The organism is Zoogloea sp., assembly GCF_041914405.1.
Classification (GTDB): domain Bacteria; phylum Pseudomonadota; class Gammaproteobacteria; order Burkholderiales; family Rhodocyclaceae; genus Zoogloea.
Map to the genome: position 1 here is coordinate 1 of NZ_JAYSDK010000026.1, position 55,617 is coordinate 55,617.

Annotated in this window: 52 protein-coding genes and 3 tRNA genes (1 of these 55 only partly in view); 40 read left to right on the top strand and 15 right to left on the bottom strand. The window is 65.3% G+C overall.

The features are described 5' to 3' along the window. Nucleotides 1-728, bottom strand: a 728-nt coding sequence (locus ACE3RX_RS15500; protein WP_374485629.1) for a PilT/PilU family type 4a pilus ATPase, incomplete at its 3' end; no start/stop codon positions are given. 55 nt (nt 729-783) lie between these two features. Then, nucleotides 784-1,827: a type IV pilus twitching motility protein PilT gene (locus tag ACE3RX_RS15505; RefSeq protein WP_374485633.1), complete on the bottom strand. Its 1,044-nt coding sequence runs from the start codon at nt 1,825-1,827 to the stop codon at nt 784-786. Between the two features lie 76 nt (nt 1,828-1,903). Between ACE3RX_RS15505 and ACE3RX_RS15510 the strand changes: the two genes are divergently transcribed. Genes ACE3RX_RS15510 through ACE3RX_RS15525 form a run of 4 tightly spaced genes read left to right on the top strand, consistent with a single transcriptional unit; the run spans nt 1,904 to nt 4,374 of the window. Further along, nucleotides 1,904-2,638: a YggS family pyridoxal phosphate-dependent enzyme gene (locus ACE3RX_RS15510; RefSeq protein WP_374485636.1), complete on the top strand. Its 735-nt coding sequence runs from the start codon at nt 1,904-1,906 to the stop codon at nt 2,636-2,638. A 37-nt stretch (nt 2,639-2,675) separates the two neighbouring features. Continuing rightward, nucleotides 2,676-3,488, top strand: coding sequence for a pyrroline-5-carboxylate reductase (gene proC / locus ACE3RX_RS15515; protein WP_374485638.1), 813 nt, complete (start codon nt 2,676-2,678; stop codon nt 3,486-3,488). 14 nt (nt 3,489-3,502) lie between these two features. Then, a complete protein-coding gene (locus ACE3RX_RS15520; RefSeq protein WP_374485640.1) occupies nt 3,503-4,075 on the top strand; it encodes a YggT family protein in 573 nt (190 codons plus the stop codon). A gap of 2 nt (nt 4,076-4,077) precedes the next feature. Continuing rightward, on the top strand, nt 4,078-4,374 hold the full coding sequence (locus tag ACE3RX_RS15525) for a DUF167 domain-containing protein (protein WP_374485642.1): 297 nt from the start codon (nt 4,078-4,080) through the stop codon (nt 4,372-4,374). A gap of 48 nt (nt 4,375-4,422) precedes the next feature. Here the strand turns inward: ACE3RX_RS15525 and aceB are convergent, their stop codons facing one another. Both aceB and ACE3RX_RS15535 read right to left on the bottom strand, forming a co-directional pair. Then, entirely contained in the window at nt 4,423-6,021 is a 1,599-nt protein-coding gene (aceB, locus tag ACE3RX_RS15530; protein ID WP_374485644.1) for a malate synthase A, read from the bottom strand. Nucleotides 6,022-6,061: 40 nt separating this feature from the next. Beyond that, on the bottom strand, nt 6,062-6,835 hold the full coding sequence (locus ACE3RX_RS15535; RefSeq protein WP_374485646.1) for a haloacid dehalogenase type II: 774 nt from the start codon (nt 6,833-6,835) through the stop codon (nt 6,062-6,064). Between the two features lie 105 nt (nt 6,836-6,940). Here ACE3RX_RS15535 and ACE3RX_RS15540 point away from each other — a divergent pair, with 105 nt between their 5' ends. Continuing rightward, on the top strand, nt 6,941-7,849 hold the full coding sequence (locus tag ACE3RX_RS15540) for a LysR family transcriptional regulator (RefSeq protein ID WP_374485649.1): 909 nt from the start codon (nt 6,941-6,943) through the stop codon (nt 7,847-7,849). Here ACE3RX_RS15540 and ACE3RX_RS15545 read toward each other — a convergent pair. Further along, on the bottom strand, nt 7,828-8,550 hold the full coding sequence (locus ACE3RX_RS15545) for a hypothetical protein (RefSeq protein WP_374485653.1): 723 nt from the start codon (nt 8,548-8,550) through the stop codon (nt 7,828-7,830). The two genes, ACE3RX_RS15540 and ACE3RX_RS15545, sit on opposite strands and share 22 nt — an antisense overlap. Before the next feature lie 136 nt (nt 8,551-8,686). On the opposite strand from ACE3RX_RS15545, the gene ACE3RX_RS15550 reads away from it, so the two are divergent. The 8 genes from ACE3RX_RS15550 (at nt 8,687) to ACE3RX_RS15585 (ending at nt 16,409) form a co-directional block, all read left to right on the top strand. Continuing rightward, entirely contained in the window at nt 8,687-9,124 is a 438-nt protein-coding gene (locus ACE3RX_RS15550; RefSeq protein WP_374485656.1) for a type IV pilin protein, read from the top strand. Continuing rightward, nucleotides 9,118-9,738: a GspH/FimT family pseudopilin gene (locus tag ACE3RX_RS15555; RefSeq protein WP_374485659.1), complete on the top strand. Its 621-nt coding sequence runs from the start codon at nt 9,118-9,120 to the stop codon at nt 9,736-9,738. Before ACE3RX_RS15550 ends, ACE3RX_RS15555 begins: the two co-directional genes overlap by 7 nt. Nucleotides 9,739-9,751: 13 nt before the next feature. Next, nucleotides 9,752-10,186 (top strand): hypothetical protein, encoded by a 435-nt coding sequence (locus tag ACE3RX_RS15560; protein WP_374485661.1) that lies wholly within the window; start codon nt 9,752-9,754, stop codon nt 10,184-10,186. A gap of 9 nt (nt 10,187-10,195) precedes the next feature. Beyond that, nucleotides 10,196-11,446, top strand: a complete 1,251-nt coding sequence (locus tag ACE3RX_RS15565) for a PilW family protein (RefSeq protein WP_374485663.1) — start codon at nt 10,196-10,198, stop codon at nt 11,444-11,446. Between the two features lie 8 nt (nt 11,447-11,454). Next, a complete protein-coding gene (locus ACE3RX_RS15570; protein WP_374485665.1) occupies nt 11,455-12,108 on the top strand; it encodes a hypothetical protein in 654 nt (217 codons plus the stop codon). Between the two features lie 23 nt (nt 12,109-12,131). After that, nucleotides 12,132-16,064, top strand: a complete 3,933-nt coding sequence (locus tag ACE3RX_RS15575) for a pilus assembly protein (protein ID WP_374485668.1) — start codon at nt 12,132-12,134, stop codon at nt 16,062-16,064. Nucleotides 16,065-16,151: 87 nt separating this feature from the next. Beyond that, nucleotides 16,152-16,227: transfer RNA gene (locus ACE3RX_RS15580), tRNA-Thr, on the top strand. A gap of 106 nt (nt 16,228-16,333) precedes the next feature. Continuing rightward, a tRNA-His gene (locus ACE3RX_RS15585) sits at nt 16,334-16,409 on the top strand. A gap of 111 nt (nt 16,410-16,520) precedes the next feature. Here the strand turns inward: ACE3RX_RS15585 and ACE3RX_RS15590 are convergent. Beyond that, nucleotides 16,521-17,975: a DEAD/DEAH box helicase gene (locus tag ACE3RX_RS15590; RefSeq protein WP_374485670.1), complete on the bottom strand. Its 1,455-nt coding sequence runs from the start codon at nt 17,973-17,975 to the stop codon at nt 16,521-16,523. A gap of 80 nt (nt 17,976-18,055) precedes the next feature. Continuing rightward, on the bottom strand, nt 18,056-19,138 hold the full coding sequence (gene rlmM, locus ACE3RX_RS15595; RefSeq protein WP_374485673.1) for a 23S rRNA (cytidine(2498)-2'-O)-methyltransferase RlmM: 1,083 nt from the start codon (nt 19,136-19,138) through the stop codon (nt 18,056-18,058). A 161-nt stretch (nt 19,139-19,299) separates the two neighbouring features. Here rlmM and ACE3RX_RS15600 point away from each other — a divergent pair, with 161 nt between their 5' ends. From ACE3RX_RS15600 to ACE3RX_RS15610, 3 genes are read left to right on the top strand one after another with little or no spacing between them, the layout of a single operon-like run. Continuing rightward, complete coding sequence (locus tag ACE3RX_RS15600; RefSeq protein ID WP_374485675.1) at nt 19,300-20,337, top strand: NADP(H)-dependent aldo-keto reductase; 1,038 nt, start codon at nt 19,300-19,302, stop codon at nt 20,335-20,337. 34 nt (nt 20,338-20,371) lie between these two features. After that, nucleotides 20,372-21,718, top strand: a complete 1,347-nt coding sequence (locus ACE3RX_RS15605) for an HD-GYP domain-containing protein (RefSeq protein ID WP_374485677.1) — start codon at nt 20,372-20,374, stop codon at nt 21,716-21,718. Beyond that, nucleotides 21,715-23,514, top strand: a complete 1,800-nt coding sequence (locus ACE3RX_RS15610; RefSeq protein WP_374485679.1) for a putative bifunctional diguanylate cyclase/phosphodiesterase — start codon at nt 21,715-21,717, stop codon at nt 23,512-23,514. The genes ACE3RX_RS15605 and ACE3RX_RS15610 overlap by 4 nt, the downstream gene beginning before the upstream one ends. Nucleotides 23,515-23,530: 16 nt before the next feature. Here ACE3RX_RS15610 and ACE3RX_RS15615 read toward each other — a convergent pair whose 3' ends face one another. Continuing rightward, on the bottom strand, nt 23,531-23,968 hold the full coding sequence (locus ACE3RX_RS15615) for a hypothetical protein (RefSeq protein ID WP_374485681.1): 438 nt from the start codon (nt 23,966-23,968) through the stop codon (nt 23,531-23,533). Between the two features lie 148 nt (nt 23,969-24,116). On the opposite strand from ACE3RX_RS15615, the gene ACE3RX_RS15620 reads away from it, so the two are divergent. The 23 genes from ACE3RX_RS15620 to ACE3RX_RS15730 all read left to right on the top strand — a co-directional run bounded on the left by ACE3RX_RS15620 (nt 24,117) and on the right by ACE3RX_RS15730 (nt 48,843). Continuing rightward, nucleotides 24,117-25,421 (top strand): extracellular solute-binding protein, encoded by a 1,305-nt coding sequence (locus ACE3RX_RS15620; protein WP_374485683.1) that lies wholly within the window; start codon nt 24,117-24,119, stop codon nt 25,419-25,421. A gap of 16 nt (nt 25,422-25,437) precedes the next feature. Beyond that, nucleotides 25,438-26,196, top strand: a complete 759-nt coding sequence (ugpQ, locus tag ACE3RX_RS15625; protein WP_374485685.1) for a glycerophosphodiester phosphodiesterase — start codon at nt 25,438-25,440, stop codon at nt 26,194-26,196. Nucleotides 26,197-26,262: 66 nt separating this feature from the next. Then, nucleotides 26,263-27,231: an octaprenyl diphosphate synthase gene (gene ispB, locus ACE3RX_RS15630; protein WP_374485690.1), complete on the top strand. Its 969-nt coding sequence runs from the start codon at nt 26,263-26,265 to the stop codon at nt 27,229-27,231. Nucleotides 27,232-27,351: 120 nt separating this feature from the next. Beyond that, nucleotides 27,352-27,428, top strand: a tRNA-Pro gene (locus ACE3RX_RS15635). Between the two features lie 350 nt (nt 27,429-27,778). Beyond that, entirely contained in the window at nt 27,779-31,735 is a 3,957-nt protein-coding gene (locus ACE3RX_RS15640; RefSeq protein ID WP_374485692.1) for a Pls/PosA family non-ribosomal peptide synthetase, read from the top strand. Between the two features lie 266 nt (nt 31,736-32,001). After that, complete coding sequence (locus tag ACE3RX_RS15645; protein WP_374485694.1) at nt 32,002-33,327, top strand: O-acetylhomoserine aminocarboxypropyltransferase/cysteine synthase family protein; 1,326 nt, start codon at nt 32,002-32,004, stop codon at nt 33,325-33,327. Continuing rightward, on the top strand, nt 33,324-34,460 hold the full coding sequence (gene metX, locus ACE3RX_RS15650; RefSeq protein WP_374485699.1) for a homoserine O-acetyltransferase: 1,137 nt from the start codon (nt 33,324-33,326) through the stop codon (nt 34,458-34,460). The genes ACE3RX_RS15645 and metX overlap by 4 nt, the downstream gene beginning before the upstream one ends. 51 nt (nt 34,461-34,511) lie before the next feature. After that, nucleotides 34,512-34,922, top strand: coding sequence for a hypothetical protein (locus ACE3RX_RS15655; RefSeq protein WP_374485702.1), 411 nt, complete (start codon nt 34,512-34,514; stop codon nt 34,920-34,922). A gap of 266 nt (nt 34,923-35,188) precedes the next feature. Beyond that, complete coding sequence (locus ACE3RX_RS15660; RefSeq protein ID WP_374485706.1) at nt 35,189-36,658, top strand: MBL fold metallo-hydrolase; 1,470 nt, start codon at nt 35,189-35,191, stop codon at nt 36,656-36,658. 146 nt (nt 36,659-36,804) lie between these two features. Next, complete coding sequence (locus ACE3RX_RS15665; RefSeq protein WP_374485710.1) at nt 36,805-37,812, top strand: sulfate ABC transporter substrate-binding protein; 1,008 nt, start codon at nt 36,805-36,807, stop codon at nt 37,810-37,812. Nucleotides 37,813-37,929: 117 nt separating this feature from the next. Beyond that, nucleotides 37,930-38,616 (top strand): RBBP9/YdeN family alpha/beta hydrolase, encoded by a 687-nt coding sequence (locus tag ACE3RX_RS15670; RefSeq protein ID WP_374485712.1) that lies wholly within the window; start codon nt 37,930-37,932, stop codon nt 38,614-38,616. A 155-nt stretch (nt 38,617-38,771) separates the two neighbouring features. Beyond that, complete coding sequence (gene cysK / locus ACE3RX_RS15675; RefSeq protein WP_374485714.1) at nt 38,772-39,749, top strand: cysteine synthase A; 978 nt, start codon at nt 38,772-38,774, stop codon at nt 39,747-39,749. Further along, nucleotides 39,746-40,723, top strand: a complete 978-nt coding sequence (gene epsC / locus ACE3RX_RS15680; RefSeq protein WP_374485716.1) for a serine O-acetyltransferase EpsC — start codon at nt 39,746-39,748, stop codon at nt 40,721-40,723. The genes cysK and epsC overlap by 4 nt, the downstream gene beginning before the upstream one ends. Beyond that, nucleotides 40,711-40,947: a helix-turn-helix domain-containing protein gene (locus tag ACE3RX_RS15685; protein WP_374485718.1), complete on the top strand. Its 237-nt coding sequence runs from the start codon at nt 40,711-40,713 to the stop codon at nt 40,945-40,947. Before epsC ends, ACE3RX_RS15685 begins: the two co-directional genes overlap by 13 nt. A gap of 49 nt (nt 40,948-40,996) precedes the next feature. Beyond that, nucleotides 40,997-42,256: an OmpP1/FadL family transporter gene (locus tag ACE3RX_RS15690; RefSeq protein ID WP_374485720.1), complete on the top strand. Its 1,260-nt coding sequence runs from the start codon at nt 40,997-40,999 to the stop codon at nt 42,254-42,256. A gap of 80 nt (nt 42,257-42,336) precedes the next feature. After that, entirely contained in the window at nt 42,337-42,786 is a 450-nt protein-coding gene (locus ACE3RX_RS15695) for a YeeE/YedE family protein (protein ID WP_374485722.1), read from the top strand. Beyond that, nucleotides 42,783-43,271, top strand: coding sequence for a DUF6691 family protein (locus ACE3RX_RS15700; protein WP_374485724.1), 489 nt, complete (start codon nt 42,783-42,785; stop codon nt 43,269-43,271). Before ACE3RX_RS15695 ends, ACE3RX_RS15700 begins: the two co-directional genes overlap by 4 nt. A 78-nt stretch (nt 43,272-43,349) precedes the next feature. Then, nucleotides 43,350-44,273: an AraC family transcriptional regulator gene (locus ACE3RX_RS15705; RefSeq protein ID WP_374485726.1), complete on the top strand. Its 924-nt coding sequence runs from the start codon at nt 43,350-43,352 to the stop codon at nt 44,271-44,273. A gap of 94 nt (nt 44,274-44,367) precedes the next feature. Continuing rightward, a complete protein-coding gene (locus tag ACE3RX_RS15710) occupies nt 44,368-44,928 on the top strand; it encodes a carboxymuconolactone decarboxylase family protein (RefSeq protein ID WP_374485728.1) in 561 nt (186 codons plus the stop codon). Continuing rightward, a complete protein-coding gene (locus ACE3RX_RS15715) occupies nt 44,925-46,010 on the top strand; it encodes an acyl-CoA dehydrogenase family protein (RefSeq protein WP_374485730.1) in 1,086 nt (361 codons plus the stop codon). Before ACE3RX_RS15710 ends, ACE3RX_RS15715 begins: the two co-directional genes overlap by 4 nt. Beyond that, a complete protein-coding gene (locus tag ACE3RX_RS15720) occupies nt 46,007-46,807 on the top strand; it encodes an ABC transporter ATP-binding protein (protein ID WP_374485732.1) in 801 nt (266 codons plus the stop codon). Before ACE3RX_RS15715 ends, ACE3RX_RS15720 begins: the two co-directional genes overlap by 4 nt. A gap of 51 nt (nt 46,808-46,858) precedes the next feature. Further along, a complete protein-coding gene (locus ACE3RX_RS15725) occupies nt 46,859-48,097 on the top strand; it encodes an ABC transporter substrate-binding protein (protein ID WP_374485734.1) in 1,239 nt (412 codons plus the stop codon). After that, nucleotides 48,097-48,843: an ABC transporter permease gene (locus tag ACE3RX_RS15730; RefSeq protein WP_374485736.1), complete on the top strand. Its 747-nt coding sequence runs from the start codon at nt 48,097-48,099 to the stop codon at nt 48,841-48,843. The genes ACE3RX_RS15725 and ACE3RX_RS15730 overlap by 1 nt, the downstream gene beginning before the upstream one ends. 171 nt (nt 48,844-49,014) lie before the next feature. Here the strand turns inward: ACE3RX_RS15730 and ACE3RX_RS15735 are convergent, their stop codons facing one another. The 3 genes from ACE3RX_RS15735 to ACE3RX_RS15745 all read right to left on the bottom strand — a co-directional run bounded on the left by ACE3RX_RS15735 (nt 49,015) and on the right by ACE3RX_RS15745 (nt 50,923). Then, complete coding sequence (locus ACE3RX_RS15735; protein ID WP_374485738.1) at nt 49,015-49,839, bottom strand: EAL domain-containing protein; 825 nt, start codon at nt 49,837-49,839, stop codon at nt 49,015-49,017. A 144-nt stretch (nt 49,840-49,983) separates the two neighbouring features. Next, a complete protein-coding gene (locus ACE3RX_RS15740; protein ID WP_374485740.1) occupies nt 49,984-50,301 on the bottom strand; it encodes an FHIPEP family type III secretion protein in 318 nt (105 codons plus the stop codon). A gap of 127 nt (nt 50,302-50,428) precedes the next feature. Further along, a complete protein-coding gene (locus ACE3RX_RS15745; RefSeq protein WP_374485742.1) occupies nt 50,429-50,923 on the bottom strand; it encodes a hypothetical protein in 495 nt (164 codons plus the stop codon). A gap of 165 nt (nt 50,924-51,088) precedes the next feature. On the opposite strand from ACE3RX_RS15745, the gene ACE3RX_RS15750 reads away from it, so the two are divergent. Beyond that, nucleotides 51,089-51,502: a hypothetical protein gene (locus ACE3RX_RS15750; RefSeq protein WP_374485744.1), complete on the top strand. Its 414-nt coding sequence runs from the start codon at nt 51,089-51,091 to the stop codon at nt 51,500-51,502. Nucleotides 51,503-51,606: 104 nt separating this feature from the next. On the opposite strand, the gene ACE3RX_RS15755 is transcribed toward ACE3RX_RS15750, so the two are convergent. The 4 genes in view from ACE3RX_RS15755 to ACE3RX_RS15770 are tightly spaced (at most 52 nt apart) and all read right to left on the bottom strand, a layout consistent with a single transcriptional unit that may run on beyond the window. After that, nucleotides 51,607-52,248 (bottom strand): redoxin domain-containing protein, encoded by a 642-nt coding sequence (locus ACE3RX_RS15755; RefSeq protein WP_374485746.1) that lies wholly within the window; start codon nt 52,246-52,248, stop codon nt 51,607-51,609. 5 nt (nt 52,249-52,253) lie between these two features. Next, nucleotides 52,254-54,446 (bottom strand): protein-disulfide reductase DsbD family protein, encoded by a 2,193-nt coding sequence (locus tag ACE3RX_RS15760; RefSeq protein WP_374485748.1) that lies wholly within the window; start codon nt 54,444-54,446, stop codon nt 52,254-52,256. A gap of 52 nt (nt 54,447-54,498) precedes the next feature. Next, nucleotides 54,499-55,185 carry a lectin gene (locus tag ACE3RX_RS15765; protein ID WP_374485750.1) on the bottom strand — a complete coding sequence of 229 codons (687 nt, stop codon included), beginning with the start codon at nt 55,183-55,185 and terminating at the stop codon, nt 54,499-54,501. 34 nt (nt 55,186-55,219) lie between these two features. After that, on the bottom strand, nt 55,220-55,617 hold the end of the coding sequence (locus tag ACE3RX_RS15770) for a PepSY domain-containing protein (protein WP_374485752.1). Its footprint extends 1,174 nt past the window's final position; only the last 398 of its 1,572 coding nucleotides appear in the window; its start codon lies beyond the right edge, outside the window; it ends in the stop codon at nt 55,220-55,222.

Below are 55,617 nucleotides of genomic sequence, written 5' to 3' on the forward strand. Positions count from 1 at the left end.
GCCTGGTTGGCGCTGTTGGCGTGCAGGGTGGCCAGGCAAAGGTGGCCGGTTTCGGCAAAGGCGATGGCGTAGTCCATCGTCTCTCGGTCGCGGATTTCGCCCATCAGGATCACGTCGGGGGCCTGGCGCAGGGTGTTCTTCAGCGCCGGCTCCCAGGAGTCGGTGTCGATGCCGACTTCCCGCTGGGTGACGATGCAGTTCTTGTGCGCATGCACAAACTCGATCGGGTCTTCGACGGTGATGATGTGGCCGTAGCTCTTCTCGTTGCGGTAATCCACCATCGCCGCCAGCGAAGTGGTCTTGCCGGTGCCGGTGCCGCCGACGAAGATCACCAGGCCGCGCTTGGACATGGTGATGTCCTTCAGCACCGGCGGCAGGCCGAGCTCGTCGAAGGTCGGTATCTTCTGCGGGATTGTTCGCAGCACCATGCCAACCTGGCCCTGCTGGATGAAGGCGTTGGCGCGGAAGCGGCCGATGCCCGGCGGGGAGATGGCGAAGTTGCACTCCTTGGTGGCTTCGAACTCCTGGGCCTGGCGGTCGCTCATGATCACCCGTGCCAGTTCCATGGTGTGGGTGTGAGTGAGTTGCTGGTTCGACTGGGGCACGATCTTGCCGTCGATCTTGATCGCCGGCGGGAAGCCCGCCGTGATGAAGAGGTCGGAGCCGTTCTTCTGCAGCATCAGCCGCAGCAGGTCGTGCATGAACTTGAGTGCCTGATCGCGTTCCATGGTGCGTTCCTGTCACCGGCGTTGCCGGCTGTTGCGGTTTTGGGACGACAAGGCTTCAGGCCGGGAAGCTGTCCTTGTTCTGGGCCCGCAGGCGGGCTTCAGAGCCCGATACGATATTGCGCCGGACCAGGTCGGCCAGACACTGGTCGAGGGTCTGCATGCCTACATTCTGGCCTGTCTGGATCGCCGAATACATCTGGGCGACCTTGTTCTCGCGGATCAGGTTGCGGATCGCCGGGGTGCCGATCATGATCTCGTGGGCGGCGACCCGGCCGGTGCCGTCCTTGGTCTTCAGCAGGGTCTGCGAGATCACTGCCCGGAGGGATTCGGACATCATCGCGCGGACCATGTCCTTCTCGGCGGCGGGGAAGACGTCCACGATACGGTCGATGGTCTTGGCGGCCGAGGAGGTGTGCAGCGTGCCGAACACCAGGTGGCCGGTTTCGGCTGCGGTCAGCGCCAGGCGGATGGTTTCCAGGTCACGCATTTCGCCGACCAGCACCACGTCTGGGTCTTCCCGCAGGGCCGAGCGCAGTGCCGCGTTGAAGGAGTGGGTGTCACGCATGACTTCCCGCTGGTTGATCAGGCAACGCTTGGACTCATGGACGAATTCGATCGGGTCCTCGATGGTCAGGATGTGGCCGTATTCGTTCTCGTTGATGTAGTCGACCATCGCCGCCAGCGTGGTGGACTTGCCGGAACCCGTCGGACCGGTGACCAGCACGATGCCGCGCGGCTGGGTTGAGATGTCCTTGAAGATCTTCGGGCAGTTGAGCTCGTCGAGGGTCAGCACCTTGGACGGAATGACCCGGAACACCGCCGCCGCGCCCCGGTTTTGGTTGAAGGCATTGACCCGGAAGCGCGCCAGGTTGGGGATCTCGAAGGAGAAGTCGGTTTCGAACTGTTCCTCGTACTGCTTGCGCTGGGAGTCGTTCATGATGTCGTACACCATGCCATGGACGTCCTTGTGCACCAGCGCGGGCAGGTTGATGCGGCGCACGTCGCCGTGCACACGGATCATCGGCGGCAGGCCGGCCGAGATATGCAGGTCGGATGCCTTGTTCTTGACGGTGAAAGCAAGCAGTTCGGTGATGTCCATCGTGGCGACTCGCTGCGGGCGGCAGTGTTACGGGTGATAGGGGGATGAGCGTACAAAACGGGCAGCGTCAGGGCCGATGCTATACTCAATGGCCTCTTTAGCCCAGATTCGCGCTTTGGAAGATTATAAGTCAGGCATTTCCGGCCGCCTTCAAAACCTTGTCATGCGCATCGCGTCGGCAGCGCAGACGGTAGGGCGCCAGCCCACCGAAGTCCGCCTGCTGGCGGTGAGCAAGACCTGGCCGGCAGATAGCGTGCGCGAGGCCGCCGCCGCCGGGCAGCAGGCCTTTGGCGAGAACTACGTGCAGGAAGGCGTGGCCAAGGTCGAGGCGCTGGCCGGTCTCGGCCTCGAATGGCACTTCATCGGCCCCCTGCAGAGCAACAAGACGCGGCTGGTGGCCAATCACTTCGCGTGGGTGCATTCCATCGACCGCCTCAAGATCGCCGAGCGCCTGTCCGAGCAGCGCGACGTGCATCTGCCGCCGCTCAACGTGTGCATCCAGGTCAATGTGAGCGGTGAAGACAGCAAGAGCGGTGTCGCTCCGGCCGAGCTGACGGAACTGGCAAAGGCCGTGGCGGCCTTGCCGCGCCTGCGCCTTCGCGGACTGATGGCGATTCCCGAACCGACTTCCGACGTGGCGGTGCAGCGGGCGCGTTTTGCCAGCCTGCGGACCCTGCGCGATGAACTCAATGGGGCCGGCTACGGTCTCGATACCCTGTCGATGGGCATGTCCGACGACCTGGAGGCGGCGATCGCCGAAGGTTCGACGATGGTCCGCGTGGGCACGGCGATCTTCGGATCGCGCGCCTGACTCACCCTCTACGAATCCAACTGACGGAAAGAATCCAATGAAAATCACCTTCCTGGGTGGCGGCAACATGGCGGCGGCCCTGATCGGCGGCCTGGTCAAGCAGGGTTTCAAGGCGGCGGACGTGCAGGCCGTCGAGCTGTCGGCCGAGGGCCGCGCCAAGCTGGAGAATGTCTTCGGCGTGCGTGCCGTTGAATCCATCGACGATCAGGCCCTGGACTGCGACGTGCTGGTGCTGGCGGTCAAGCCGCAGCAGCTGAAGGCCGCCGTGGCGCCGATTGCCGGCCGCCTCGGCAAACAGGTGGTGGTGAGCATCGCCGCCGGCCTGCGCCTGACCGACATCGGCCGCTGGCTGGGCGACTACCGCAAGCTGGTGCGCGCGATGCCCAATACCCCGGCGCTGATCGGTGCCGGCATCACCGGCCTGTTTGCTGACCCGTCCGTGGATGCAGAAGGCCGCGATGCGGCCGCGAAGGTGTTGTCGGCGGTCGGCAGCGTGGTGTGGGTGGCCGATGAGGCGCAGATCGACGGCGTCACCGCCGTCTCCGGTAGCGGCCCGGCCTACGTCTTCCACTTCATTGAGTGCCTGCAGGCGGCCGGTGAGTCCCTCGGCTTCGACGCCGACACGGCCCGCAAGCTGGCCATCGACACGGTGCTCGGTGCTGCCAAGCTGGCGGCTAGCAGCGACGAATCCCCGGCGGTGCTGCGTGAGCGCGTCACCTCCAAGGGCGGCACCACCGCAGCGGCGCTGGCCTCCTTCGCCGCCGACGGCTTTCCGGCCATCGTGACCCGTGCGGTGGCCGCCGCCGAGGCCCGCGGCCGTGAGCTGGGCGAACAGCTCGGCCGCGACTGAGCGCGGAGCCGGCCATGCTCGGAAACCTGTTCCTGACCATCGTCGAAACCCTCGGTAGTCTGCTTTCCGGCGTGCTGCTGGCGCGCTTCGTGATGCAGTGGCAGCGGATTTCCTTCCGCAACCCGATCGGCAATTTCGTGCTGGCCACCACCGACTGGGCGGTGGTGCCGTTGCGGCGCATCATCCCGGGCCTGTTCGGGCTGGATCTTGCCAGCCTGCTGCCGGCCTGGATCGTGCAGACCCTGGTGGTCTTCATCACCCTGTGGGTGCGCGGCATCATCGGCCTGGCCGACCCCCTCAGCCTGCTGGTGGTGATGTGGAGCGTCGGCCTGCTCGAGACCATCAAGGCGGCGCTGTATCTGCTGATGGGTGTGGTGCTGATGTCAGCCATCCTGTCGTGGGTCAATCCCTACGCGCCGATGGCGGGCGTCATCAACGCGCTGGCCGAGCCTTTCCTGCGGCCGTTCCGCCGCGTCATCCCGGCGATCGGCGGGGTGGACCTGACTCCGATCGCGCTGTTGCTCCTCCTCCAGGTGCTGCTCAGCGCGCTGGCGATGGGCAAGTACATGCTGATCGGGCTGGCCTGAGCATGAGCTGGCTGAACCGGGCTGCCGATGGCAGCGTGACGCTGATGCTGCACATCCAGCCCGGGGCCAAGAAGACCGAGTTCGTCGGCCTGCACGGCGAAGCCCTCAAGATCCGCCTCGCCGCGCCGCCGGTGGACGGCAAGGCCAACGCGGCACTGATCGCCTTTCTGGCCAAGGCCTGCCGCGTGTCGAAATCCGCGGTGGAGCTGGTCAGTGGGGAGACGTCGCGCAGCAAGCGGGTCCGTGTGAGTGGCGCGGACCCAGATCGGATCACGGCGTTGCTTTCGAGCGTGGAATAAAAAACGGCACCCGAGGGTGCCGTTTTCATATCGAAGCGCAGGCTCCGCTTATTCCATCGCCTCGTACAGCGGCAGGGTCAGGAATTCCGGGTAGTCCGGGGTCAGCGACATCTTGTCGAAGATCTCGGCGGCCTGGTCGTAGGTGGCGGTGTCTTCGCCCTGGGCGGTGACGGTGGCCTTCACCTTGGCCAGTTCTTCGGCAATCATCGGACGGACCATCTCAACGGTGACCTTGCGGCCGTCGTCGAGGATGCCCTTCGGCGAAACCACCCACTGCCACACTTGCGAGCGGGAGATTTCGGCGGTGGCGGCGTCTTCCATCAGGTTGTGGATGGGCACGCAGCCGTTGCCGGCCAGCCAGGAGCCGAGGTAGTGGATGCCGACGTTGATGTTGTTGCGCAGGCCGGCTTCGGTGATCGGGGTGGTGGGACGGAAGTCCAGCCACTGGGCCGGGCCGAAGGAGCCTTCGACCTGCTTCTCGAACTGGTTCGGCTTGTCGCCCAGCACCTTGACGAACTCTTCCATGGCGATCGGCACCAGGCCCGGGTGAGCCACCCAGCCGCCGTCGAAGCCGTCGTTGGCGTCGCGGGTCTTGTCGTGGCGGATGCCGGCGAGGGCCTTTTCGTTGGCTTCCGGGTCACCCTTGATCGGGATCAGGGCCGACATGCCGCCCATGGCCGGCGCGCCGCGCTTGTGGCAGGCCTGCACCAGAGCCAGCGCGTAGGAACGCATGAAGGGCACTTCCATCGTGATGGCGCCGCGCTGGGCCAGGCAGAAGTCCTTGTTCTTCTTGAACTTCTTGATGCAGGAGAAGATGTAGTCCCAGCGACCGGCGTTCAGGCCGGCGGAGTGGTTGCGCAGTTCGTACAGGATTTCTTCCATCTCGAAGGTGGCGAGAATGGTTTCGACCAGCACGGTGGCCTTGATGGTGCCCTGCGGCAGGCCGACGTGGTCCTGGGCCATCACGAAGATGTCGTTCCACAGGCGGGCTTCCAGATGGGATTCCATCTTCGGCAGGTAGTAGAAGGGGCCGGCGCCGCGGGCGATCTGTTCCTTGGCGTTGTGGAAGAAGACCAGACCGAAGTCAAACAGGCCGCCGGAAACGCGCTGGCCGTCGACCAGCACGTGCTTCTCGTCGAGGTGCCAGCCGCGCGGACGGATCTGCAGGGTGGCGATCTTGTCGTTGAGCTTGTATTCCTTGCCGGCTTCGTTCTTGAAGGACAGTTCGCGGCGGATCGCCTTGTAGAGGTTCACCTGGCCCTGGAGCTGGTTGTCCCAGTTCGGGGAGTTGGAGTCCTCGAAGTCGGTCATGTAGGAGTCAGCGCCGGAGTTGAAGGCGTTAATGATCATCTTGGCCTCGACCGGGCCGGTGATCTCGACGCGACGGCACTGCAGCGCGGCGGGCACCGGGGCGACCTTCCAGTCGCCTTCGCGGATGTGCTTGGTTTCCGGCAGGAAGTCGGGCATTTCACCGGCGTCGATGCGGGCCTGGCGCTCGACACGGGCCTTCAGCAGTTCCTGGCGGCGGCCTTCGAAAGCGCGGTGCAGCTTGGCGACCAGCTCGAGGGCTTCCGGGGTGAGGATGGTTTCGTAGCCCGGACGAATCGGGGCATTGATCTGCATGCCGGCGGGGAGGGTGAGGCTCATGATGACTCCTGGTTGAGAAGTTGAAAAAACTTGAAGTTGCTCAGGCGCGGTGGCGCGCCACGTAATCGACGACATCGGTCAGCAAGCGGCCCTGGACGGTGGGGGTGACGTCCAGTTGCTCAAGGGGCTGGCCGCTGCGGTTGATCCAGAATGTGGTATAGCCGAACCAGGTTGCGCCGGCTGCATCCCAGCCGTTGGACGACACGAACAGGATGCGCTCGGCGGCGCAGCCGAAGGCCTGCGGAGCCAGCGCGTAGGCGTCGGCGGCGGTCTTGTACTTGCGCACCGCATCCACCGACAGCACGTGGTCGAAGAGGCCGTGCATGCCGGCGCTCTTGACGGCGACCTGCAGCATCTCCGGCGTGCCGTTGGACAGGATGGCGGTGGGGACGCCGGCTTCCTTGAGGGTGCGCAGCGCGCCCAGGTTCTCCGGAAACGGCGACAGGCAGGCGTACTGGTTCATCAGCTGGGTGCGACGCTGGGCGTCGAGCTCCAGCCCGAGCTTGGCGGCGGCGTACTGCAGGCCGTCCTGGGTGATGTCCCAGAAGGGCTTGTAGCGGCCGGACAGGGTGCGGATGAAGCTGTATTCGATCTGCTTGATGCGCCACAGCTCGGCGAGGGCGGCGCCCTTGCCCGGGTAGAGCTGTTCGGCCAGCAGGCCCACCGAGTAAACGTCGAAGAGCGTGCCGAAGGCATCGAATGCAACAGCCTGGATTCGGGGCGCGTGCGCCATGCTCTTGAGGTCCTTGTCGGGAAAGCGGTTGTTGTTGGTGGTGCTGTGGGGCGCTTCTACCGGGCTTTTGCCCGGTGGCACCGCTCGGTCAGCGTCTCCTCCACCACGTTGGAACGAAGTTTATTTAATGACTAAAGAAAAAAGAAGCCATAATAAAATCAAATGATTTTTTACTTTTAGTATCAAATGAGCAGCTTCAAGGAAATAGAAACCTTCGTCAGCGTGGCGACCCGTGGCAGCTTATCGGCGGCGGCCCGCGCCGAGGGCGTGACGCCGGCGATGATGGGGCGGCGCATTGACGCGCTGGAGGAGCGGCTGGGGGTGAAGCTGCTGGTGCGCACCACCCGCAAGCTGAGTCTTACCTTCGAGGGCAGTGCCTTCCTGGAGGATTGTCAGCGCATCCTCAACGATCTCGCCAATGCGGAGGCCTCGGTGAGCCTCGGCGGCGTGAAGGCCAGCGGGCACATCAAGGTGTCGGCGCCGGCAGGCTTCGGCCGGCGCCATGTGGCACCGCTAGTGCGTGACTTCCTCTCTGCCAACCCAGAGGTGACTTGCAGCCTCGACCTCAGCGACCGCCTGGTGGATCTGGTGAACGAAGGTGTCGATTGCGCGATCCGCATCGGCGAGCTGAGCGATTCGAGTCTGGTGTCGGTGCGTCTCGCCGACAACCGGCGGGTGGTGGTGGCGAGCCCGTCCTACCTGGCCCGCAACGGCATTCCGCAGACTCCGGATGATCTGGCCCGCCATGATTGCCTGTCCCTCGACCCGCAGCGGGGCTGGGTGTTTGCCGATCTGGATGTGCCGGGGCGCACGCGGACCGTCAAGGTGTCAGGCCGCTTTGAGTGCAATGACGGCACGGTGCTGCACGAATGGGCGCTCGGCGGCATCGGCCTGGCTTGGCGCTCCATGTGGGAGGTGGAGCGTGACCTGGCGAGTGGTGTGCTGGTGTCGGTGCTCGACGAATGGGGGGCGCCAGCTACCGGCATCTATGCTGTCTTTCCGCAGAACCGCCGCCTGCCGCTGCGCGTGCGGCTGCTTATCGACCACCTGCGCGGGGTATTTGGACGGCCGGATTACTGGCGCGGCGGCAGCTGATCAATGCCGGGAAAGCTGCTGTCTCCCTTCACCTGGAATTCGAGGGTGAGCTGGCTGGGGACCTGGGTACCGAGCACTTCCCCGGGCAGGAAGCGCCATTCGCTGACGATCTCCGTGTAGATCCGCGCGGCCTCGCAGAGGTCTCCATCACAGTCGGGCAGAACCTGCTTCACGATTCCGTCGGCGCCTATGGATAGCATGAGGCGGAAGCTGCCAGCCGGGACGCCGGGCAGGCGCGGCCAACGTTTTTCGTCCACATAACTGATCAGCTGTGGGGCACGGGTGAGCTCGGCGACTGGAATGAAGCGTGCGGCAATATGCCGGGAGGCGGCGGGAGCTTGGGCGCTTGTCGCTTCCACGGCGGCTGCCGGGGCTGTAGTGTCGTCGTCGCCGGCATTGGCAGAGGCGGCCGGCAGGGGAGGGTCGCCGGCATTTGGGGAGGGCGGGATGTCGGCGGTTGTGCCGGGATGCGACGAGGTGGGGGGGGGCGTGCCGGTTTGCGCCTCTGCGCCGTGCCCGACCAACGTAGCCGACAGCGCTGGAGGCGCCGTTGCATCACTCTCCGGCAGGCGCCGGTCCCCACCCAAGGTGAAGGCCGACAGGGCGACCAGATGAGCCAGCGCCGACAGGATGAGGGCGAGGCCGAGACGGTGGAACGGGGGGGCGAGGAGGCCGGCGGAGGGCACGTAAGAGGTGGCCATGACTGATTAGGTTCGCACTTTAGTGCTGTGCGCGGGCGAACTCATATCCGTTTGTCGGTAGCCCGAGGCCGCTTGTCGATAGACCCTCGCGCCACACTTCCGGTTATGCCATCGTACGATCAAAGGAGATGGATTGATGAAGCATGAAAAAGGCATGACCCTGCTTGAGCTGATGATCGTCGTGGCGGTCGTCGGCATTCTTGCAGCCGTTGCGATTCCCTCATACACGGACCATATCATTCGCGGAAAGATTGCCCAGGGCACCGAGGCCCTGTCCGAGGCCAAGGTGCGGATGGAGCAGTATTTCAACACCACGCGTACCTATGAGGCCGCGATGGGTAACGCGACCTGTCCGGACATCTTTACCGGCCTGTTCGCGGATACCGCGTTTTCGGTTGCCTTGACCGACTGTTCCCAGACGACTTTCACGATCACCGCGACGGGACTGTCGGCCAAGGGCATGGACGGCTACAGCTATGCCATCAACCAGGCGGGGGAAAAGTCTTCCAAGACGCCGTCCGTCGGGGCCTCCCAGTCCTGCTGGCTGATGGCCAAGGGAGTGACCTCATGTTGATGCGGGACGGCCGCCGGCCACAGCGCGGAACCACCTTGCTTGAACTGATGGTCACGGTGACCATCCTTGGCATCCTGATGGCCGTGGGGATACCGTCCATGCGGGACTGGCTGCTGCGCAACTCGGTGACGGTGGGGGCCGAGGTCATCCAGAACGGGTTGCGTCAGGCGGAAGCAGAAGCGATCCGCCGTAATGCACGGGTCGAGTTCCTGCTGACCAACGACAAGCCTTCGGTAGCCTCGATCTCTTCGATCAGTGCGGCGGGCAATGGCGCAAACTGGGCGGTGCGTGTGCTCGACAGTACCTTCAGCCCACTTGCGGATACCAAGCTTGCGTATGTCAATGCGCAGTCGATGTCCGAGGTCGCACCCGACCTTTCGATCAGCGGGCCGGCCAGCGTGGTCTTCAGCGGTACCGGGCGAGGTTCGAACATCAAGGGTGTGGCCCTGACCGAATACCAGATCTACCGGATCAGCCGGACGGGGGCCGACCGTGCCCTGTGCGTTTTCGTGACGCCAGGGGGGGGCGTGAAGATGTGCGACCCCTCGGCCACGTCCGGCACTCCGGCCGCCTGCGCACCGCTGGTGTCGCTGGACCGCTGTCCGAAACCTTGATTGGAGCGCCGCCGTGACCAAGCAAGCACGAGGTTTTGTCCTGCTCGAAGCCCTTGTGGCCCTGTTGATCTTCTCGCTGGGCGTGCTCGGGATGGTCGGCTTCCAGGCTGCATCCACCAAGATTGCGACGGATAGCCGCTTTCGCGCCGAGGCCGCGTTGCTGGCCGATGAGCTGATGGCCAAGATGGCTACCTCGGATCTCTCCAAGGTGAGGTCCGACTACGCGCAGGGCGGGGCCAAGTTCAAGGCCTGGTACAAGGACCGGGTGCTAGGCGGGAGCTATCTGCCGAATGCGACGGTGACGATTGACTGGTCGCCGCCGTCCTACACCTCCCAGACCCTGGTCGCTGTGCTGACCATCGAATGGACGAACCCCGGGGTGGTGGACAAGAACGCCAAGGCCAGCGAGGTCAAGGGTTCCTACACCACTACCGCCATGCTTTTCTAGGAAGCGCGCATGTCTCCGCATACCGTTTTACGCAAGCCTGCCGCGCGGCGTTCAAGGGGCATCAGCCTCGTCGAGGTAATGGTCGGTCTGGCCGTTGGCATGATTGCCTCGCTGATCGTCCTGAGGTCGTTCTCTGCGAGCGAGTCTTTCCGTCGCACCCTTGGTGGAACCGCGGATGTCGTGCAGTCGGCGTCCATCGTCGGGAACCGTCTGGAGGTGCTGCTCGAGGAGGCCGGGGCATCCTTTGTGCAGGGACGCAACGTGTGGGGCTGTACCCTGAAGGCCACGCGGGCGAATACGCAGCTGCTCCCCGCCGCGTCGTTTCCTGAGCCCTTCGCTGCATTTCCAGGGACGGTGCGGGTGCTGCCGGTGGGCATCAAGAACGGCGGCAATGCAGGCTCGGATCTGATCGTCGTAATGGCCGGTGGCTCGCCGGCCGGCAACCGTGACATGCCTTACGCGTCGGACCTCGAGAAGCAGGGCACTTTCATGTCCTTCAAGAACACTATCGGCTTTGGCCTGAAGACCGCAGGGCAGCCTGTCGATGATCTCTTCCTGTCTGTGCCGATGGAGGTGGACAAGCCCGGTGACTGCCAGATCGTGCAGGCGGCCAGCGACTTTTCCAACGGAACGCCGGTCACCAATGCGTCGCTCGGACTCAAGGTCATTCCGGCCGCCGCTGCAGTCGTTGCGCCAGCCTCATACACGGTGGTCAAGCTGAATGCGGCTGCGTCGTCCTATGGCCTGCTGGCATCGACGACCAACAGTCCCTCGGCCTTCCACCTGGGCCGGGAGGCCAATCCTGTGTTCTCGCTGCTGGGTATCAACGCCAACAGCGAGCTCGTTGAGTTTGATCTGCTGCAGCGGCGAGGGGTGCAGGCCTTCGGTGAGAACGTCGTGCTGCTGAAGGCGCTTTATGGGCTGGACAATGGTGCGAACGGTGGTCTCGCCAATGACAACGTGATCGACGAATGGGTGTCGCCGTCCGCCGCCGGCTGGGACGTAAGCGATCTGATGGACGGCAAGGCGGTCACCCAGCAGAAAATCGATCAGATCAAGGCCATCCGGGTCGGCGTTGTGCTGCGCTCGTCTCGTGCCACCACGGCCGATGCCAAGACCACGCAACTGGTGCTGTTCCAGGATCTGGGCGACAGCAAGAAGGTGACGCGGGATCTGTCCGGCACGGACCAACTCTATGTGTACCAGGTGTTCGACTGGGTCGTTCCGCTGCGCAACATGAAGTCCATCCCGAAATCCTAGGTCCTGTCATGGCTCCATTTCCGCGCAATTTCCGCTTTCAGAAACCGTCCCGCTCGACGGGGGCCGTGCTCGCCATCGTGCTGGTGGTGCTGGTCGTGATGATGCTTGGGGGCGTCGCCTTGCTGCGCTCCGTCGACACCTCGGCGCTGCTGTCGGGCAACCTGGCTTTCAAGCGCGATACCGTGAATCGCTCGACGATCGGACTGAACGAGGCGTTCAAGGTAATGAAGTCCGCGAATTTTTCCACTTATGCGGATTCGAATGCCGGTTGTGCCGCGGGCGCATGCACCGATGCCGCCAAATGGTTTGCAATGAATTACTCCCCGCGCCTGCTGGAAACTGACGCCAACGGGATCCCGGTCATCATGGCGGATGCGGCGACTTTCGATGCCAAGTTTTCGACGATAAAGCCCGTCGACTCGGTCCTCGGCAAGAAGGATGGCAGTCTCATCCGTTTCCTGATCGAGCGGATGTGTACCGATTTCGGCCCCTCCAACGAGAATGTGTGCGCGGTCTCCGACCGAGTGCAGGTTGGTGGTGATACCCGCAACAGTCCGATCGGGGCTGTTTCCTTGCCCCTGTACCGCATCACCGTCCGCAGCGACGGTCCGCGCAATACCCAGACCTATGCGCAGGCAATCGTGACGACGCGCGTGAAATGATGAATCAGAGAGGAATGCAGGAAATGAAAACGTGGGCTTTGCGCCGGCGTCGTTTCGCGTCGGTTGTTCTGAGCGGAGTACTCGCCTGTCTGGGCACGGGGCCTGTGTCGGCTGCAAAGACACCGCTGGCCGACCAGCCGGTTCGTGTGGCAGACGTGCCTGCCAACGTGATGCTGGCCCTGTCCGTGGAGTTCCCGACTGCTATTACGCGGGCCTACAAGGGCACGGATGATACTTTCCAGGGATCAAAAAAGTATTTGGGCTATTTTGACCCTGAAAAGTGTTACCAGTACGTTTCTGATGCAGTCAAGGGGAATTATTTCAAGCCGGCCGATTTCACGACGGCTGCCGCCCTTTACTCCTGTGCCGGAAAAAATGGTCGATGGAGTGGCAATTTCATGAACTGGGCCACAATGCAGGGTATTGATACCTTTCGTTGGGCCCTTACTGGCGGTCTTCGGTCTTATGACGAGCCTAAGACTTTCGACCAGGCACCGGGAGTGGCGCCTTATGGGGCGACGATACTTGAACGAGCCTATGCGTCCAAGCAAGGCAGCTATCTGACGAGTAACTTTATCGACCGGAGCCTTGGTAGCACGGACCTCGCCAAATATACCGACACAGCTGCAACCGGGGTGACGACGGGCACCCTCGGTATTCGTAACGGCGGAGAAGGGGTGCAGGTCCGCTTTGGTCTGTTGTCGTCGTCGAAGTGGCCGGATGGGAGTAACGGAACGAGCGGGGCTGCGCTCAATGTTGAAGACAATAATGCGTGTACAAAAAATACAAAATACCCGTGCAAGATGTTCGATGTGCGCGTGGAGGTCTGCCGCGATGAAAAGGTGAATGGCGTCTCCCTGCTGGAGATAAATTGTCAGAAGTATGTCAGTGGCGATGGCTCGAAGACGGTCTGGAAGCCAGTGGGCCTGATTCAGAAGTACCGGGACAAGATGTATTTCGGTGCATTTGGCTATCTGGGGTTGTTCACGGCGACTGATAAGGACGCAAATGGTGTCACTAATCCCAATAAGGATGGTGGCGTTTTGAGGGCGAAGCTCCAATCGATCGCCTCGGAGATTTTGCCTACAGGTGCTTTTCCTGATGATCCCTATGGTACCGGTGCCGATCAGGGGGTGAAATACAGCGGGACAATCAATTACCTGAACCGATTTGGTCAGGATAAGGGGCTATATAAGTATTACGATCCGGTCAGTGAGCTTTATGCTGAGGTGGTCAAGTATTTCAAGGCACTGACACCAACCCCGTCTTACATATCGGGACTCAATACCCAGCTGCGCGATAATTTTCCCGTTTTCGAGACTTGGAATGATCCTGCTGTTGATGCCAAGTATCCGTCGGCCGGCCCCCTTTCCTGTAAGAAGAATTACATCGTCGGCATTGGCGACACTCACTCCCAGTACGATCTGAAGAACCTCTCCGGGGCAAGCGCGCCGGCCTCGGGCGTGGATGCCGACATGGGCTCCCTGAAAACAGCCGTAGAGTGGACCAATGCCGTCGGCGTACTCGAGGGGCTGGGGGGCAATCTGGGGGTGACGGCCCAGGGGGGCGGCACTGACAACGGCTACCTGATTGCGGGGATCGCCTACTACGCCCATTCCAGCGACATCCGGACGGATCTCGCTGGAACCCAGAACATCAGTACCTACTGGATGGACGTTCTCGAGCCGAGCATTCCAAAACTGTTGAACGACCAGTACTGGCTGGCGACGAAATACGGCGGCTACACGAAGCCTGATGGTTCGATCGGGCTTTTCGACGCGGCCAAGGATAGCTGGTACGAGAAGACTGCCGCGGGGGCACCGGCTCGAACTTACACGGATACCGGTAACAACAAGACGGCGGTTACCCTACCCACCAATTATTATCCTGCCAGTTCGCCCGATGCGATGGTTGCCGGTCTGCAGAGCGCTTTCAAGAGCATTGCATCGGGCAGTGGTACCGGTGCAGGGTCCGCGCTGTCTTCTCCGCAGCTGAACGTGGCGGCGGGGGGGGGGAACTCGTATCAGGGTACCTATGACGCCTCGACCTGGAAGGGGGATGTCACGGCATCGGCGATCACCTCATTCGACAACAACAACCAACCGGTGACGAGCACCCTGTGGAGTGCGGCCACCAAGCTCGGGGCGCTGGCCGCAGGGTCAGGCTGGGACAGTGCCCGCAAGATCGCGACCTTGGCGCTCAAGGACGAATCCAAGGCGGTATCGGCGTCCAACCTTAAGGCTGTGCCTTTCCGATTTGCCAGTCTGGGCGCCACGCAGAAGCTCAACCTCAGCAAGACGTCCGTCACGCCGTCGGGTGATGATGTGGATGGCCAGCGGGTGCTGAACTACCTGCGTGGCGACCGCACGTATGAATCGACTGCCTCTGTGACCAACCTCTACAGGCAGCGGGAAAGCCTGCTCGGCGACATTGTGGACTCCCAGGTCGTGTATGTTGGCGCGCCAGGAGAGGGGTACGGGGACGCCTACAATCCGGGCTATAGCCAGTTCGTGACGAGCAAGGCAAATCGGACTCCGGTTGTCTATGTTGGTGCAAACGACGGCATGCTGCATGCCTTCGATGCCAGCAACACCTCCAATGCAGGCAATGAACTGTTCGCCGTCGTGCCTTACTCGCTATACGCCGGGCCTGACGACGTCCCGGAAACCAGCGGCATCCAGGCCCTGGCCCGTCCGACGTACGCACACCGCTATTACATGAATGCGACGCCAGAGGTGCGCAGCATCGATTTTGCCCGGGCCGGCGGCACTGTCGCTGGCGATCAGGGAAGCTTCGACTGGCGCACCCTGCTGGTGGTCGGGGAGGGCAAAGGCGGACGGAGTTATATCGGTGTGGACGTCACCAGCATTTCATCCTCGATGACCGAGGTCGATGCGGCCAGCAAGGTGTTGTGGGAATTCTCTGATCCGGATATGGGGTTCAGCTTTGGCCAGCCGCTGATCGTTAAGACCGCCAAATGGGGATGGGTGGTACTGCTCACTGGTGGTTACAACAATACCACCGGTCCAAACGCGGGCAAGGGCGTGCTGTATGTCGTGAATCCGACGAATGGCGCGTTGCTGCAAGCGGTTTACACGACCGAAGGTACGGCGGCCGAACCGTCTGGCCTGGCCCAGATCGCCGGTTTCACGTCTAATTACCAGGATTACACGGTCGATTATGTATACGGCGGTGACCTGAATGGGAGCGTCTGGCGTTTCGACTTCACGAGCAAGACGAATGCGGTGCCGGATCCGACGAAGATCGCTTCGCTGAAGGCGCCTGATGGTACGGCGCAGGCGGTCACGGCGATTCCGCGGGTCGAATATTCGGCCGATGACCTGAAGCGCTACGTCTTTGTGGGAACCGGCCGCCTGCTTGCATCGGAAGATCAGGGCAATTCGCAGGTTCAGACCGTTTATGCAATTCGTGATGGCACGCGCAGCACGGCATATGGCGACGAGAGTTACCAGATGTCCTTTCCTGCTGGCGGGAGCTTCCCTGCCACTCGATCGGCGATGAACAAGGTGACGAACCTGATCGAAGGGGCCAAGCTTGATGCGTCCGCCCCGATGGGCTGGTATTACGATCTGACGGGCGTTTCGGGAAGTGTGCATGAGCGCATCATCGTCGGCCTGCAGACCTTTGACGGTGTCCTGAGCTGGACGGGGTCGCTCCTCAACAATGATCCTTGCAATGTCACCGGAACCTCGCGTACTTACTCCGTAAGCTATGGGACGGGGCAATCGGTTCTGTATACGACGGTTGGTGGCGTCGGTTCCCCAGTGCAATATCTGGAAGGAAGCGATGGCCTGACGGGGATGCAGCTGGTACGCCTGGGCAACAGGATCGTCATCGTTGGGACCACGGCGCAGGGGAAACTGGTGGTCTTTGAGCAGACCGTTGCCGAGGCTGGAGATCCCCGTGTGGTCAACTGGCGGATCATCCGCGAGTAATGGCCTGCTGGTTGGAATGTGAGCTATGCGGTGCAATTTTCGCTTGCGCCGCATAAACTTCATGTATATAATTATCGACTTCTTGGAGCCGCTGTAGCTCAGTCGGTAGAGCAGCGCATTCGTAATGCGAAGGTCACCAGTTCGATTCCGGTCAGCGGCACCATAAGAAACAAGCATTTAGGCCAATCCTGGAGGTTGGCCTTTTTGCTAGGATTGCGCCGAGTTTATATGTCCCTCGGGGGATACGGCAAAAATCCCTGACATCAGTGGCGGCATTAGCTCAGTTGGTAGAGCACTGGATTGTGATTCCAGGTGTCACCGGTTCGATCCCGGTATGTCGCCCCAAAGAATACCTGTAAAAAAGCCCCGGCATTCCGGGGCTTTTTTACGTCTGTCTGTCGATCACGCCCGCCACCGGTATAGCCGGCTTGTGGGCGTTTCTTCCGTTTTTTGGGCTCAGGCCTTGCGCCCGAGGCCGCCGAGCAGGAAGGCGATGGGGCGCGGGGCCTTGTGGATGTCGCGCCCCGCCGAGACGGGCGTGTCGGTGGCTTGCTGGGGGGCGATCGGGTTGGTGGCCTCGTAGGGCTTGCTGAAGTCGAAGCCGTCCGGCGCGATGTGGCTCTGGCGGCTGCGTGGGGCGGTGCGTTCGCGTTCAGGGCGTTCCGCACGTTTGCGGCGGTCGTTCGAGCTGCTTTCTGCCTGCTGGCGGGCTGCGGGGGGCGATGCTTTGCGGCGCCGGCCTGACTCGCCTTCGAAAAAGTCCACTTCCGGCTCGTAGCCGGGAACGACCTCCTGGCGGATTTCCAGCTTGATCAGTTTCTGGATGTCGGCGAGGCGGTGACGTTCCTCTGCGCTGACCAGGGACACGGCTTTGCCTTTCTTGCCGGCCCGGCCGGTTCGGCCGATGCGGTGGACGTAGTCTTCCGCTGTGTGTGGTAGTTCGAAATTGATCACCGACGGCAGGTCCTCGATGTCGAGTCCGCGGGCGGCCACGTCGGTGGCGACCAGCACGCGGACCTTGCCGCTCTTGAAATTCTCGAGGGTCTCGGTGCGGGCTTGCTGGCTCTTGTCGCCGTGGATCGCGTCTGCGGAGATCTCGTGGCGCTCCAGGAAGTGGGCCAGCCGGCTGCAGGCGAACTTCGTGTCCACGAAAACCAGCACCTGGTTGGCCTCGTCTTCGTGACGGATCAGATGGGCCAGCAGGTTACGCTTCAGGCCGCTGGAGACCGGGTGGACGATGTGGCTGATCGTCTCGCTGACCATGTTGCGGCGAGCGACTTCGATCAGCTGCGGGTTCTTCAGCATCTGGTCGGCGAGCTTCTTGATCTCATCCGAGAAGGTCGCAGAGAACAGCAGGCTCTGGCGGTTGCTGGGCAGCAGGGCGAGAATGCGGCGGATGTCCGGGATGAAACCCATGTCGAGCATACGGTCGGCTTCGTCGAGGATCAGGAACTCGACCTGGCCGAGGGCGATGGTCTTCTGCTGGACGTGGTCGAGCAGGCGGCCCGGCGTTGCTACGACGATCTCGATGCCACGGCGAAGCTCCTGGATCTGCGGGTTCATGTCGACGCCGCCGTAAATGCAGGTGCTGCGCAGGGGCAGGTGCTTGGAGTACATCTTGACCGACTCGAAGACCTGCATGGCCAACTCGCGCGTCGGCGCCAGGATCAGGGCGCGAACCGGATGGCGCGCTGGGCTGGTCGAGGTGCTGGCATGGCGGGCCAGGCGGTTGAGCAGCGGCAGCGTGAAGCCAGCGGTCTTGCCGGTACCCGTCTGGGCGCCGCCCATGACATCGTGTCCGGCGAGGACGACGGGAATCGCCTGGCGCTGGATTGGAGTGGGTTCGGTGTAGCCGGCGTCGGTGACGGCCTGCAGGATTTCAGGGATGAGCCCGAGTTCGGAAAACGACATGGATTTGATCACGATCGCGGTACGGCGGGTTTAGTGCACCGCACCATTTAAGTAGGCAGTCATTATACATCGGCGCGCCCTCAGCGCCGCGTCAGATAGCAGGTAACTTCTTCCCGGTCGTGATAGAGGTGTTTGATTCGCAATGTATATTTGATGCCGGCCGGGCGCAGGCGCTGGTCGATGAGGGCGCGGCAGCGCTCGACTTCCTCTTGCCGACGCTTCATCGGCAGCTTGAGGTTGAAAATGGTGTGCCGGCAGCGTCCGCTGGCGATCCATTCCGCCATCAGCGGCGCAATGCGCGAAGGCTGTTCGACCATGTCGCAGACCATCCACTCGACGGGCTTCTTCGGGCGCCAGGTGAAGCCGTCGGCCCGCTGGTGGGTGATGAGTCCGGTGGCCAGCGCGGACGGGGCTAGGGGGCCGTTGTCAATGGCGGTGACCCGCAGCCCCCGGCTGGCCAACTGCCAGCTCCAGCCGCCGGGCGAGGCGCCCAGGTCGACGGCCTGCAGGCCGGCGCGAAGGGTGGTCTTCTGTTCGTCCGGTGTCAGTAGCGTGAGAATCGCCTCGGCCAGTTTGAGGGTGGAGCGGCTCGGTGCCTCTTTCGGCATGCGTAGGCGCGGAATGCCCATCGGCCAGGGAGACGACTCGCTGGGCATGCTGAGGCCGAGCCAGGCCTGGCGGTTGCCGACGAGGAATAGGTGCAGCCGCGGCAGATGGGGCGTGTCGGGGCGTAGCAGGCCGGCCTCGTTGAGCGCGTTCTGCAGCAGGGGGCCGAAGCGTTTCAGGAAGCCCGATTGCTCCTTGCCATCATTGGTGTCTGGGGTTTCCAGCAGCAACTCAGAAAAGCGTTCGCCGAAGGACTCGATGGCTTCCTTCAGGGGTGTCAGCCGGTCGCGCTCCGGCAGATCGTCGATGATCGCCAGCACCTGGAAGGCCTGGCGGGCAAAGATCAGCCGTGCGATGTCGAGGCGGCGCCGTATTTCGTCGTGGGGAGCTGGCGTGTCCAGGGCTAGATAGACGAAGCCGCTGTTGTTGCGCGTCTCGATCCGGCCGGTGAGGCGTCGGCCTTCGGCCTGGAGTTCCTGGGCGGCATCGGCTTCAAAACCGGGCCGGCATTGAACGAGGACGCCGAGCGCCGGGTGGGGCTGGTTGACAGGCAACATGAATACTGGGTGAGCGTCGTTGCAGGATGGATGTGTAGAATTCCGGAATACTCAGTGGCCGCCAGCGTCATTTCCCGGTGTGGCGGGCGGGCCGACTGGTGGCGGATGATAACCGATCATCGCGCCGGAGCCGTTTCTTGGCCGGGTTTGGGAGTGATTTCATGGAATATCGAAGGCTGGGGAACAGCGACCTGCAGGTGTCGCCCGTCTGCCTCGGGACGATGACCTTTGGCCGGCAGAATAGCGAGGCGGAAGGGCATGCTCAGCTCGATGCCGCGTTTGCGCGCGGCGTGAACTTCATCGATACGGCGGAAATGTACCCGGTGCCACCCCAGGCCGAGACCTATGGTGCGACGGAGTCCATCGTCGGCTCATGGCTCAAGGGGCAGGCTCGTGACAAGGTTGTGCTGGCGACCAAGGTGGCCGGTCCCGCGCGGGGCATGGGCTGGATCCGTGGCGGACCGCAGGCGCTCGACCGGGACAACATCCGGACGGCGCTGGAAGGCAGCCTGCGGCGGCTCGGCACCGATTACATTGACCTGTACCAGTTGCACTGGCCGGCCCGTAACCAGCCGATGTTCGGGCAGTGGCGCTTCGACCCGGCCGCCGAGCGTGCCGCGACGCCGATCCGCGAGCAACTCGAGGTTCTCGGAGAACTCGTCCGCGAGGGCAAGATCCGCTATGTGGGGCTGTCCAACGAACACCCCTGGGGCGTGATGGAGTTCCTGCGCCTGGCTGACGAGCTGGGGCTGCCGCGCGTCGTTACGATCCAGAATGCGTACAGCTTGCTCAATCGCGTCTTCGACCAGGGGCTGGCCGAGGTGTGCTTTCGTGAGAAGGTCAGCCTGCTGCCTTATTCCGTTCTGGCTTTCGGGCACTTGACGGGCAAGTATCTGGAAGACCCGGCAGCTTCCGGCCGCATTTCCCTTTTCCCTGGTTTCGGCCAGCGCTACGACAAGCCCAATGTGCGCCCGGCGGTAGCAGCCTATGTTGATCTCGCTCGCCAGCACGGCTTGACGTGCACCGAGCTGGCGATCGCCTTCGTGGCCTCCCAGCCGCTGGTGGGTAGCACCATCCTCGGGGCAACCTCCGTCGCACAACTCGAGGCCAATCTGCGGGCTGCAGAGCTGAGCTTGCCGGAAGTCGTGGTGGCCGGCGTGGAAGCGATTCACCTGCAGTTCACGAATCCGGCGCCGTGACCCGCAAGGTCGCTTGCCGTTCGGGAGAATTGTGTTGAGGGAAATCGTCGCGGCCCGTGATCTGATCATCGGCATGTTCGTGGCCGAGTTGGATCGCCCGTGGCTGGAGTCCTCGTTCCTGCTGCAGGGCTTCCTGATCGAGGATGTCGCAATGCTCGAGCAGGTGCAGAAGGAATGCCGCTTTGTCTATGTGGACCGGAGCCGCTCGGTCGGTGATGCCTGGCGGGCCGAGCCGCAGGAGCCCGAGACGCCGCGGGGAGCGCGGCGCGGCCCTGGCGCCTTGCAGGCGGAGTTAGTGGCCAGGAGGCGGCCGCTCGATTTCTTTGCTCTGCTGAGGGCGCTGCGCGCGGGAGGGCTGGCGGAGCAGGACGACGGCGATAGCGACGACCACGCGGTCGTTGCGCCTGAGGTCCAGGCCGCGGGAATGGATACGCCTCTCGAAACGGAGATTGCGGTTGCGTTGCCCGTCGTCGAGCGTGCCCAGGGCGTGCTTGAGCAGATTGCCAGCGATGTCCAGCGCAGCCTCAACCCGGATCTTGAGCGGGTGCGCAGCGTGGTGGCGGAAATGGTGCTGAGTGTCGCCCGCAACCCGGACGCACTGTTGTGGCTGCTGCGCCTCAAGCAGACGGACCGTTACAGCTACGATCATTCCCTCGATGTGGCGGCCCACGTGATGATCTTCGGACGGGCTCTCGGCCTCGGCGAAGATGCCATTGCGACCCTGGGCATGGCCGGCATGATGCAGGACGTGGGCAAGCTGAGGCTGCCTCATCGTCTGCTGCACAAGCCGGGCAGTCTGACGCCGATGGAGTACGAGATCTTCAAGACCCACGTGGACTATTCGCTGCAGATCCTTTCTGCTTCGGCCCGCGTGACTCCACTGATGCTCGAGATCGTGGCCAGGCATCATGAACGGGTCGATGGGAGCGGCTACCCAAAGGGCCTGCGTGGCGAGGCGGTGGGCATCATGGCCGAGATCTCAGGGATCTGCGATGTCTATTGCGCGTTGACCCGCGAACGCCCGTATGGGCCGGCCGAGAGCTCCCAGTCAGCCCTTGATGCGGTGCGCGTGCAGCGTGGCACCCGCTTCTCCGAAAGCCTCGTCGACCAGTTTGTGCAGTGCATTGGTCTCTATCCAGTTGGCACGCTGGTTGAGCTCAATTCGGGCGAGGTGGCCGTCGTTGTCGCCCAGAACCGCATCCGCCGCCTCAAGCCCAAGGTCATGATCCTGCTCGGACCGGACAAGAAGCCGAACGCCTATCCGCAGACGGTGGATCTGCTGTACGACCGGCCCGGCGCGGTGGGCGAGCAGTACTTCATCGTCAAGGCCTTGCCGCCCGGCGCGTATGGCGTGGTTCCTTCCGAATTCTATCTGGCATGAATACACCGACCCTGCGCTCCGGCGGCCGGCTTTTGCCTCCTCTCGACGGGGAGGCGCTCGGGTGCTTGTTGCTGCGTTATGGCATTGGTGTGGCCGAGCAAGCGGCGATCCGGGCTTTCGGACGGATTGTCGATTCCGGGGCCCTGGAAGCGGGGCTCGCCGGGCGTTTTGGCCACTGTGCGGAGGCGGGGCTGTCGCTGGAGGTCTTTTGTGCTCGTTTGTCCCGTTTTGCTGAGTGGGATTTTTCCCCGCGCTGGCTGCAGAATCTGATCGGGAGCTGGCTCGACTGCTACCTGGCGGGGGCAGTGACTGAATTGCCTTTCCTGGCGATTGAGTCGCTACTTGCGGAGTGCCAGGCCCAATTGGTCGGTGAGCGCGGTGTGGCCCATCGTCTCGAGCTGGACATCCATGCGGCGCTTATACGCCTGGGCTGCTGCTTGGGCGGGGTGCTGGCCGAGGCGACCGTTGACCAGGAGCAGGCATTCCGGATCTGTGCCGAGGACGGCGATCCGGTCCTCGGCATCCCCAACCGGCGGCGCTTTCTCGGCCTGCTCGACGAGCACCTGCGCAAGGCCGGTGCGGAAAGCGTGCTCGGACTGGTGGTAGTGGCCGCGGAGTGGGGGTGTGCGGCCGATGTGCTGGCGCTGGACGAGCAGGACCACCTCCGTCTCGCCTTGTCGGACGCGATGCGGGCTGTTTTACGACCGCGCGACATTCTTTGCGCGCTGGGAAATGCTGAGTGGGCGGTGATCCTGCCCGATCTGCGTAGTCCGGCTCAGGTGTCGCTGGCCGCTTACAAACTGGTCGATGCCTGCGAAGCGGCCCGCAGCAACGCCTTTCCGGTTTTGCGCGGCCGCTTCTGTGCGGGTGGCAGTTGGGCGCCCGAACAGGCCCGTGACGTATTGGGGCTGGAGAAGGCGGCGCGCATGGCTGTGAATGTAGCCAGGCGCTCGGGGCAACTGTTCGATGTGTATTGCCAGGATGTGGCTCGTCAGGCCGATGGCGATGCGCATTTCGAGACTGAGGTGGCGAGGGCGTTCGAGGCGCGTCAGTTCCAGCTCTACCTGCAACCGCAGGTGGCGCTGCCATCCCGGCGCCCGGTCGGTGCCGAGGCCCTGCTGCGCTGGACCGACGCCAAGGGAAAGGTGGTGTCGCCGGCACGGATCCTCCAGGTGTTCGAGCGCCTGGGACTGATGGCCGACCTGTCGCGCTGGGTGATCCAGCAGGCGGCCCAGAGCCTGGCCGCGCTGGATGCCGTGGCTTGCCCCCTGCGAATTTCGGCGAATCTCGTGGCCGAGGACCTGAAGGATCCGGAATTGCCGTTATTCATCAGGCAGACCTGCGAGACCTGGAGGATCGACCCCGCAAGACTGTGCTTCGAGCTGACCGAAGGCGGCCTGGTGTCCAGCGAAGGTATGTCGGTGCGGACGCTGGAGGCCTTGAAGATGGCCGGTGGTCGCGTTGCGCTGGACGATTTCGGAACGGGTTACTCGTCCATGGATTATCTGCGTCGTCTGCCCGTGGACGAGCTCAAGATCGACAAGTCCTTCGTCGAGCGTATCGCTCAGTCGGCCAGCGACCGTGCGATCGTCGAACTGATGGTGCGGATTGCCCATGCCTTCGGTCTGGAGGTGGTGGCCGAAGGCGTCGAGAGCGTGGAAACCGAGGGTGTACTGGCCGACATGGGCTGTGATTGCGCGCAGGGCTTCCTTTATGCGCCGGCGATGACGGTCGATGCATTCATCGACTGGTGGCGGGGTCTACCGGAAGGCAATTCCGGGGCTTCCGCCGGCTGAGGGCCGCCGGCTTCCGTCACTCGCTTGCGCGGCGGCGCTTGCGCGGCTTTTCGTCGGTGTCGCTGTCTTCCTTGCTGCTGTCCTGGCTGGTCTTGTCTTCGTCCTGGGTTTCGGCGTCGGCACGCTTGGCCTTGGCGGGTTTCGTTCCAGGGGGAATCGGCGGTGCGGGTGGCGGCAGTTGCGGAGAGACCTCGGAGATCTTGTTCTCCGCCATGTAGTCGTTCATCTCCTTCCAGCCAGCGAAGACGGCGGCCTTCGAGGCATTCGGATTCAGCGTGAAACAATCCTCTATGGCCCGCCCGGCGTGGCGGCAGGCGCTGCCGATGGCTTTCCCTTCGGATTCTGCCTGGGCTGCGGTCTTGGTGGGGTCGGGGATGCCCAGCCGTTCGCAGCCACCGAGCAAGGCGGCTGCTCCGACTATCGTAAGCATGAGACGCAGAGGGGATTTCTTCATGGCTCGCTGATCGCGTTGCATTTGCTTCGTCAACGGCCCTCCGGTCCGGGACTTGAACGTCTTGTCACGAATCCGGGCGGCGGAGCAGGGCGCTTCTTACTATAATCGATGCCTGATTTGCGTCTTCCTGTTGATGGACCCCTTCCCCATGAATATCTTGAGTCGTTCCGCCCTGGTGGCGGCTTTCGGCGCTTTGTGCGTCTCCCCGGTCATGGCCGCTGCCAAATCGCAGCCGGCCGCCAAGCCCCAGGCATCCCCCCGCGCCGCACCGGCGGACGCGGCTGTGAAGGAAGTCGAGCTGGTGCATAGCTTGGGTGCCGACAAGGGTGAGCAGTTGCAGAAACTGGTCGATCGTTACAACGCGACCAACCCGGCGGTTAAGGTCGTGGTGCGCGAGCGCCGCTGGAACGACGGCGCTTTGCCGGACATGATGATCCTCGGGGAGCGGGATCTGCCCGGCTTCCTGACCGGCGCACCGCGTTATCGTCCGCTGTATCAGGTCATGAAAGAGGCGGGTGAGCGTTTGGAGACCCTGAAGGCCCCGCCCATGATGACGCCGACGCCGCTCGATAGCGCCAATCGCCTGGTTGCGCTGCCGGTTGGCTTGTCCACCCCGGTGATGTTCTACAACAAGCAGGCCTTCCGCGACGCCGGCGTTGATCCGGACAACGCGCCCAAAACCTGGCAGGCGCTGCAGAAGACCCTCGGTCAACTGGTTGCCCATGGCGCCACCTGCCCATACACCACGGCTCAGCCCGCCTGGATCCTGGTTGAAAACATGAGCGCCTGGCACAACGAGCCGGTCGTTGCCGAAGGCAAGAAGGCCAGCCTGACCATCAACGGCATGCTTGAAGTCAAGCATGTGGCGATGCTCTCTTCGTGGGTGAAGGCCCGTTACCTGCACCTCTTCGGCCGTGAAGACGAAGCTACGGAGCGTTTCGCGAAGGGGGAGTGTGCAGTGCTGACCGCGCCGTCAGCCGCCTTCCCGACCCTGCAGCGTCAGGCTGGTTTCGAGGTCGGAGTGGCGACCCTGCCGTACCACGAGGACTATTACGGTGCGCCGCAGAACACCCTTGCTGATGGTCCCGCCCTGTGGATTGGCGCGGGTAAGAAGCCGGCCGAGTACAAGGCGGTCGCCCGTTTCGTGAGCTTCTGGCTGAGCAGTGAGAGCCAGGTGGAATGGCAGCGTACCGCCGGTTATCTACCCCTCAATCGCGCTGGCCTGCTGGCGTCTGAAAGCCGCCTGCTGGCGGGCGATCTGGCTGCCATCCGCATCGGCGTGCAGCAACTGTCCCACAAGCCGGTGACTTCCGTGTCGCGGGCCAGCAGCTATCCGCAACGCGCTGCTGTGCGCCGGATCATCGAGGAGGAACTGGAGTCCGTCTGGGAAGACCGCAAGCCGTCCAAGCTGGCCCTCGATACCGCCGTGGCGCGGTCGCGGGCGCTGGACTGAGCGAGGCTCCGTGATCATGGCTGGCTGGGCGTGGCCGGCGCTGGTGGTGCACCGTTGCGGTGGCGCGCTGGCGCCGGAGAACACCCTGGCTGGCCTTGAGATTGCCGCCCGACTGGGGTGCCAGGCAGTGGAGTTCGACGTGATGCTGTCCGCTGACGGGCAGCCGGTTCTGATCCACGACGAAACCCTGGACCGGACTGCTGGCCGTCCGGGGCACGTTGCCGAACTGGGCGCGGCGGAACTGGCAGGCGTGGATGTGGGGAGCCACTTCCATCCTGCTTATGCCGGTGAAGCCATCCCAGCATTTGGCGCGGCGCTGGAGCGTTGCCGAAGCCTCCGGCTGGCCGCCAATGTGGAGATCAAGCCGGCCGCCGGCAAGGAGCGGCAAACCGGCCAGGTCGTGGGGCGCTGTCTGCGCGCCATCGATGCCGGAGCCGATGGGCCACAGGTCCTGCTGTCGTCTTTCTCGGTGGAGGCCCTGGAGGCCGCCATTGCGGAAGTGCCCCACCTGTCTAGGGCTCTGCTGGTTGGCTCATACAGTCCTGCCGCACTGGCGATGGCGCGGAAGCTGTCCTGTGTGGCACTCAACCTGTCGCGGGAAGGGCTGACCGCGGCGGATGTCGACGCTGTCCGCGAAGCCAAGTTGGCTGTCATGGTCTACACGGTCAATGCTTTCGACGAGGCGCGGCGCCTGCTTGACTGGGGCGTTGCTGGCGTGTTTTCCGATCGCCCCGATCTCCTCCTTCCGCTGGCAACGGAGTGTTGCATTACTTGATCGGGTCGGCTTGACGCCGCTGCAGTCGGCCCCTAACATCGCGTTTTTCCTAATCTGGGCACGGTCTTGTCTCTCACGCAGCTTTACGCGCCGATCGCCGAAGACATGAAGGCGCTCGATGCCGTCATAAGGGATCGCCTTTACTCTGACGTGGTCCTCATTCGCCAGGTGGCCGAGTACATCATCGGTAGTGGCGGCAAGAGACTGCGTCCAGCCATGGTCTTGTTCACGGCTGGCGCTGCCGGTTATCAGGGCTCCTATCATCGTGAATTGGCGGCGGTCGTGGAATTCATTCACACGGCAACATTGCTGCACGACGATGTGGTCGACGAGTCCGAATTGCGCCGCGGCAACAAGACGGCCAATGCATTGTTCGGCAATGCGGCTTCTGTGTTGGTCGGGGATTTCCTGTATTCCCGTGCTTTCCAGATGATGGTCGGCACCGACAACATGAAGGTGATGCGCGTCCTTGCCGATGCCACCAACGTGATTGCCGAAGGCGAAGTCCTGCAGTTGCTCAATTGCCATAACGCCGACGTCGAGATCGAAGATTACCTGCGGGTGATCCGTTACAAAACGGCCAAGCTATTTGAGGCAGCAGCCCGACTCGGCGGCATTCTGGGTGGTGTCAGTCAGGAACTGGAAGATTCCCTCGCTGCCTTTGGTATGCATATTGGGACCGCCTTCCAATTGATCGACGACGTGTTGGATTATTCCGGCGAAGAAGCGGATACCGGCAAGCATATTGGTGACGACCTCGCGGAAGGCAAGCCGACCTTGCCGTTGATTCACGTGATGCAGCACGGTACGCCGGAGCAAGCCGCCTGCGTGCGTAAGGCTATTGAAAATGGTGGCCGTGATGACTTTGCGGTGGTGCTCAGCGCCATTCGCGAATCCGGTGCGATTGAAGCCACCCGTAAAGTGGCTGAAGAAGAGGCGCAACTTGCCCTTAATGCACTTAATCAACTTCCCTCTTCCATTTTTAAAGAATCGTTGATACAATTGTCTTCGTTCGCAGTTGCACGGAAATATTAATTTCTAGTGCGAGGCGAAAAAGTTTCAAAAATAGCTTTACAAAGTCGAAATTAACTGTATAATTAACGACTTGTTGTTTTAGAGAGTTAGCAAATCAGCGCTAATTCAGCAGTAAAGAGTCGGGGAATAGCTCAGCCTGGTAGAGCACTGCGTTCGGGACGCAGGGGCCGGAGGTTCGAATCCTCTTTCCCCGACCACCAATTCCGAGGCAAATAAGATTCTTATTTGCACTCAAACAAAAATGGAGCAAAGTCAAAATAGGCTTTGCTCCATTTTTGTTTTCTGCCGCCGAAATTGGCAAATACGGCTTAATGGCGATGGTATCGACGCCCGCTTCCCGCTGTTCATTCCCTTGGCTGCTTGAGCGGACATCTGGTCAGGCTGTTGCAAGGGGGCGCGACTATAAGAACAAGTCGATTCTCCCGACACCTCGTCCGCCGTATCCACCTCCCGTGAATCCCTGCCGTAGCCGGAGCACCTCCGCTGCGTATCGCTGCGCTCATCCTCGGCGACGAGGACAGGGAATGACCGACTCTGCTGATCTCCGATGATAGTCAAAGGCACTTTCCGACCGGATCTTCTTCTTGAAGAAACCCTTGCAGACCTTTTCGAGGCGACGGCGAGCCGTCATCCAGAACGTCCGGCGCTGATCTGGGGAACGGAGAGCCTCACTTACCGCGTGCTCGACGAGCGGGCGGACCTGGTAGCCCATCATCTCATCATGGCCGGCGTGCGGCCTGGCGACATTCTGGGCCTGTGGTTGCCGAGGGGCGTCGATCTGTTGGTCGCACAACTTGCCATCGCCAAGACCGGCGCGGCCTGGCTGCCGTTCGACGCGGATGCGCCGGCTGAGCGCGTCGCCGTGTGTCTGCAGGATGCGCGCGGCGCGGGTTTGATTACCGACAGATCGGTGGCGGGCGTCACCTGCCCGGTCTGGTCTCCGGCTGCACTGCTGGGCGGCGCCGGGCAGCCGCTGTGCCGCCGTGACGGTGTCAGTCCGGATGATCCCGCGTACGTGATCTACACCTCCGGATCGACGGGAACGCCCAAAGGGGTGCCGATCAGCCAGCGGGCGATCTGCCATTTCCTGCGCAGCGAGAACGACGTGCTCGGCATCCGGGCCGAGGACCGCATCTACCAGGGTTTCTCGGTCGCCTTTGACATGTCTTTCGAGGAGATCTGGATCGCCTACCTGGTTGGTGCGAGCCTGTGGATTGCGCCGCAGGAGATCACCGCTGACCCGGATGCCTTGCCAAAAGCCCTGCAGGAGCAGGGCATCACCGTGCTCCACGCGGTGCCGACCTTGCTGGCCCTGTTTGCGACCGATGTGCCTGGCCTGCGCCTGATCAATCTGGGGGGCGAGGCCTGCCCGCAGTCCGTGGCCGACCGCTGGGCAACGCCAGAGCGTCAGGTCTTCAATACCTACGGTCCGACGGAGGCGACGGTGTCGGCCAGTATCACCACGCTGACGCCGGGCGAGGCGGTGACGATCGGCCGGCCGTTGCCCAACTACGGTCTGCTGGTCGTCGATGCCGGCATGAATCTGCTGCCCGCAGGGGAAACCGGCGAGCTGTGCATCTTTGGCCCAGGGGTGGCGGATGGTTATCTGGGGCGCCCCGAGTTGACCAGCGAGAAGTTCAGGGTCAATCCGTGGGCGGAAGCGGCTCATGAAGCACGCCTCTACCGGACCGGCGATTTGGCGCGCATCGACGCGGAGGGGCGGGTGGAATGCCTGGGGCGGGTCGACGATCAGGTCAAGGTGCGCGGCTTCCGCGTCGAACTGGGCGAGATCGAGGCTGCCCTGACGCGCCGGCTTGTCAATGCGACGGCGGCCGTGGTGTTAAAGCCGGTCGGTGAGGTTGAGCAACTGGTCGCCTACATCATGGCCGCGGACATCGAGCGGCTGGAGGTCGCCGCCTTGCGCGCTCATCTGCGTGAGACCTTGCCGTCCTACATGGTGCCCAGCCACTTCGAACTGATCGAGGTGATTCCCCGCCTGACCTCCGGCAAGATCGACCGCAAGGCCCTGCGTGCCTTGCCGATGAGCGTGCCGGCTACGGCTGCAGAGTCCGACCAGCCGGCCAGCGAGACCGAAGTCGCGCTGTTCGCCGGTCTGGCCCGTCTTTTTCCGGGGCTGGCTATCCGCCGGGACAGCGATTTCTTCAACGACCTCGGTGGTCATTCCTTGCTGGCCGCGCGACTGGTGTCGGCACTGCGGACAGATCCGCGCTTCGCCGGAATGACAGTACGGGACGTTTATTGCCAGAGGCGGGTGGCCGACATCGCGGTTGCGATGGAGGAGGGGGCTCGCCGCCAGACGGCCACCCGTGCCCGATCCTATGTGCAGGTGCCCCCGCTGCGGCGCCTGCTGTGCGGTCTTGCGCAGGCAGTGACGCTGCCGTTCATGATCGGTCTGCACATCCTCAACTGGCTGGCGCCGTTCTTCACCTACCACTTCTTCACCGGTGATCCGGGGGACAGCGTGTGGCGTGCGATGGGTGCGTCGATGCTGGTCTTCCTCGGCACCTATCTGGTCAACTTCGGTGCGGCCGTGATCAGCAGCCGGACCTTGCTGCTCGGTATCCGCCCTGGCCGCTATCCCCTGTGGGGCCCTACCTATTTCCGCTGGTGGCTGGCCGACCGGCTGCAACAGACCGCACCGGCCTACCTGCTGTCCGGCTCATCCCTTTACTGCGGCTATCTGCGTGCCCTCGGGGCGCGCATCGGCCGGGATGTGGTGATCGGCTCGGTGACGATCCGCCAGCCCTGGCTGCTGTCCGTCGGCGATGGTGCGAGCATCGGCTCCCAGGTCAACCTGGAGAACGTGCGGGTCGAGGGGGGGGAACTGATCGTCGGCGCCATCGACATCGGCGCGGAAAGCAATGTGGGCTCCTACGCGGTGCTGGAGGACGATACGGCAGTTGCCCCCTTTGGCCGCCTCGAAGGTCTGGCGGCCTTGCCGCGGGGGGGGCGGATCGGTGAACGGGAGGTCTGGGACGGATCGCCGGCCCGTTACGTGCGCCACCTGACGGATAAGGAAAGGCTGGTTCGGCCCCCGGTCAGTGCCCTGCGCCGGAAGCTGGAGGCGGTCTTCTTCGGCTTGGGGGCCGCCATGACGGCCTTGCTGTTCTTCCTACCGATCTTCCCGACCTTCGTGCTGATCGATGCCCTCGACGACGGGGCCTTCGATCCGGCGGCGGCCGGCGCGCATGGCTATTTGTGGGCGGTCATGCGCTACACACTGCTGGCACTGCCGGCGAGCAGCGTGCTGGTCATCAGCACTGCGCTGATTGCCGCCGCCATTCGCTGGCTGGTGCTGCCGCGCCTGCTGCCGGGCACCTGGCCGGTGCATAGCAACGTGTATTGCCGAAAATGGCTGGCCAACCAGATCCAGGTGGCCAGCCTCAACGTGCTGCACGGGGTGTATGCGACGATCTACGCGCCGGTGTGGTATCGCCTGCTCGGCGCCAAGATCGGTCGCGACGCGGAAATCTCCACCGCGATGGGTATCGTGCCGGACATGCTGACCCTCGGCGACGAAGCCTTCATCGCCGATGCGGTGATGCTCGGCGACGAGAAGATCGACGCCGGCTGGATGTCGGTGGACAACACGGTGATCGGCCAGCGCAGCTTCGTCGGCAATGGCGCCTACGTGCCGGACGGCACCACGCTGCCGCCGGGCGTGCTGCTCGGCGTGCAGTCGAAGGCGCCTGCCACCGAGAGGATGGTTCCGGGCCAGACCTGGCTTGGCTCGCCGGCGCTGGAGCTGCCGTCCCGCGAGGAGGTGATGGGCTTCCCGGACGCGCTGACCTTCCGCCCGTCCATCTGGCGGCGCATCGGCCGCGGCATCGTTGAAGCGGCGCGCATCCTGATTCCCCTGTCCCTGATCATCGGCGTCGGCTACGTGATCGTGCTCGCCGCCATGCCGGCTGCTGCCGATGAGAACTGGTTCAAGCTGTCCTGGCAGCTGAGCCTGGCGGGGATCTGCTACGGCATCGGCGGCTATCTGCTGGTGGTGCTGCTCAAGTGGTTGCTGATCGGCCGCTATCGCCCACGTGCCGTGCCGATGTGGACCCCCTTCGTGTGGGTCAGCGAGGCGGTGACCAGCGTTTATGAGTCCATTGCTGTCCCCAATTTCCTTGAGTACCTGCGCGGCACGCCGATGCTGCCGGTGGTTTTGCGCCTGATCGGCGTGCGTACCGGGCGCGGCGTCTATATGGATACGACCGACATCACCGAGTTCGACTGCGTGACGATCGGCGACCAGGCCGAACTGAATGCCTGGTCGGGGCCGCAGACCCACCTGTTCGAAGACCGCATCATGAAGATCGGCCGTATCGACATCGGCGCCCAGGTGACGGTCGGTGTACGCGGCACTGTGCTGTACGACACCCGGATCGGCGATGGCGTGCGGCTCGGGCCGCTGACCCTGGTCATGAAGGGGGAAAGCCTCCCGGCCCAGACCGCCTGGAGCGGCTCGCCGGCCCAGCCTTGGCAGGGCTGATGCAATGCTGTGCATGGCGCGGTGACGAGCGATGTAAGAATGCAATGCAATCCAGTGCGGGCTTGCAAAGTACATAAGAATTGCTTGGTTTGGGCCTCGCGGCGGCGGGGCTAGAGTCGAGACCTTCAGATGCAGGCTGGCCCGCGCCAGGTTCTGCACACATCCAAGCCGGTTGCAGCTCCCCCCAATGCTGGGGTGGGGCTGCCGGAAGCCGGCGCAGGGCGGGCCAGGATGCGCTTCGATCCAAGACTCGAGGGAGTGCCGCCATGACCGACCGCAAAGCCGCCTACCGCTTTGAAACCCTGCAGGTGCATGCCGGGCAGCAGCCCGCGCCGGGTACCAATGCCCGCGCGGTGCCGATCTACCAGACCACGTCCTACACCTTCAATGACGCCGACCACGGCGCGCGCCTGTTCGCGCTGAAGGAGTTCGGCAACATTTACACCCGCATCATGAACCCCACCACCGACGTCTTCGAGCAGCGCATCGCCGCGCTCGAAGGCGGCGTCGCGGCGGTGGCCACGAGTTCTGGCCAGGCCGCCCAGTTCCTGGCCATCACCACCATCGCCCAGGCCGGCGACAACATCGTGTCCACCAGCTACGTGTATGGCGGAACCTACAACCAGTTCAAGGTCACGCTACCGCGCCTCGGCATCGACGTGAAGTTCGTCGAGGGCGACGACCCGGAGGACTTCCGCCGCGCCATCGACGCCAACACCAAGGCCTTGTACGTGGAGACCATCGGCAACCCGCGCTTCAACATCCCGGATTTCGAGGCGCTGGCGCAGATCGCCCACGAGGCGGGAATTCCGCTGATCGTCGACAACACCTTCGGCGCCGGCGGCTACATCGCCCGGCCGATCGACCACGGTGCCGACATCGTCGTCGAGTCGGCCACCAAGTGGATTGGTGGCCATGGCACGTCCATCGGCGGCGTGATCGTCGATTCCGGCAGGTTCGACTGGGGCAACGGCAAGTTCCCGCTGTTCACCGAGCCGGCGCCGGGCTACCACGGCCTCAATTTCTGGGAAGTGTTCGGCAGCGGCGGCCCCTTCGGCAACATCGCCTTCGCGATCCGCGCCCGCGTCGAAGGCCTGCGCGACATCGGCCCGAGCCTGTCGCCGTTCAACGCCTTTCAGCTGCTGCAGGGCGTCGAGACCTTGTCCCTGCGCGTGCAGCGCCACCTGGAAAACACCCTTGAGCTGGCCCACTGGCTGAAGGCCCATCCGCAGGTGGCGTGGGTCGAATACAACGGCCTCGAAGACAGCCCGTACCACGAACTGGCTAAGAAGTACCTGCGCAACGGTTTCGGCGCGGTGCTCAACTTCGGCATCAAGGGCGGCGCCAACGCGGCGCGGACCTTCATCGACAACGTGGAACTGGCCAGCCACCTGGCCAACGTCGGCGACGCCAAGACGCTGGTGATCCACCCGGCGTCCACCACCCACCAGCAACTGTCGGAAGCCGAGCAGAAGAGTGCCGGCGTGCGGCCGGACCTGGTCCGTGTGTCGGTGGGCATCGAGCACATCGAGGACATCAAGGCCGACTTCGACCACGCGCTGCGTCGGGCCGGGCTGGAAGCGGCGGCATGAGCGCTGTGCGCCTCTCCGACCAGACCCGCGTGTTCCAGATGGGGAGCGACTTCGCGCTGGAGTCGGGGGAGACCCTGCCCGGCGCGCAGATCGCTTTCCGGACCTGGGGCCAGCTATCGGCGCGGGCCGATAACGCGGTGATCGTCTGCCACGCCCTGACCGGCTCGGCGGATGCCGACGAATGGTGGGCGCCGCTGTTCGGCAAGGGCAGGGCGCTCGATCCGAGTAGCCAGTTCATCGTGTGCAGCAATGTGCTCGGCGGCTGCTACGGTAGCACCGGGCCGACGACGCCGGCGCCGGATGGCCAGCCGTGGGGCGCGCGTTTTCCGCGCATCACCATCCGCGACCAGGTGCGCGCCCAGATCGCGCTGGCCGACGCGCTCGGCATCCGGCGCATCCGTTTCGTGATCGGTGGCTCGATGGGCGGCCTGCAGGCGCTGGAGTGGGCGCTGCTCGACCCGCAGCGGGTCGGTGCGGTGGTGACGATCGCCGCCTCGGCGGCCCATTCGCCGTGGTGCGTTGCCTGGAGCGAAGCCCAGCGCTTGGCGCTGGCGGCCGATCCGAAGTATCGCAATGGCCATTACGATCCGTCCGATCCGCCGCTGGCGGGTCTCGCCGCGGCGCGGGCGATGGCGATGGTCGGCTACCGCAGCCCGGCATCGCTGGCCCGGCGTTTCGGGCGCTGCGCGGCCGAGGAGATCTTCGGCGCCCGCGCCGTCGATCCGGATGCACTGGCCGTGCAGGGCTGGGTGCGCCATCACGGCGACAGCCTGACCCGCCGCTTCGACGCGCACAGCTACCGGATTCTCCTCGACGCGATGGATAGCCACGACATCGGGCGTGGGCGGGGCGGCTGCCGGCTGGCGCTGGAACAGATCCGTCAGCCGGTGTTGGTTGGTTCGGTGCCGTCGGATGCGCTGTACGTGCCGGAGGAGCAACTCGCGCTGGTCAGCCAGCTGGCGCGGGCCAGCCTGATCGCCATCGATTCCGAGCATGGCCACGACGGCTTCCTGATCGATGCCGGGCGTTTCGAGCCGGCGATCCGGCGCTTCCTGGCCGAATTCCACTCCGGCGATGTGCAATCCTTGCTTACGAATAGCCGTGTGCCGAGTCATATTGCGTACATACATTAGGACGAGAATGCGGGCCCCGGCTGGTCCGGCTGTATTACTGGAAAAATCGACATGAGCAATTCTCCTGTTCCCCGCCGCGCCAATGAGGCAACGCCTCCCCAGGTCGGCAACGCCGTGTTGCGCAGCGCGCTGCTCGGAAATCTGCATGACGCCGGCGTGGCGATTGTCCGCTGCGCCGCCGGGCGGGACCGGGAGTCCCTGTTCGCCTCGCCGTCCCTGCACGAGAAGATCGTCGAGTGTCTGGAGGTGATGCAGGTCAGCGCCCGCGACATGCCGGAGGCTGACAAGGAGGAGATGGAAAACGTCGATTGGCGCGCTTGGGAGACCCTCAACACCGCCGCCGTCGGGTCGCCGCGGCAGGGCCGTGAGCGCCTGTGGCAGATCATCACCGACCTCGTCCCGACGACCCTCGTTGAGGTCCGCCGCTACCGCCGTGCCTTGCCGGGCTGGTTCGAGATCTGATTGGCGCGTTCCGGCCGGCTGCCCGGAATTGCCCATCGCCTGCTGTAATTCCACCACGGGCTGCTGGATGCGAAACATCCAGCAGCCCGTGTTCCTTTCTGCCCAGGCTTGCACGCAGCTTGCAGAACGGACCCAAAACCCTTGAAGAAACAAAGTCCGGCCGCACCCCTCGCGGGTGGTTGCCGGGCCTGGGTATGCTTCTTGCCGAAGCCTGAACATCATTCACTCGATAAGGCCCGTCCGCGGGCCAATGTTCAGGGGGTTTCATGCGCAAGGTCGTACTTCCCGTCATCGGTGTCACTGCAGCCCTGTCTCTCGCCGCCAGCATGCCGGCGGCGGCACAAAGCCTGGAGGGTGCCGTCAAGGCCCTGAATGCTGCGGGTACCCATTCCCTGTCCCTGACCGGCACGGGCCAGTGGTTCCAGTTCGGCCAGGCACCGAATCCCACGCTGGCCTGGCCACGTTTCGACGTGAGCCGTTACGCCGCCGATTTCAACTACGACAGCGCCAGCGCCAGGGTGCAGATCACCCGCAGCCAGACCATCGAGCCGGGTCGCCTGCGTCCGGCGCCCGTCGAGCAGAAGGTCGACCAGTATGTCAGCGGCACCCACGCCTGGAACCTGCCCACCGGCAATGCCGCCAATCCGGCGCCGACGCCGCAGCCCACGGCGCTCGCCGAGCGGCTGGCCGAGATCTGGTCCACGCCGCAGGGCTTCCTGCGCGCGGCGCAGGCCAACAACGCCAAGAGCGTGGTCAAGGCCGGCGAGGCGGAGGTCAGCTTCACCGTCGACGGTCATTACCGCTTCGTCGGCATCATCAACGCGGCCAACCAGGTGGTGAAAGTGCGCACCTGGGTCGACAATCCAGTGCTCGGCGACACCCTCGTCGAAACCCGCTTCTTCGGCTACCGCAACTTCGGCAACCTGTACTTCCCGTCGCAGATCGAGCGTCTGCAGGGCGGCTATCCGGTGCTCGACCTGCAGATCAGCGACGTGAAGGCCAACCCCGCCGTGGACCTGCCGGTTCCGGCCGAAGTCGCGAGCGCCAAGCCCGTTGCGCCGACAGTGACGGTGACCAAGCTCGCTGAAGGCGTGCTGTACCTGACCGGCGGCACCCACCACAGCGTGGCCATCGAGCAGAGGGACCACGTGGTGGTGGTCGAGGCGCCGCTGAACGAGGAGCGCTCCCAGGCCGTGATTGCCAAGGTCAAGGAGGCCATTCCCGGCAAGCCGATCAAGTTCCTGGTCAACACCCACGCCCACTTCGACCACTCCGGCGGCCTGCGCACCTTCGTCAATGAGGGCGCCACCATCGTCACCCCGGCGGCCAACGTGGCCTATTACCGCAAGATCTGGGGGGCGCAGCGCAGCATCAACCCGGACAGCCTGGCCAAGTCCCGCAAGGGCGCCCAGTTCGCTGCGGTGGAAGGCAAGCGTGTGCTGAGCGACGGCAAGCGCCGCATCGAGATCCACAGCATCGCCGGCAGCGGACATAGCGATGCCTTCGCGCTGATCTACCTGCCTGCCGAGAAGATCCTCATCGAGGCCGACGCCTACACGCCAACGGCCGCCAACGTGCCGCCGCCGTCCAGTCCCAATCCGTACTCGGTGAACCTCTACGACAACATCCAGAAGCTCGGGTTGGACGTGGAGCAGATCGCCGCGTTGCATGGCCCGCGCGTCGTCACCCTGAACGATCTGCGCACCGCCATCGGCCAGGCCAGCGCGTCCCGCTGAGCCCCAGCGATTGCGTTTCCTGCTGTGGCAAATCCCTGAATAGGAATTCACCGCAGCAGGAATAAGCAAACGAATTTTTCTTGGTTCGCCATTCGAATCTTCGTCTCTAGACTCGGTTTCACCAACGTTAGTCAATAGGAAGTCCAATGAAATCGCGCTTTGCCCGCCGTTCCCTGTTGTCCCTCGCCCTCGTTCTCGGCCTGTCCAGCCTGGCCCACGCCGACGTTACGCTGCTGAACGTGTCCTACGATCCGACCCGTGAGCTCTATCAGGATTACAACGCCGCCTTCGCCAAGTACTGGAAGGCCAAGAACAAGGAAGACGTGACCGTCAAGGCTTCCCACGGCGGTTCCGGCAAGCAGGCCCGCTCGGTGATCGATGGCCTCGAGGCCGACGTGGTGACCCTGGCCCTGGCCGCCGACATCGACGCTCTCAATGAAAACGGCAAGCTGGTGCCTGCCGACTGGCAGAAGCGCCTGCCGCACAACGCTTCGCCCTACACCTCCACCATCGTCTTCCTGGTCCGCAAGGGCAACCCGAAGAAGATCAAGGACTGGAACGACCTGGCCAAGCCCGGCGTCGAGGTGATCACCCCGAACCCGAAGACCTCCGGCGGCGCCCGCTGGAACTACCTGGCCGCCTGGGGTTACGCCCTCAAGCAGCCGGGCGGCACCGACGCCACCGCCAAGGACTTCGTGAAGAAGATCTACGGCAATGTGAAGGTGCTGGACTCCGGTGCCCGTGGCGCGACCACGACCTTTGCCGAGCGCGGCATCGGCGACGTGCTGATCGCCTGGGAAAACGAAGCCTACCTGGCCGTCAAGGAGCTCGGTCCGGACAAGTTCGACATCGTCACCCCATCCATCTCCATCCTGGCTGAACCCCCCGTCTCCGTGGTCGACAAGGTTGTCGACAAGCGCGGCACCCGCAAGGTCGCCGAGGAGTACCTGAAGTACCTGTACTCGCCGGAAGGCCAGGACATCGCCGGCAAGAACTACTACCGCCCGACCGATGCCAAGGTGGCTGCGAAGTACGCAAAGCAGTTCGCCCCGGTCAAACTGTTCAAGATCGACGAAGTCTTCGGCGGCTGGACCAAGGCCCAGAAGACCCACTTCGCCGACGGCGGCGTGTTCGACCAGATCAGCGTCAAGTAACAGGCGAGGGCGTTCCGGCCCTCGTGCCGGAATACACCTGAACCGCGCCAGGCCCTCAAAGCCTGGCGTTTTTTTTCATCAAGGCGCGGAAAGACCGCCTTTTGCAGGAGCGTTCGCGTGCTGCAAACCACCCTGATCGTTCCCGGACTCAACAACAGCGGCCCAGGGCACTGGCAAACCTGGCTGGAAGAACAACTGCCCGATGTGCGCCGGGTGCGCCATATCGACTGGAATGTACCCGTACTGGCCCGCTGGGCCACTGAGGTGCGGCGCGAGATCGACGAGGCCGCCGGCGTGGTGTGGCTGGTCGCCCACAGCTACGGCTGCCTGGCGTCGGTCGTGGCGGCGGCGGATCGCCCGGAACGGGTCGCCGGCCTGCTGCTGGTGGCGCCGCCGGAGCCTGACCGCTTCACCGCCTTCGGCTTGCGCGACCCGCGCGACATCACCTGTAGAAGCGGGTTGGCCGAGTGGATCCCGACCTCGCCGATCGGCGTACCGAGCATGGTCGTGGCAAGTGGCAATGATCCTTGGGCCAGCATCGAGCAGACAGCCCACTGGGCGGACTGCTGGGGCAGCCTGTTCATCGATATCGGGCTGGCTGGGCACATCAACATCGAATCGGGGCACGGCCCCTGGCCGCAGGGGCTGGCGCTGCTCAACGCGCTGCGCGACTCCTACACCGGCCTGCCGCTCGGCAGCATCGACGACGGGAAGATCACCAATCGCGGCAAGCGCGGCGCGCTGGCCCGCCTGCGTCATCGCACGCGCTTCAACTGGGACGTATTCACCGAGCTGTCCCACTGAATATGCATATCCATAACGATGCAATGCTTATTCGATTTGAGTTGAAAACCTACTGAATTATTGTTGGTTCGCTGCCCAAGTCGGTGGGCGTAGTGTGCTCCGCAACGCAGCAAAGACATTCACCTACCCGAACCGATTGATCCAAGGAGATTCCCATGTCGAAATGGTACGCGGACAACGCCCAGTCCATCGGCCGCACCCCGCTGATCAAGCTCAACCGCATCACCGAAGGTGCCCATGCCACCGTGCTGGCCAAGATCGAAGGGCGCAATCCGGCCTATTCGGTCAAGTGCCGCATTGGCGCGGCGCTGGTGGCGGACGCTGAGAAGCGCGGCCTGCTCGGCCCTGGCAAGGAGCTGGTCGAGCCGACCAGCGGCAACACCGGCATCGCGCTGGCCTTTGTTGCCGCCGCCAAGGGCATTCCGCTGACCTTGACGATGCCCGAGACCATGAGCATCGAGCGCCGCAAGCTGCTCACCGCCTACGGCGCCAAGCTGGTGCTGACCGAGGGTGCCAAGGGCATGAGCGGCGCGGTGGCCAAGGCCGAGGAGATCGCCGCCTCCGATCCGGACAAATACGTGCTGCTGCAGCAGTTCAAGAACCCGGCCAACCCGGCCATCCACGAAACCACCACCGGCCCCGAGATCTGGGACGACACCGACGGCGCAGTGGACATCTTCGTGTCCGGCGTCGGCACCGGCGGCACGATCACCGGCGTCAGCCGCTATATCAAGCAAGGCCGCGGCAAGGCCATCCAGTCGGTGGCTGTCGAGCCGTCGGCCAGCCCGATCCTGACCCAGGTCCGCGCCGGCGAGCCGCTCAAGCCCGGCCCGCACAAGATCCAGGGCATCGGCGCCGGCTTCGTGCCGGGCGTGCTCGACCTGTCGCTGATCGATGCCGTGGAGCAGGTCAGCAACGAAGAGGCGGTGGACTACGCCCGCCGTCTGGCCCGCGAGGAAGGCATCCTGTCCGGCATCTCCAGCGGCGCTGCGGTTGCCGCGGCGGTGCGTCTGGCCAAGCTGCCGCAGAACGAAGGCAAGACCATCGTGGTGATCCTGCCCGACTCCGGTGAGCGCTACCTGAGCTCGGTGCTGTTCGAAGGCGTCTTCGACGCCGCGGGCCTGCCGGCATGAACTCGCGCGAGCCCGTGAGCACGCACGACGAATCCGTCGCGGCCGAACACTGGGACCTTGGCGCGGTGGTCGGCGGCCTGCGGGCCGTGCGCGACCGCTGGCGCGAGGCCCAGGGCCGCAGCCGCGAGGCTGGTGGCCGCGAGTTCCCGTCGCGGGATGCGCTGGCCACTGTGGTCGGACAGTTGTGCGGAGCGCTCTTCCCGATGCGCCTCGGCCCGGCCGACCTGCGCCAGGAGAGCGAGGACTACTACGTCGGCTACACGCTGGATGCGGCGCTGCACGGGCTGCTCGAGCAGGTGCGCCTGGAACTGGCCTACCAGGCCCGCCACGGCGATGTGGACGAACAGGCGATCCGCCGCCAGGCCACCCATGTGATCCGCGAGTTCGCGACGACTTTGCCGGCCACCCGCGCCTTGCTCGATACCGATGTGGAGGCCGCCTTCCTCGGCGATCCGGCGGCGCGCAGCGTGGACGAAGTGGTGTTGTGCTACCCGGGCATCCTGGCCGTCATCCACCACCGCATCGCCCATCGCCTGTATTCGCTCGGCGTGCCGCTCATCGCGCGCATCGTCGCCGAGCTGGCCCATTCGGCCACCGGTATCGACATCCACCCGGGCGCCGAGATCGGCCACAGCTTCTTCATCGACCACGGCACCGGCGTGGTGATCGGCGAGACGGCGGTGATCGGCAACCGGGTCCGCCTGTACCAGGCCGTCACCCTCGGCGCCAAGCGCTTCCCGGTCGGTGCGGACGGCAGCCTTGAAAAGGGGCAGCCGCGCCATCCGGTCATCGAGGACGACGTGGTGATCTACGCCGGGGCCACTATTCTGGGGCGCATCACCATCGGCGAGGGCTCCAGCATCGGCGGCAATGTGTGGCTGACCCACAGCGTGCCACCGGGCAGTCACATCACCCAGGCCGGCCTGCAGCATGCGGTAGCCGGCCAGGAGCGGTCCACCCCATGGCCGCGCTGACCCGCCGCTTCGGCCTGGCTGTCCGCCAGCTGCGGGAGGAGCGGGGCTGGTCCCAGGAGGTTTTTGCCGACCGGGCCGGCCTCAGCCGCTCCTACGCCGGCGAGGTCGAGCGGGGCAACGCGGTGCCATCTCTGGCGACCGTGCTCAAGGTCGCATCGGCGTTTGGTATCAGCGCCGCGTCCTTGATCGAGCATTCCGAGAAAGCAGAAATCCGTCGCCCATGACGCTCATGGGCAGGTGGATCGACAGTCATTTCTACAGAAAAACAAAACCATGAACTTGCGCAAGACTCTTTTGGCCGCCAGCCTAGCGGCCGCGGCGTGGCCCTTTGCCGCGTCGGCCACCAACGGCTATTTCTCCCACGGTTACGGCGTGCGCGCCCAGGGTGTTGCCGGTGTTTCCATCGCCCTGCCGCAGGACGGGCTCGCCGCGGCCGCCAATCCGGCCGGCACTGTGCTGGTGGGCGACCGCGTCGACCTGGGCGTGTCCCTGTTTCGGCCCGACCGTGGCGCTTCGATCCGCGGCAATGGCTATGGCGCCAACGGTGACTTCAGCGCCAACGACAGCAACAACTTCCTGATTCCCGAATTCGGCTACGCCCGCCAGTTGTCGCCCAACCTCGGCTGGGGCGTTGCGGTGTATGGCAATGGCGGGATGAACACCGATTACTGCTGCAATCCCTTCGGTGCTTTTGGCTCCACCGGCCGCGCCGGCGTCGATCTGTCCCAGCTGTTCATCACGCCGTCCGTCGCCTATAGGCTGACTCCCACGCAGTCCATTGGTGCCGCGGTGACCTTTGCCTACCAGCGCTTCGCGGCGCGCGGGCTCGGTGCCTTCGATAATCCGATGACCTCGTCGAATCCGGGCTCGGTGACCGACCGCGGTCATGACAGCTCCACCGGCGTCGGCATCAAGCTGGGCTGGATCGGCGAGGTGCTGCCGAGCGTCAAGCTCGGCGCAAGCTGGTCGTCGCGCATCGAGACCGGCGAACTCGGCCGCTACAAGGGCCTTTTTGAAGGCGGCGGCGGCTTCGACGTGCCGGCCAACTACGGCGTCGGCGTGGCCTGGCAGGCCTTGCCGGCACTGACCCTCGCGGCAGACTGGCAGCGGGTTGAGTACAGCAGCGTGAAGGCGGTCGGCAATCCGCTGTCGGTGCTGTTCAGCGGCGGGCAGCTGGGGGCCGACAACGGCGCCGGCTTCGGCTGGCGCGACGTGTCCACCGTGAAGATCGGCGCAATCTACAAGGCCGACGAACGCCTGACCCTGCGCGCCGGCGTCAGCCGCAACCAGCAGGCTGTGCCGGCCAACCAGACTTTTGTTAACATCCTCGCCCCCGGCGTGGTGCGCAACCATTACAGCCTCGGCGCCAGCTTCAAGAGTGCGCCCGGCGGCGAGTGGAGCGTGGCTTATACCCGGGTGCCCCGGACCACGGTGTCCGGCTCGGGCTCCATCCCCGCCAGCTTCGGCGGCGGCGAGGCCGACCTGCGCATGAGCCAGGACGTGCTGACGGTGGGGTATTCCTGGGCGCTGTGATCCGCGGGGCAGGTTAATCCACTGTTCGCCGCCACAGTGAGTTGGCCGGTGGGATCGCTTCACCAAACGAAAGGTATCCAATGAGTATCGCCTGGCAGGCCTTCACGCCCTGGTCTGCGGTCACTGGCGGGGCCCTGATCGGGCTGGCTGCCACCGCCTTGTTGCTGGTGACTGGCCGCGTCGCTGGAATCAGCGGCATCCTGGCCGGGCTGCTGCGGGCACCGGGCGATCGGGCCTGGCGTTTCGTCTTTGTGGCCGGCTTGTTGCTGGCGCCGCTGGTGCTGCACCTGTTCGCGCCAGGGCTGGGTGTTCCGGCTCCGGCGGAGGCCCCCGACGCACGTGTCCTGCTGCTGGCCGGTTTGCTGGTTGGTGTCGGCACGCGTTTCGCCAACGGCTGCACCAGCGGTCACGGGGTGTGCGGCCTGGCTCGCCTGTCCCTGAGTTCGCTGGCGGCGGTGGCGGTGTTCATGGGCAGCGCGATCGCGGTGGTATTCCTGGTGCGGCACGGGCTGGGGGGAGCAGGGGCATGAGCGCCTCCCACCTGAATGAGCGTGCCGCCGTCGCGGTGACCACCGCACAGCCTACCGGTGCAGCCCGTGCCATCGGCTTGCTCGGTGCGCTGCTGTCGGGCCTGCTGTTTGGCGTCGGCCTGCTGCTGTCGGGCATGACCGACCCGGCCAAGGTGCTGGGCTTTCTGGATATCTTTGGCGCCTGGGATCCGTCGCTGGCCTTCGTGATGGTCGGTGGCATCGCCGCGGCGCGGGTTGGCGTGGTGCTCATCGGCCGTCGCGGCGCGACCTTTTCCGGGCTGCCGGTGTGCCTGCCGCCCAAGCGCGCCATCGATGCCCGCCTGATTGTCGGTAGCGCGCTGTTCGGCGCCGGCTGGGGCCTGGCCGGCTATTGCCCCGGGCCGGCGGTGGTCTCCCTGGGCTTCGGCTCTTCGTCCGCGCTGGCGCTGGTGGCCGGGATGCTGTTGGGTTTGTGGATCGTTCCTCATTCCCGCTCGCGGCGATAAGCAAAGCACTTTTAATTGGTTCGTTTTCCGGTTGGCCTTGGCAACACTTGAGGCCACTTCACGCCGGACAACGAACCCATGAGCACCGAAACCGATCGTCTTGCCCACTGGCTGGTCAGCGGGCTCGAACTGGACGCCACCGTCTTCCACGTGGGCCAGTATTGCGGGCCGTGGCGGGCGTCCACCGCCGGCCGGGAGAAGGCCAGCTTCCACCTGGTGCTGCGTGGCCAGTCCTACCTGCACCTCGACGGCCAGGCGCCGATCGCCCTCGGCGAGCGGGAAGGGGTCTTCCTGCTGCGCGATATTCCCCATTGCCTGACGCCCGAGCCCGATGCGGGGCCGGCTTTCGAGCCCTGCGACATGCAGCCGATGGTGCCGGCGCTGGACGGCGCCTGCGGGCTGGCCTGCGGCTTCTTCCAGTTCCGTGGCCTGCTCGGCGAGCTGTTCCGCGGCGCCTTTCCCGACTATGTATTGATCCGCGCCGATTCCGCCGCGCTGAAGGCGGTGGCGCCGCTGTTCGATCTGATCCTCGCCGAGGCGGAGCGGGGCGATGGCGCGCCGTCGCCGCTGATCGAGCGTCTCACCGAGCTGCTGTTCTTCTACGTAATCCGTGAGGTGGCGCGCCGCGACGATGTGGCTGCCGGCCTGCTGGCAGTGGCGCGGCGGCCGGAGTTCGCACCGCTGCTCGACGACCTGCTGCGCGAGCCCGGCAAGCCCTGGTCCATCGAGGACATGGCCCGCGTGGCGCGCATGTCGCGGGCCAGTTTCTGTCGCCACTTCGTCGAGGCCAGCGGCCAGCCGCCGGCCCAGTTCCTGCTGCAGGTGCGCATGAAGATCGCCGCGCGCCGGCTGCAGAGCGGCGACAGTGTGCTGCGGGCTGCCGAGCACGTTGGCTACTACTCCCAGGCGGCCTTCACCCGCGCCTTCAAGAAAGTGATCGGCGAGCAACCGGGCGCCTTCCAGCGCGCGCGCCGCAATCCGCTGCCACACACACACCGTTAGACGAAAGAGCAAAAAGCAGCGACGTTCGTGCATAGAGGGCGTCCCGCCCGATGGGGAGAATGGCTCCATCACGAACAATGCTGTGGAGATTTCCATGACCCGCTTGACCGTCCATACCCCCGCCACCGCGCCGGAGGGCAGCCGTGCCTTCATCGACACGGTGATCACCAACAACGGCTTCCTGCCCAACCTGATCGGTGTGCTGGCCAATGCGCCGGCGGCCCTCGAAACCTACCTCACGGTGTCCGGCATCAACGCCCGCGCCAGCCTCAGCCTGGCCGAGCGGGAAGTGGTGCAGATCACTGCCGCCAGCGTGCATGGCTGCGACTTCTGCGTGGCCGGGCATACCGCCATCGCCCTCAAGAAGGCCGGCCTCGAGCGGGATCTGGTGCGCGCGCTGCAGGAGCGGGCGAGCACCGGCAACGCCCGTTTCGACGCGCTGGTGGCCTTCACCCGCGCGGTGATCCTGACCCGCGGCAACGTCGGCAAGGGCGAGCTGGCCGACTTCTTGGCCGCCGGCTTCAGCGAGCAGCAGGTGCTGGAAGTCATCCTCGGCGTGAGCCTGGCGACCTTGTGCAACTTCGCCAACAACCTGGCCGGCACCGGCATCAACCCCGAGCTGCAAGCCTACCGACCGGGAGCGCTGGAAGCATGACGCAGACGATCCGTAGTCAGGACGACGCGCTGGCCTGGGTATCCGCCCACGCGGCATCCCTCGACCGGGACGCGACCTATGCCGACCAAGTGGTGCCGGTGCTCGGCGCCGCCGGTTTCTTCCGCATCGGCGTGCCGGCGGAACTGGGCGGCAGCGGTGGCGGCACCTGGGACGCGGTGGAGGCTATCGCCCGCGTCGCCGAACATTCACTGACCGTCGCCTTCGTCTTTTGGGGGCAGCGCTGCTTCATCGGTTATCTGCTCGACAGCGATAACACCGCGCTGCGCGAGCGCACGCTGCCGGCCTTGCTGAGCGGCGAGCTGGCTGGCGCGACCGGCCTGTCCAATGCCATGAAGTACCTGTCGGGCATTGAAAACCTGTCTGTCGCCGCGACGCCGACGGCGGACGGCTGGACGCTCGATGGCCGCCTGCCGTGGGTCACCAATCTGCGCCGCAGCGGCTACGTGGTGGCGGCGGCGGTGGAGCCGACCGACGGCCAGCCGCCGGCGGTGGTGGCCCTTTTCCACGACACGCCTGGCGCGGTGCGCAGCGACGACCTGGAACTGCTGGCCCTGCGCGGCAGCAACACCGCGGCCATCGACATCCGTGGCGTGGCCTCGGGGGCGGGAGAACTGATCGCCGCCGATGCGCGCGCTTTCCTGCCGCGGGTGCGGCCAGCCTTCCTGAGCCTGCAGTGCGGCATGTCCATCGGCCTGGCGCGGGCCAGCCTTGCGGCGTCGAAGGCCAGTGGCAGCGCCGCCCGGGCCGGGCTACAGGCGCGCATCGACGGCATCGAGACCGATCTGGCGGACGCCATCTCTGCATTGCGCAACGGCCTTGCTGACGGAAGTTTTGCAGTCCAGGCGGCGACGCTGTTCCGCATCCGCATCCGCCTGGCCGGCATCGTCCGCGAGGCGGCCGACCTGGAACTGGACGCCACTGGCGGCCGCGCCTACCTGCTGGCGACCACCGGCGACTTCGCCCGGCGTTGGCTGGAGGCCGCCTTCGTACCGGTCGTCACGCCGAGCCTGACCCAGTTGCACGGCGAGCTGGAACGCCACGCCGCCCTGAGGGCCGCATGAACAGCCCGCTGGCGGAACCGGCAATCGCCGAAGCCGGCCGCGCGCCGGCGGTGCTGGAAGGCAGTGGCCTGTCCTATGCCCATGCCGGTGTGGGCACCATCTTCGACGGCGTCTCGTTGACGGTGCGCCGGCGCGAGATCGTCGCGCTGATGGGCTGCAGCGGCTGCGGCAAGTCCACGCTGCTGCGCGTGCTGGCCGGCCTCGAAAAACCGGTGGCGGGGGAGGTGCGCTTCCTCGGTGACGGGCTGGTCGAACCCCATCCGCGCAGCGCGCTGGTGTTCCAGCAACCGAGCCTGCTGCCGTGGCTGAACCTGGCCGGCAACGTCGGCTTCGGCCTCGATTTCGCGCACCAGCCGAAGGCGGCCAGGGCCGAACTGGCCGAGCGTGTGGCCGCCGCCATCGATGCGGTGGGCTTGGCCGGCCGCGAGGCGGCCTATCCGTCCGAGCTGTCCGGCGGCATGGCCCAGCGCGCGGCGCTCGCACGTGCGCTGGCGCGGCAACCGGAGCTGTTGTTCGCCGATGAACCCTTCTCGGCGCTCGACGCGATCACCCGCGCCGAGATGCAGGCGTTGCTGGTGGACGTGGTGCATCGCTGGCATTCGGCGGTGCTGCTGGTCACCCACGACATCGACGAAGCCATTCTGGTCGCCGACCGCATCGTGCTGATGGGTGGCCGGCCGGGCCGGCTGGTGCAGGAGTGGACGGTGGACATTCCGCGCCCGCGGGAGGATTTCCCCGAGGCCGTCTCCGCGCTGCGCCTGGCCATCCTCGCGGCGCTACGCCACAGCAGCCAATAAAACTGCACTCGACCGCGCATTGATCTGAAACTCCCACCGGAGACCGACTTCATGGATTACCGATCCGACTCCCGTTCCATCCATATCTGCCAGTCGCCGGACTGCGGCTGCGGCCTGAGCCGCCGCGACTTTCTGCGCCTGTCGGCGCTCACCGCCGCCAGCGTGGCGGCGCCGCTGCTGTCTGCCGGTGACGCGCTGGCCCAGGGCGCGGGCAGCGACCTGCCGGTGAAGATCGGCTACCTGCCGATCACCGACGCCACGCCGCTACTCGTCGCCCACGGCCGCAAGCTGTTCGAGGCGGAAGGCCTGCGCGTCGAGAAGCCACGCCTGTTCCGCAGCTGGGCGCAGATCGTCGAGGCCTTCGTCGCCGGCCAGGTTAACGTCATCCACCTGCTGTCGCCGGCCACCCTGTGGGTGCGCTACGGCACGCGCTTCCCGGCCAAGGTGGTGGCCTGGAACCACGTGAACGGCTCGGCGCTGACGGTGGCGCCGGGCATCAACAGCGTTGCCGAGCTGGGTGGCAAGACCGTCGCGATCCCGTTCTGGTACTCGATCCACAACGTGTTGCTGCAGCAGATCCTGCAGGCCAACGGCCTGGTGCCGGTGACCAAGGCGCGGGACGCGGGCCTGGCCCGCAACGAGGTGAACCTGATCGTGCTGCCGCCCGCCGAGATGGTGTCGGCGCTGGCCGGCAAGTCCATCGCCGGCTTCATCGTCGCCGATCCTTTCAACGCATTGGCCGAGACCGCCGGCGTCGGCAAGGTGCTGCGCCTGTCCGGCGACGTGTGGAAGAACCACGCCTGCTGCGTGACCTTTCTTGCCGAGCGGGATATCGCCGAGCGCCCGGAATGGGCCCAGCGCGTCACCAACGCCATCGTCAAAGCCCAGCTGTGGACCCGCAGCAACCAGCTCGACGCCGCCAAGCTGTTGTCCAGCGCCGACGACAACCGCTACACGCCGCATAGCCCGCAGGTGCTCGCCAAGGTGCTGGCGACCACCGACTACGCCAGCTACGAGGCCAGCGGCGCGGCGCGCAACAAGGGCTGGTACCAGCGGCGCATCGACTTCCAGCCCTATCCCTTCCCGTCCTACACCGAAGAGCTGGTGCGCGTGCTGCAGAAGACCAAGGTGGAGGGCGACAACGCCTTCCTGGCCAAGCTCGACCCGCGCTTCGCCGCCCGCGACTTGGTGGATGACCGCTTCGTGCGCAAGGCCATCGCCGCCGTCGGCGGGCCGTCGGCCTTCGGGCTGCCGGCCGACCTGCTGCGCAAGGAAGTGCTGGCGGTGTGATGGTGGCGAATCTCCTGCTCCCGCTCACCGGCCTGCTGGCCGCGGCCCTGCTGTGGGCCGTCGGCGCCGGCTGGCTGGCGTCCCACACGCCGGTGGCGGCCAGCTTTGCACCCGTGCCGGCCTTCGAGGCGCTGTTGCAACTGCTGCAGGGGCGAGACCTATGGACCCACGTGGGCATCAGCCTGCAGCGGGTCGGCATCGGCCTCGCCATCGCGCTGGTGCTGGGCATTCCCCTTGGCGTGCTGACCGGGTTGTCGAAGTGGTTCTCCCGCAGCACGACGCCGCTGTTCCAGTTTGCGCGGATGATCTCGCCGCTGTCGTGGATGCCGCTGGCGGTGATGGTGCTCGGCGTCGGCGATGCGCCGGTGTACTTCCTGCTGGCCTTCGCGGCGGTGTGGCCGATCCTGCTCAACACCGCGTCGGGCGTGGCCCAGCTCGACCCCAACTGGCTGCTGCTGGCGCGCAGCCTGTCGGCGACCCGTCGCGAGACGATCCTGCGGGTGATCCTGCCCGGCATCACCGCCCACATCCTGACCGGCGTGCGGCTGGCCATCGGCATCATCTGGATCGTGCTGGTGCCGGCGGAAATGCTCGGCGTGTCAGCCGGGCTGGGCTATTTCATCCTCGATTCCCGCGACCGCCTGGCCTACTCGGACCTGATGGCGGCGATCCTGGTGATCGGCTTCCTCGGCTACCTGCTCGACCACGCCGCCCGCAGCCTGCACCGGCGCTGGCTGCACGCCTGAGGTGGGAGGCTGTCGCGGGGCAGGGCGGTGTTTGAGCCGCGCCGCCTGGCGCCTGACGAGGATGCGCTGTCCAAGCCCGTGGGGGCGAATTCATTCGCCCGCGGACTTCGTTCAGCCGACTTTGGGCGAATGAATTCGCCCCCACGGTTCGCCTCCACGGTATTTGCCAGATCAGCCGTTGCTCGCGGGCTGTTCCTGCGCGAATGCCGTCGCCCCAACCGGGTGGCCGTAGGCGTAGCCCTGCAGCAGCACATGCTCGGCGGCCAGTTCCGGGGCGGGCTCTTCCACGTGGGTGACGATGATGCGGGCGTCTTCGCGCAGGCTGCTCAGCCATGTCAGGCTTTCGTGGGCTTCGACACCGTAGCCGAGTTTGCGCCGGTCCACCTTCACGAAATGCGGCCACACGGTATTGGAGATGGCCTGCCATTGGGCAGGGGACGCCACGTTCACGGCGACGCGGAAGCCGTTGCTGCGGTAGTTGCGCAGCACGAAGGCCAGCAGGTCGGGTTGGGCGCTGGCCTCCGGCGGCGTCTCGATGACGATGCTGTCCGGCGGCACGCCGAGGGCGTCCACCACGCGGCGGAAGGCGCGGCCGTGGTCGTCGCAGACGGCGGCGAGCAGGCGGCCGTGTACGTTGAGGAAGAGCGGCTGGTCGTTACCGGCGGTCAGCGCGTTGAGCAGATGCAGCGTGCGGGCCAGGCGGTCGAGGGCGATCAGACGGGCATCCTCCGCCGCCGTGGAGAACAGGCTCCAAGGGGAAAGGCCGTGCTCGCTGGTGCCGTGGCTGCGCAGTAAGGCCTCGCGGCCGACGATCACGCCGCTGCGGCCATCGACGATGGGCTGAAAGGCACTCGACAGCTGGAAACCGAACCAGTCGCCCACGACTGCGCCGCTTTCCGTGCGATGGAGCTGCTTGCCGGGGACGGGCTCTTGCGGCAGGCGGGCGAGAAAGTCCCGCGCCAGCGGGTTGAGTTGGGGGGCAGCAGCTTCGGCCATGGGCAGACTCCTTGGTGGATCGGGTGCGGACCCGCGGTCGCGGTCCGGCTACCCAATCTATTTCCACCCGGCCGCGGGCGGAACCAAGAAATTCTGCAAAACATATGCGGGCGCCTGGCCGGGCCGCCCGCGGTGGGGCAGGGCTCAGCCCAGCGAACCGACGATGCTGACTTCCCGCTGCTCCGGGATTTCGTTGTACGACAGCACGGACAGGCCGGGCGCGAACAGCCGCGCGTAGCGGGCCAGCAGCGGGCGGATCTGCGGCATCACCAGCAGGATCGGGGCTACGTTCTGCTGCTTCATCTGCTCGCGCACCTGGGGCATGTTGGACTGCAGCTGGGCCAGCAGGTTGGGGTCGATCGGGTAGTTGTCGAGGGCCGCCTTGCCGCCCTGGCGGGCCTGGTTCAGGGAGCCGAGCTTGTTCTCTCGCTCACTGCCCAGTTCCGCCAAGGGCCGCATCATGTACGTGGATTACGCTACCGAAACCGCCAGCAACAGGATGACGGATGCCCCCGTCTGGTGGGGGTGAAGTACCGCCCGATGCCGCCCCCCGCGCCATCGGGTTTTTTTCGCTTGTGTGTGGGGGGCGTCAGTCCGCCGCGGGTTGCCAGCCGGGATGCTCGAAGTAGGTACCGTAGGCCTGCAGAGCCTTCTGCAGGCGGGCGGCACCGGCGTGACGTTGGCCGGGCGTCTTGCCGCGCATCATCTCGGCGCCGCCCAGCATGTCGGCAATGATGAGGTGCAGCATTTCATCGGCCTCGGGGGCCAGCCGGCAGTGCTCGACGGCATAGGCGATCTTCCGCTCGACGGTGCTGGCGAGGGCCGTGTAGTCGCGTTTGCCGAAGCGTTCCCGGTGAATGGCCGGCAGCGCGTCGGCCAGCGCCTGGTTGATGTCGCCCATGACCTGCCGCAGCGGGGCGTCCGTCTCCCAGCGGGCGCCAGCGTTCAGATGCAGCCCGGCGGCCGGAGCGGCACCGTGGTGTTCGTGATGATGGTGGGCGTCGGCGGCGAAGGATGCCTGGCCGGGTACGGTCAGCAGCGTGAGCGCGCCGAGCGCCAGGGTGATCCACGGTCTGTTCTGCATGTCTTTCTTCCGCGTAGTGGGGCTGGGAGCAGGCATTGTCGGCCAAGCCGGTGGCCAGGGCTTTAACCGGTATCAAGGGTGGCCCGGATCCCGCGTTATCGCGCCTTGCCGGCCCGGCATTGCTATAGTTCGGGCCCGAACACGCATCAATCAGTGAGACGAAAAATGGCCAAGCAGGTGAGCAAGGTTTTCCAACACATCGACTTCGCGATCTGGCACGTGCCCCAGGCGGGCGGCTATGTGTACGAAGCGGCCGGCGTGGAACTCGACGACGACACCTACCAGGACAGCCCGTTTGAAGACAGCTACGAAGCGGCGCTGGAGGCGGCCTGCGAACTCTACGACGTGGAGATCGGCAGCCTGGGCGCCGAGCTGCCGGTGGTGTACGCCAACCGTTTGTTCAGCGTGTATGCGACGCCGGATGGGGAGTTCCTGTTCCACTTCGCCAGTGAGGACAGCGAGGCGCCGACGCTGGCCAGCTACGCCGGCCTGCCGGGGCCGCTTTTCGATAGCCGGGAAGAGGCCATCATCGCGGCCTTCGAGCAGGATCTGGAGCGCCGCAGCGAGCGGGCGGACTGAGCGTTCCGCGATCTGATTCCCGCTGTGGCGGGATGACGGATTGAATGCGAAAGGGGCGGGCGCCGTGTGGTCGGCGGCCCGCCCCTTTTTCGCTGGAGCGCGGCTCAGTCGGCGTATTTCACCGAGCAGCCGTAGGGCTTGGTGCTGGCGTGGGCCACCGGGCGGTTGGCGCCGAGGTCGGCGAGGGCCAGCTTCACGTAGTTGTCGGCCTTGGCGATGTCGTCCTTGCGGGCCGACGGGATGCTGTCGATGCCGCCCTTGTACACCAGCTTGCCGGCCGGATCGACGATGAACAGGTGCGGCGTGGTCTGGGCGCCGTAGAGCTTGCCCAGCTTGCCGTCCGGGTCGAGCACCACGCCGCTCGGCGCGGCGTTGCGGAAGCCGTTGATCTTGATTGCCGAGGCGCCTTCCACATGGCCCTGCTTGCCGGGGGCCGAGGAGATCACCTGCAGCCACACCACGCCCTTGGCGGTGGCGTCCTTCTGCAGTTGCGGGATGTTGCCGCTCTCGTAGTGCTTCACGACGAAGGGGCACTCGTGGTTGGTCCATTCGAGCACTACCGTCTTGCCCTTGTAGGCGGCCAGGCTGACCGGCTTGCCGTCGGCGCCCTGGGCAGTGAAGGCCGGGGCCGGCTGGCCGATCTCGGCGTTGGCGTGGGCGCTGCCGACGGCGGCCAGCGGCAGGGTGGCGACGGCCAGCTTGAGCAGGTTGCGGCGGGAGAGCTTGCGGGCGAGGGCGAAGGGCATCGTGATTACTCCTTGGCGAGTTTGGGGGAAGCGGTGGCTGGTCCGGCCGCAGCGATGGCGGACAGGACCGTGGCGGGGGTGAGCAGCTGGGGCAGCACCTGTGGCGCGGTGCTGGCGCCAGCCGGGTAGAGCAGGTACAGCGGCACGCCGCTGCGCCCGAACTCGGCCAGGTGGGCGGAGATCTGCGGGTCCTGGTTGGTCCAGTCGCCCTTCAGGTAGGTGATGCCGGCCTGGCGGAAGGCGTCGGCCACGCCGGCGTCGCTGAGGGCGACCTTCTCGTTGGCCAGGCAGGTGATGCACCAGGCAGCGGTGAAATTGACGAACACCGGCTTGCCGGCGGCGCGCAGTTCGTCGAAGCGGGCCTTGCTATAGGGCTCCCAGGCGTGCTTGGCGGTGCCGGCCGTGGCTGGGGCCGCGGCATTGGCGGCGCTGGACTGCACGCCGGCATAACCGCCGACCAGCGCGGTGAGCAGGGTCAGTACGGCCAGGCCGGTGCTGCCGTGGCGGGCGAACACGTGGGCGTTGCGGCTGCTGTCGTAGAGCCACGCGGCGAAGGCGATGGCCAGCATGCCGCCCAGCGCGATGGCGATGGCGTTGGGGCCGGCCTGCTGGGCCAGCACCCACACCAGCCACACGGCGGCGCCGTACATCGGGAAGGCCAGCGCCTGCTTGACGCGCTCCATCCACACGCCGGGGCGCGGCAGCGCGCGCTGCAGCGCCGGCCAGAAGCACAGCAGCAGGTAGGGCAGGGCGAGACCCAGGCCAAGGCTGAGGAACACCGCCAGCAGCACCGGCGCAGGCTGGCCCAGCGCGAAGCCGAGGGCGGCGCCCATGAAGGGAGCGGTGCACGGCGTGGCGACCACCGTGGCCAGCACGCCGGTGAAGAAGCTGCCAGCGTAGCCCGGCTTGTCGGCCAGCGAGGCGCCGATACCGGCCGCCGAACCGCCCAGCGTGAACACGCCGGACAGGCTGAGGCCGACCGCGAACATCAGGTAGGCCACCGCCAGCACGAAGGGTGGCGACTGGAACTGGAAGCCCCAGCCGACCTGCGTGCCGCCGGCCTTGAGGGCGATCAGCACGGCGCCGAGGGCCGCGAAGCTGGCCAGCACGCCGGCGGTGTAAGCGAGGCCCTGCAGGCGCACCCGCCGGCGGTCGTGACCGGCGTGGCGCAGCAGCGACAAGGCCTTGATCGACAGCACCGGGAAGACGCAGGGCATCAGGTTGAGGATTAGCCCGCCGGCGAGGGCCAGCAGCACGGCCATGCCGACGGAGAGGTCGGCGTTCTCGCCGGTTGGCGTCGCCCCGGCGCTGACCCCGGCGGCGGCCGACACCGGCGCGGCGATGCGGTAGCCCTGCGTCTGGCCGTCATCGTTGCTGATGCTCAGCACGCCGGCGAGGGTTTCCCCGTCCTTGGGTGGCTCCTCGCCGGGCTTGATATGGATTTCGAGGGTTTCGCCGACGACGGTGACTGGCTGCGGCGCGTCATGGGCGGTCTTGCCCCACTGCTCGGCGTAGAACCACAGCTCGCCGGGCGCCTGGCTGGCGAAACGGGCAGCCAGCCGTGCATCGGTGATGCGCAGCGCCAGCGTGTCCTTGCCTACGCGGGCATCGACGGGCCACGGGCTAGTGACGGGAAGGCGGGCGCGGGCCGCTTCGATCAGCGGGCTGCCGGGGCCGACGGTGCTGCCGGTGGCCTGCACGGGCAGCGTCAGTTCCAGCTCGACCTGCTGCGGGATGCAGGTTTCCTGGCAGACCAGCCAGTCCACCGTGGCCTTCACCGGAAAGCGTCCGCTTGCCGGCAGATCGGCCGGTGCCGTGACGGTGGTGAGCAGGGTGACTTCGTTCTCGTAGCCGTAGTTGACCACCGGGCCGAGCTTGAAGCGGCCCGGTATTGGCCACTGGATGTCGCCGGCACGGGCGCCGTTGGGCAGGGTCCACGCGATCTGCGTGGCGAGGCCGGAGTCGCCGGGATTGACCCAGTAGGTGTGCCAGTGGGGGATGATCTTCTGGCGCACGCCAAGCTGGATCTCGTCGCCGGGGCGGATGGCGGCGGCGGAGGCGACGAGTTCGGCCTCGACCTGCGCCGTGCTGGCGCGGGACGACGCGGCAAGGCCGGTGTCTGCGGCCAGACTCAAGGCCAGCACGGCCAGGCCGGAAGCGAAGCGGCGGGCGATCGGAAAGGAGCGCATGGTGGTCATCGGGCGGGGCCAGGCCCCGCGCAGAGGCCCCGGCCAGGCCGGGGCGGGTGGATCAGTTGGTAGCGAAGCAGTAGAAGTAGCCGGCGCCGCCGGTGGCGATCAGCGCGTCCTGGCTGCAGCCGCGGCTGCCGTGGGTGGAGTTCCACGACACGTTGCCGCCGGTGGCGCCGCGGTTGGTGCGGTCGGAGTGGCCCAGCTGCACGCTGCCTTCGCCGCTGCTCGTGTAGTTCTTGCAGGTGTGGTCGGCGGCGTCGGCGTAGGCGCGGCCGTCGGGCTTGGAGCCGGTGATGATGTCGTGCTGGTTCGGGGTTTCGCCGACGCCCTTGATCGGGTCGCCCTTCTCGGTCAGTGCGGTGGTGCGGTGCAGGTTGCTGCCCAGCTGGCCCAGCTCGACGGTGTCACCGTGCAGGTGGGCCACGTCGTTGGCGATGATGGCGCCCTTGGCGTTGGCCCACGGACCCTTGCCGATGCGGTCGCGGGCGTTGACGGCCGGCTGGCCGTCGGCGGCCTGGGTGCTCAGGTAGGCACGCCAGGTCCGGTTGCCGGCGCCGACGGCAGCGGCCAGCTTCTGGCAGTGGGCATCGGCGCCGGCTAGGCCGCCCAGGTCGGCACCCTTGCCGAGGCCGACGCTGGTGACGAAGAAGCCGAGGGGCAGCTTGGGCGCCTCGGCGGCCTGCTGGGCGATGGCGGCGCCGGCGGCGAGGACGAGGGTGGCGGCGATCAGGGTGGTGCGCTTCATGCGGTGTTTCCTAGGTCGGTTGTAAAAGCGGTGTTCAGCTTGCCGGGCTGTCGGTAGCCAGGCGCGGTTGGCCGGTGGTCTGGGGCTTGGCCTTGGGTTTCGGCTTGTCGGTTTCGAAGGTACGGCGCAGGCGCCGCCAGCCGATCACCACGCTGCTGGCGCCAAGGACGACGCCGAGCAGCACCCACACCAGCATCCAGGCGTCCCACAGGGGGCGCTGGTAGAGCACGCCGAAGTCCCAGTGGTGCAGCGCGGAGTACAGCCAGCGATAGACGCGGCGGCTGTCGTCCTGGCGCAGCAGCAGGCGGCCGTCCTGCGGGTCGATGTAAAGACGCGTGGCGCCCTTGTCGTCCAGGTCGATGCGGACCACCGGCAGCGGGCGCTCGACGGCGCCCTGGTGATGGCGCGGGTAGTAGTAGCTGTCGTAGGCGT

What these genes read in the sequence shown, in the direction of transcription:
- ACE3RX_RS15505 (WP_374485633.1), bottom strand. Translation starts at nt 1,827, where the DNA reads ATGGACATCACCGAACTGCTTGCTTTCACCGTCAAGAACAAGGCATCC.
- ACE3RX_RS15510 (WP_374485636.1), top strand. Translation starts at nt 1,904, where the DNA reads ATGCTATACTCAATGGCCTCTTTAGCCCAGATTCGCGCTTTGGAAGAT.
- proC (WP_374485638.1), top strand. Translation starts at nt 2,676, where the DNA reads ATGAAAATCACCTTCCTGGGTGGCGGCAACATGGCGGCGGCCCTGATC.
- ACE3RX_RS15520 (WP_374485640.1), top strand. Translation starts at nt 3,503, where the DNA reads ATGCTCGGAAACCTGTTCCTGACCATCGTCGAAACCCTCGGTAGTCTG.
- ACE3RX_RS15525 (WP_374485642.1), top strand. Translation starts at nt 4,078, where the DNA reads ATGAGCTGGCTGAACCGGGCTGCCGATGGCAGCGTGACGCTGATGCTG.
- aceB (WP_374485644.1), bottom strand. Translation starts at nt 6,021, where the DNA reads ATGAGCCTCACCCTCCCCGCCGGCATGCAGATCAATGCCCCGATTCGT.
- ACE3RX_RS15540 (WP_374485649.1), top strand. Translation starts at nt 6,941, where the DNA reads ATGAGCAGCTTCAAGGAAATAGAAACCTTCGTCAGCGTGGCGACCCGT.
- ACE3RX_RS15545 (WP_374485653.1), bottom strand. Translation starts at nt 8,550, where the DNA reads ATGGCCACCTCTTACGTGCCCTCCGCCGGCCTCCTCGCCCCCCCGTTC.
- ACE3RX_RS15550 (WP_374485656.1), top strand. Translation starts at nt 8,687, where the DNA reads ATGAAGCATGAAAAAGGCATGACCCTGCTTGAGCTGATGATCGTCGTG.
- ACE3RX_RS15555 (WP_374485659.1), top strand. Translation starts at nt 9,118, where the DNA reads ATGTTGATGCGGGACGGCCGCCGGCCACAGCGCGGAACCACCTTGCTT.
- ACE3RX_RS15565 (WP_374485663.1), top strand. Translation starts at nt 10,196, where the DNA reads ATGTCTCCGCATACCGTTTTACGCAAGCCTGCCGCGCGGCGTTCAAGG.
- ACE3RX_RS15570 (WP_374485665.1), top strand. Translation starts at nt 11,455, where the DNA reads ATGGCTCCATTTCCGCGCAATTTCCGCTTTCAGAAACCGTCCCGCTCG.
- ACE3RX_RS15575 (WP_374485668.1), top strand. Translation starts at nt 12,132, where the DNA reads ATGAAAACGTGGGCTTTGCGCCGGCGTCGTTTCGCGTCGGTTGTTCTG.
- ACE3RX_RS15590 (WP_374485670.1), bottom strand. Translation starts at nt 17,975, where the DNA reads ATGTCGTTTTCCGAACTCGGGCTCATCCCTGAAATCCTGCAGGCCGTC.
- rlmM (WP_374485673.1), bottom strand. Translation starts at nt 19,138, where the DNA reads ATGTTGCCTGTCAACCAGCCCCACCCGGCGCTCGGCGTCCTCGTTCAA.
- ACE3RX_RS15600 (WP_374485675.1), top strand. Translation starts at nt 19,300, where the DNA reads ATGGAATATCGAAGGCTGGGGAACAGCGACCTGCAGGTGTCGCCCGTC.
- ACE3RX_RS15610 (WP_374485679.1), top strand. Translation starts at nt 21,715, where the DNA reads ATGAATACACCGACCCTGCGCTCCGGCGGCCGGCTTTTGCCTCCTCTC.
- ACE3RX_RS15615 (WP_374485681.1), bottom strand. Translation starts at nt 23,968, where the DNA reads ATGAAGAAATCCCCTCTGCGTCTCATGCTTACGATAGTCGGAGCAGCC.
- ACE3RX_RS15620 (WP_374485683.1), top strand. Translation starts at nt 24,117, where the DNA reads ATGAATATCTTGAGTCGTTCCGCCCTGGTGGCGGCTTTCGGCGCTTTG.
- ugpQ (WP_374485685.1), top strand. Translation starts at nt 25,438, where the DNA reads ATGGCTGGCTGGGCGTGGCCGGCGCTGGTGGTGCACCGTTGCGGTGGC.
- ACE3RX_RS15640 (WP_374485692.1), top strand. Translation starts at nt 27,779, where the DNA reads ATGATAGTCAAAGGCACTTTCCGACCGGATCTTCTTCTTGAAGAAACC.
- ACE3RX_RS15645 (WP_374485694.1), top strand. Translation starts at nt 32,002, where the DNA reads ATGACCGACCGCAAAGCCGCCTACCGCTTTGAAACCCTGCAGGTGCAT.
- metX (WP_374485699.1), top strand. Translation starts at nt 33,324, where the DNA reads ATGAGCGCTGTGCGCCTCTCCGACCAGACCCGCGTGTTCCAGATGGGG.
- ACE3RX_RS15655 (WP_374485702.1), top strand. Translation starts at nt 34,512, where the DNA reads ATGAGCAATTCTCCTGTTCCCCGCCGCGCCAATGAGGCAACGCCTCCC.
- ACE3RX_RS15660 (WP_374485706.1), top strand. Translation starts at nt 35,189, where the DNA reads ATGCGCAAGGTCGTACTTCCCGTCATCGGTGTCACTGCAGCCCTGTCT.
- ACE3RX_RS15665 (WP_374485710.1), top strand. Translation starts at nt 36,805, where the DNA reads ATGAAATCGCGCTTTGCCCGCCGTTCCCTGTTGTCCCTCGCCCTCGTT.
- cysK (WP_374485714.1), top strand. Translation starts at nt 38,772, where the DNA reads ATGTCGAAATGGTACGCGGACAACGCCCAGTCCATCGGCCGCACCCCG.
- epsC (WP_374485716.1), top strand. Translation starts at nt 39,746, where the DNA reads ATGAACTCGCGCGAGCCCGTGAGCACGCACGACGAATCCGTCGCGGCC.
- ACE3RX_RS15685 (WP_374485718.1), top strand. Translation starts at nt 40,711, where the DNA reads ATGGCCGCGCTGACCCGCCGCTTCGGCCTGGCTGTCCGCCAGCTGCGG.
- ACE3RX_RS15690 (WP_374485720.1), top strand. Translation starts at nt 40,997, where the DNA reads ATGAACTTGCGCAAGACTCTTTTGGCCGCCAGCCTAGCGGCCGCGGCG.
- ACE3RX_RS15695 (WP_374485722.1), top strand. Translation starts at nt 42,337, where the DNA reads ATGAGTATCGCCTGGCAGGCCTTCACGCCCTGGTCTGCGGTCACTGGC.
- ACE3RX_RS15700 (WP_374485724.1), top strand. Translation starts at nt 42,783, where the DNA reads ATGAGCGCCTCCCACCTGAATGAGCGTGCCGCCGTCGCGGTGACCACC.
- ACE3RX_RS15705 (WP_374485726.1), top strand. Translation starts at nt 43,350, where the DNA reads ATGAGCACCGAAACCGATCGTCTTGCCCACTGGCTGGTCAGCGGGCTC.
- ACE3RX_RS15710 (WP_374485728.1), top strand. Translation starts at nt 44,368, where the DNA reads ATGACCCGCTTGACCGTCCATACCCCCGCCACCGCGCCGGAGGGCAGC.
- ACE3RX_RS15715 (WP_374485730.1), top strand. Translation starts at nt 44,925, where the DNA reads ATGACGCAGACGATCCGTAGTCAGGACGACGCGCTGGCCTGGGTATCC.
- ACE3RX_RS15720 (WP_374485732.1), top strand. Translation starts at nt 46,007, where the DNA reads ATGAACAGCCCGCTGGCGGAACCGGCAATCGCCGAAGCCGGCCGCGCG.
- ACE3RX_RS15725 (WP_374485734.1), top strand. Translation starts at nt 46,859, where the DNA reads ATGGATTACCGATCCGACTCCCGTTCCATCCATATCTGCCAGTCGCCG.
- ACE3RX_RS15730 (WP_374485736.1), top strand. Translation starts at nt 48,097, where the DNA reads ATGGTGGCGAATCTCCTGCTCCCGCTCACCGGCCTGCTGGCCGCGGCC.
- ACE3RX_RS15735 (WP_374485738.1), bottom strand. Translation starts at nt 49,839, where the DNA reads ATGGCCGAAGCTGCTGCCCCCCAACTCAACCCGCTGGCGCGGGACTTT.
- ACE3RX_RS15740 (WP_374485740.1), bottom strand. Translation starts at nt 50,301, where the DNA reads ATGATGCGGCCCTTGGCGGAACTGGGCAGTGAGCGAGAGAACAAGCTC.
- ACE3RX_RS15745 (WP_374485742.1), bottom strand. Translation starts at nt 50,923, where the DNA reads ATGCAGAACAGACCGTGGATCACCCTGGCGCTCGGCGCGCTCACGCTG.
- ACE3RX_RS15750 (WP_374485744.1), top strand. Translation starts at nt 51,089, where the DNA reads ATGGCCAAGCAGGTGAGCAAGGTTTTCCAACACATCGACTTCGCGATC.
- ACE3RX_RS15755 (WP_374485746.1), bottom strand. Translation starts at nt 52,248, where the DNA reads ATGCCCTTCGCCCTCGCCCGCAAGCTCTCCCGCCGCAACCTGCTCAAG.
- ACE3RX_RS15760 (WP_374485748.1), bottom strand. Translation starts at nt 54,446, where the DNA reads ATGACCACCATGCGCTCCTTTCCGATCGCCCGCCGCTTCGCTTCCGGC.
- ACE3RX_RS15765 (WP_374485750.1), bottom strand. Translation starts at nt 55,185, where the DNA reads ATGAAGCGCACCACCCTGATCGCCGCCACCCTCGTCCTCGCCGCCGGC.